General features: G+C 60.6%; 40 protein-coding genes (1 of these 40 cut by a window edge). 15 read left to right on the top strand and 25 right to left on the bottom strand.

Features of this window, described 5'->3' with window-relative positions; genetic code table 11:
- Nucleotides 1-983, top strand: partial view of an AAA family ATPase gene (locus XB14_RS08855; protein ID WP_077961240.1) — the 3' portion only. Its footprint begins 874 nt before the window's first position; 983 of the gene's 1,857 nt are visible here — the last part of the coding sequence; its start codon lies off the left edge, out of view; its stop codon occupies nucleotides 981-983.
- 239 nt (nucleotides 984-1,222) lie between these two features.
- On the opposite strand, the gene XB14_RS08850 is transcribed toward XB14_RS08855, so the two are convergent.
- Both XB14_RS08850 and XB14_RS08845 read right to left on the bottom strand, forming a co-directional pair.
- A complete protein-coding gene (locus tag XB14_RS08850) occupies nucleotides 1,223-2,266 on the bottom strand; it encodes a hypothetical protein (protein ID WP_077961239.1) in 1,044 nt (347 codons plus the stop codon).
- Between the two features lie 308 nt (nucleotides 2,267-2,574).
- The gene (locus tag XB14_RS08845) at nucleotides 2,575-4,074 is read right to left on the bottom strand and encodes a hypothetical protein (protein WP_077961238.1); all 1,500 of its coding nucleotides are present in this window, start codon (nucleotides 4,072-4,074) and stop codon (nucleotides 2,575-2,577) included.
- A 237-nt stretch (nucleotides 4,075-4,311) separates the two neighbouring features.
- Here XB14_RS08845 and XB14_RS08840 point away from each other — a divergent pair, with 237 nt between their 5' ends.
- Both XB14_RS08840 and XB14_RS08835 read left to right on the top strand, forming a co-directional pair.
- Complete coding sequence (locus tag XB14_RS08840) at nucleotides 4,312-5,226, top strand: HNH endonuclease (protein ID WP_077961237.1); 915 nt, start codon at nucleotides 4,312-4,314, stop codon at nucleotides 5,224-5,226.
- 686 nt (nucleotides 5,227-5,912) lie between these two features.
- Nucleotides 5,913-7,730, top strand: a complete 1,818-nt coding sequence (locus XB14_RS08835) for a DNA cytosine methyltransferase (protein WP_234804013.1) — start codon at nucleotides 5,913-5,915, stop codon at nucleotides 7,728-7,730.
- Between the two features lie 33 nt (nucleotides 7,731-7,763).
- On the opposite strand, the gene XB14_RS33530 is transcribed toward XB14_RS08835, so the two are convergent.
- Entirely contained in the window at nucleotides 7,764-8,546 is a 783-nt protein-coding gene (locus XB14_RS33530; protein ID WP_234804012.1) for a hypothetical protein, read from the bottom strand.
- On the opposite strand from XB14_RS33530, the gene XB14_RS08830 reads away from it, so the two are divergent.
- The 3 genes from XB14_RS08830 to XB14_RS08820 all read left to right on the top strand — a co-directional run bounded on the left by XB14_RS08830 (nucleotide 8,520) and on the right by XB14_RS08820 (nucleotide 18,172).
- Nucleotides 8,520-10,253: a hypothetical protein gene (locus XB14_RS08830; protein WP_234804011.1), complete on the top strand. Its 1,734-nt coding sequence runs from the start codon at nucleotides 8,520-8,522 to the stop codon at nucleotides 10,251-10,253. The two genes, XB14_RS33530 and XB14_RS08830, sit on opposite strands and share 27 nt — an antisense overlap.
- 129 nt (nucleotides 10,254-10,382) lie before the next feature.
- The gene (locus XB14_RS08825; protein WP_143348300.1) at nucleotides 10,383-12,296 is read left to right on the top strand and encodes a hypothetical protein; all 1,914 of its coding nucleotides are present in this window, start codon (nucleotides 10,383-10,385) and stop codon (nucleotides 12,294-12,296) included.
- A gap of 2 nt (nucleotides 12,297-12,298) precedes the next feature.
- Nucleotides 12,299-18,172 carry a DEAD/DEAH box helicase gene (locus tag XB14_RS08820; RefSeq protein ID WP_077961234.1) on the top strand — a complete coding sequence of 1,958 codons (5,874 nt, stop codon included), beginning with the start codon at nucleotides 12,299-12,301 and terminating at the stop codon, nucleotides 18,170-18,172.
- On the opposite strand, the gene vsr is transcribed toward XB14_RS08820, so the two are convergent.
- The 3 genes from vsr to XB14_RS08795 all read right to left on the bottom strand — a co-directional run bounded on the left by vsr (nucleotide 18,122) and on the right by XB14_RS08795 (nucleotide 23,445).
- Complete coding sequence (gene vsr / locus XB14_RS08815; protein WP_077961233.1) at nucleotides 18,122-18,592, bottom strand: DNA mismatch endonuclease Vsr; 471 nt, start codon at nucleotides 18,590-18,592, stop codon at nucleotides 18,122-18,124. The genes XB14_RS08820 and vsr overlap by 51 nt on opposite strands.
- A 335-nt stretch (nucleotides 18,593-18,927) precedes the next feature.
- On the bottom strand, nucleotides 18,928-20,637 hold the full coding sequence (locus XB14_RS08810) for a RecQ family ATP-dependent DNA helicase (RefSeq protein ID WP_077961232.1): 1,710 nt from the start codon (nucleotides 20,635-20,637) through the stop codon (nucleotides 18,928-18,930).
- Between the two features lie 1,191 nt (nucleotides 20,638-21,828).
- Nucleotides 21,829-23,445 carry a hypothetical protein gene (locus XB14_RS08795; protein ID WP_077961229.1) on the bottom strand — a complete coding sequence of 539 codons (1,617 nt, stop codon included), beginning with the start codon at nucleotides 23,443-23,445 and terminating at the stop codon, nucleotides 21,829-21,831.
- Between the two features lie 305 nt (nucleotides 23,446-23,750).
- On the opposite strand from XB14_RS08795, the gene XB14_RS08790 reads away from it, so the two are divergent.
- Both XB14_RS08790 and XB14_RS08785 read left to right on the top strand, forming a co-directional pair.
- Nucleotides 23,751-24,557, top strand: a complete 807-nt coding sequence (locus XB14_RS08790; RefSeq protein ID WP_143348299.1) for a hypothetical protein — start codon at nucleotides 23,751-23,753, stop codon at nucleotides 24,555-24,557.
- 12 nt (nucleotides 24,558-24,569) lie between these two features.
- Nucleotides 24,570-25,262, top strand: a complete 693-nt coding sequence (locus tag XB14_RS08785) for a hypothetical protein (protein WP_077961227.1) — start codon at nucleotides 24,570-24,572, stop codon at nucleotides 25,260-25,262.
- 52 nt (nucleotides 25,263-25,314) lie between these two features.
- Here XB14_RS08785 and XB14_RS32605 read toward each other — a convergent pair whose 3' ends face one another.
- The 9 genes from XB14_RS32605 to uvrA all read right to left on the bottom strand — a co-directional run bounded on the left by XB14_RS32605 (nucleotide 25,315) and on the right by uvrA (nucleotide 39,971).
- Complete coding sequence (locus XB14_RS32605; RefSeq protein WP_143348298.1) at nucleotides 25,315-25,707, bottom strand: hypothetical protein; 393 nt, start codon at nucleotides 25,705-25,707, stop codon at nucleotides 25,315-25,317.
- Complete coding sequence (locus XB14_RS08780; protein ID WP_077961226.1) at nucleotides 25,697-26,248, bottom strand: Mov34/MPN/PAD-1 family protein; 552 nt, start codon at nucleotides 26,246-26,248, stop codon at nucleotides 25,697-25,699. The genes XB14_RS32605 and XB14_RS08780 overlap by 11 nt, the downstream gene beginning before the upstream one ends.
- The gene (locus XB14_RS08775; RefSeq protein ID WP_077961225.1) at nucleotides 26,241-28,016 is read right to left on the bottom strand and encodes a ThiF family adenylyltransferase; all 1,776 of its coding nucleotides are present in this window, start codon (nucleotides 28,014-28,016) and stop codon (nucleotides 26,241-26,243) included. The genes XB14_RS08780 and XB14_RS08775 overlap by 8 nt, the downstream gene beginning before the upstream one ends.
- A gap of 11 nt (nucleotides 28,017-28,027) precedes the next feature.
- Nucleotides 28,028-29,167, bottom strand: a complete 1,140-nt coding sequence (locus tag XB14_RS08770; protein ID WP_077961224.1) for an SMODS domain-containing nucleotidyltransferase — start codon at nucleotides 29,165-29,167, stop codon at nucleotides 28,028-28,030.
- Between the two features lie 2 nt (nucleotides 29,168-29,169).
- Nucleotides 29,170-30,672 carry an SAVED domain-containing protein gene (locus tag XB14_RS08765; RefSeq protein WP_077961223.1) on the bottom strand — a complete coding sequence of 501 codons (1,503 nt, stop codon included), beginning with the start codon at nucleotides 30,670-30,672 and terminating at the stop codon, nucleotides 29,170-29,172.
- Between the two features lie 206 nt (nucleotides 30,673-30,878).
- The gene (locus tag XB14_RS08760) at nucleotides 30,879-34,676 is read right to left on the bottom strand and encodes a vitamin B12-dependent ribonucleotide reductase (RefSeq protein WP_077961222.1); all 3,798 of its coding nucleotides are present in this window, start codon (nucleotides 34,674-34,676) and stop codon (nucleotides 30,879-30,881) included.
- Between the two features lie 780 nt (nucleotides 34,677-35,456).
- Nucleotides 35,457-36,260, bottom strand: a complete 804-nt coding sequence (locus tag XB14_RS08755) for a DUF72 domain-containing protein (RefSeq protein WP_077961221.1) — start codon at nucleotides 36,258-36,260, stop codon at nucleotides 35,457-35,459.
- Nucleotides 36,261-36,316: 56 nt separating this feature from the next.
- Entirely contained in the window at nucleotides 36,317-36,886 is a 570-nt protein-coding gene (locus tag XB14_RS08750; RefSeq protein ID WP_077961220.1) for a hypothetical protein, read from the bottom strand.
- 163 nt (nucleotides 36,887-37,049) lie between these two features.
- A complete protein-coding gene (gene uvrA / locus XB14_RS08745) occupies nucleotides 37,050-39,971 on the bottom strand; it encodes an excinuclease ABC subunit UvrA (protein WP_077961219.1) in 2,922 nt (973 codons plus the stop codon).
- A gap of 279 nt (nucleotides 39,972-40,250) precedes the next feature.
- On the opposite strand from uvrA, the gene XB14_RS08740 reads away from it, so the two are divergent.
- Entirely contained in the window at nucleotides 40,251-40,808 is a 558-nt protein-coding gene (locus XB14_RS08740; RefSeq protein WP_077961218.1) for a single-stranded DNA-binding protein, read from the top strand.
- Between the two features lie 106 nt (nucleotides 40,809-40,914).
- Here the strand turns inward: XB14_RS08740 and XB14_RS08735 are convergent, their stop codons facing one another.
- Nucleotides 40,915-41,544: a MarC family protein gene (locus XB14_RS08735; RefSeq protein WP_077961217.1), complete on the bottom strand. Its 630-nt coding sequence runs from the start codon at nucleotides 41,542-41,544 to the stop codon at nucleotides 40,915-40,917.
- A 421-nt stretch (nucleotides 41,545-41,965) separates the two neighbouring features.
- Between XB14_RS08735 and gyrA the strand changes: the two genes are divergently transcribed.
- A complete protein-coding gene (gene gyrA / locus XB14_RS08730) occupies nucleotides 41,966-44,746 on the top strand; it encodes a DNA gyrase subunit A (RefSeq protein ID WP_077961216.1) in 2,781 nt (926 codons plus the stop codon).
- Nucleotides 44,747-44,886: 140 nt separating this feature from the next.
- Here gyrA and XB14_RS08725 read toward each other — a convergent pair whose 3' ends face one another.
- Nucleotides 44,887-45,816, bottom strand: coding sequence for a LysR family transcriptional regulator (locus XB14_RS08725; RefSeq protein ID WP_077961215.1), 930 nt, complete (start codon nucleotides 45,814-45,816; stop codon nucleotides 44,887-44,889).
- Between the two features lie 92 nt (nucleotides 45,817-45,908).
- Between XB14_RS08725 and XB14_RS08720 the strand changes: the two genes are divergently transcribed.
- Complete coding sequence (locus tag XB14_RS08720; RefSeq protein WP_077961214.1) at nucleotides 45,909-46,922, top strand: NAD(P)H-binding protein; 1,014 nt, start codon at nucleotides 45,909-45,911, stop codon at nucleotides 46,920-46,922.
- A gap of 280 nt (nucleotides 46,923-47,202) precedes the next feature.
- Here XB14_RS08720 and XB14_RS08715 read toward each other — a convergent pair whose 3' ends face one another.
- The gene (locus XB14_RS08715) at nucleotides 47,203-48,090 is read right to left on the bottom strand and encodes a lytic transglycosylase domain-containing protein (RefSeq protein ID WP_234804035.1); all 888 of its coding nucleotides are present in this window, start codon (nucleotides 48,088-48,090) and stop codon (nucleotides 47,203-47,205) included.
- Between the two features lie 165 nt (nucleotides 48,091-48,255).
- Complete coding sequence (locus tag XB14_RS08710; RefSeq protein WP_077961212.1) at nucleotides 48,256-48,765, bottom strand: GNAT family N-acetyltransferase; 510 nt, start codon at nucleotides 48,763-48,765, stop codon at nucleotides 48,256-48,258.
- A 37-nt stretch (nucleotides 48,766-48,802) separates the two neighbouring features.
- Between XB14_RS08710 and XB14_RS08705 the strand changes: the two genes are divergently transcribed.
- Nucleotides 48,803-49,372, top strand: a complete 570-nt coding sequence (locus XB14_RS08705; protein WP_077961211.1) for a helix-turn-helix domain-containing protein — start codon at nucleotides 48,803-48,805, stop codon at nucleotides 49,370-49,372.
- Between the two features lie 2 nt (nucleotides 49,373-49,374).
- On the opposite strand, the gene XB14_RS08700 is transcribed toward XB14_RS08705, so the two are convergent.
- The 4 genes from XB14_RS08700 to XB14_RS33145 form a co-directional block, all read right to left on the bottom strand.
- Nucleotides 49,375-50,178 carry an aminoglycoside phosphotransferase family protein gene (locus tag XB14_RS08700; protein ID WP_077961210.1) on the bottom strand — a complete coding sequence of 268 codons (804 nt, stop codon included), beginning with the start codon at nucleotides 50,176-50,178 and terminating at the stop codon, nucleotides 49,375-49,377.
- A 690-nt stretch (nucleotides 50,179-50,868) separates the two neighbouring features.
- Nucleotides 50,869-51,765: a LysR family transcriptional regulator VtlR gene (locus XB14_RS08695; protein WP_043614622.1), complete on the bottom strand. Its 897-nt coding sequence runs from the start codon at nucleotides 51,763-51,765 to the stop codon at nucleotides 50,869-50,871.
- Between the two features lie 116 nt (nucleotides 51,766-51,881).
- A complete protein-coding gene (trxB, locus tag XB14_RS08690) occupies nucleotides 51,882-52,856 on the bottom strand; it encodes a thioredoxin-disulfide reductase (RefSeq protein WP_077961209.1) in 975 nt (324 codons plus the stop codon).
- A gap of 367 nt (nucleotides 52,857-53,223) precedes the next feature.
- Nucleotides 53,224-53,598, bottom strand: a complete 375-nt coding sequence (locus tag XB14_RS33145; RefSeq protein ID WP_179119519.1) for a hypothetical protein — start codon at nucleotides 53,596-53,598, stop codon at nucleotides 53,224-53,226.
- On the opposite strand from XB14_RS33145, the gene XB14_RS08685 reads away from it, so the two are divergent.
- The 3 genes from XB14_RS08685 to XB14_RS08675 are packed head-to-tail and all read left to right on the top strand — an operon-like array spanning nucleotide 53,506 to nucleotide 55,837.
- Nucleotides 53,506-53,976, top strand: a complete 471-nt coding sequence (locus XB14_RS08685) for an Lrp/AsnC family transcriptional regulator (RefSeq protein WP_043614306.1) — start codon at nucleotides 53,506-53,508, stop codon at nucleotides 53,974-53,976. The two genes, XB14_RS33145 and XB14_RS08685, sit on opposite strands and share 93 nt — an antisense overlap.
- Before the next feature lie 9 nt (nucleotides 53,977-53,985).
- Nucleotides 53,986-54,807 carry a glycosyltransferase family 2 protein gene (locus tag XB14_RS08680; RefSeq protein WP_077961208.1) on the top strand — a complete coding sequence of 274 codons (822 nt, stop codon included), beginning with the start codon at nucleotides 53,986-53,988 and terminating at the stop codon, nucleotides 54,805-54,807.
- Between the two features lie 7 nt (nucleotides 54,808-54,814).
- Nucleotides 54,815-55,837, top strand: coding sequence for a glycosyltransferase (locus XB14_RS08675; RefSeq protein WP_077961207.1), 1,023 nt, complete (start codon nucleotides 54,815-54,817; stop codon nucleotides 55,835-55,837).
- A gap of 43 nt (nucleotides 55,838-55,880) precedes the next feature.
- Here XB14_RS08675 and XB14_RS08670 read toward each other — a convergent pair whose 3' ends face one another.
- Both XB14_RS08670 and greA read right to left on the bottom strand, forming a co-directional pair.
- Nucleotides 55,881-56,939, bottom strand: a complete 1,059-nt coding sequence (locus XB14_RS08670; protein WP_077961206.1) for a glycosyltransferase family 4 protein — start codon at nucleotides 56,937-56,939, stop codon at nucleotides 55,881-55,883.
- A gap of 87 nt (nucleotides 56,940-57,026) precedes the next feature.
- On the bottom strand, nucleotides 57,027-57,503 hold the full coding sequence (greA, locus tag XB14_RS08665) for a transcription elongation factor GreA (RefSeq protein ID WP_077961205.1): 477 nt from the start codon (nucleotides 57,501-57,503) through the stop codon (nucleotides 57,027-57,029).
- Between the last annotated feature and the right edge of the window lie 168 nt (nucleotides 57,504-57,671).

The following is a 57,671-nucleotide window of genomic DNA, read 5'->3' as shown; positions in this document are numbered from 1 at the left end:
AGTTCGACGCAGTCGGCGACCGCTCAAAGTTCCGGGGCGACAACGCGGGATACGGCGTCCAGGTGGTGAATGGGATCTTGGAGATGCTCGACGGATCGTCTCGGAGGGAGGGAGTTGTAGTCATCGCCGCAACGAACCACCCAGACAGCATCGACCCGGCATTGAAAAGACCGGGAAGGCTGGACCGGCATGTTGCCATTCAGCTCCCGGAATACGATGACCGCAAGAAGATCCTGTCCCTCCATCTGGGAACGGAACTGCCCGCCGACGCGCTGGCGGCCGCCGCACGAGCCACCGCTGGTTACTCCGGTGCATTGCTCGCCCAGCTTGCGAGGGACGCGCGCAAGATCGCGCGCCGCAATCGTCGGGAGGTCTTGCCGCAGGACATCCTCGAAGTATCGCCACCGTTGGTCAGCATCGATATTGAGACGAGAACTGCGACGGCGATACACGAAGCGGGTCACGCCATTGTCGGCGTCGAACTGGCCTACGCGACGGTGTCGGCGGTCGTGGTGCTCTCCGAAATGCCATCACGTTGCGATAGCCTCGGCCATGTCGAATGGCAGCGCTCGAGACCCATGCATCGATCCGAGCAGTCGTACCGCGACGAGATCGCGATGCTGATGGCAGGGATGGCTGCGGAGAGGGAGGTCATCGGCCAGACTTACAACGGCGTAGGCGGCGGAGTGGGATCCGATCTCCAGCGTGCGACGGACATCGCAACCGTCATGGTCGGATGCCTGGGGATGGGATCACTTCTCTACAACGATGCCTCCACGCCCGAAGAGCTTGCCGAGCTAAGAAAGTCCGACAGCCTGATTAGGCGGCGGGTCGAGCGCGTACTGGCGGCGGAGCTTGAACGGTCGATCGCGATCATCCGACGTCGGCGTTCTGACCTCGAAACCCTGACGGGCGCCGTTCTTGAGAAGCAGGTCGTTTCCGGGGATTTTGTAATGAAGCTGCTGCAGAGGGATGCAGGGTAGGGGCGGCGACACGCGTTTCCATTGAATTCGGTATCCGCGTCCGACATCCTGGATATCAGTTCACCGATTCCGTGCCTGCTCGACAGGAACTCGACGGAGAGGAAGCGCTTGTGCCCTACCTCAATCATTCTGCGCGCCTCGTCCGCGGCTGTATGGGTGCCTGAAGCGTGGGCGGCCTGGTTCCGTGAATCCAGCAACTGCTTGAGATAACGCCTCTGCTCGTTGTCGAATGGATCCCACTAGGTTTGGGGGTGGCCCAAACGGTGGAGTTCATCGAACATCTCCCGCAAACCTTCTTTCCCGTCGCGAACCAACAGAGTTTCGGGAAGAGGGAATGGGCTATAGGGCCTGCATTCCTCCAGTATTTTGAGCAGTGCCTTGTCGCCCGTTACCACGACGTCGGTGTCCAGGAAATAGGTGAACAATTGGGTATCCCCAGGTGAACCCGATGTCACAGTCCGGAAGCGTTGAGCAAACGAGTGGGCCCATCTCATCCATTGGCGGGGGACTTTGCCGACTTCAACGTCGTGCAGCCAGAACTTGGTCCAGCTTGGCGATCTTAAAAGACCTGTGTCGAGCTCGACAAAGGGCGCTATCCAATCACGATACGCATTCCCTGTCTGGGAAAGACCAAAAGTTAAACCGTCAAGGCTATCAAATTTCCATGCGTCTACTGGTTCCCCAGACCAGCCGGGCGTAGGCTCGTGAAACTCGCCAACAGTCTTGTTCATTGGCGGATTTCGCTTCCAGCCTACAGCGATCATTTCCTTGCGGGCTTCCTTTGCCTGCCGCCGCGAACCTTCAACCATTTCGACTTCCATCCGTGAAAGCCGGTGTGCCTCTCGGTCCGGCTCCTCTGCGACTCGCACCCAGAAGCCTCCTGTTCGCTTAGCCCAGTCCTTTCGCAGTCGCTCAAAGAATACGAGGTCGGGCGCACGGCGAACCCATTCTGGACGCTTCTCGCGGATCTCTCCGAGGATCTCCATGCTCTCCGAGTATGCTTCAGGCATGAGGCGAACCATTCGATGATGCGACATCAGCCCGATGATCCGGTTTCGAAGAGGAATGTCCTGCAGACGCAACGCCTCATAGACAACCGCGGGTGCAATCTGGATATGAAGGCCAGGAGACCGTGCCAAATCGAGGAAGGAACCCTGTTCGTTGCCATCAAAAACGTATCGCCAAATATTCGAGTCAATCAGCGCGCGTGTGCCTATGCAGTCCTTCGATATGCGATCTGCCGTTGACATGACCCGAAAAGGCTGCGGCAATGCGTCATTCATGTCTAATCTCCAAATGAAGGGCGAGATGCCGGGAAAGTGGCCTGGCAGATTTCGTTTTTTTCAGAATCCGGTCGCCGGTCATGCTCCGAAGCTGCGTATCCCTGTGGCCATCGCGCGGGTCCAAACTCGCAAGGAGGCTATCGCCGACTTACGACCTTACCTTGGAGCTCCATACCTGCTTTGAGGACGCTACTAACTCATCCTCCTGTTCGCCCACCACGACCATTTCATGCGCGTCCTGTTCGAGGACACCGCAACGAGCGAATTACCTGTTCAGCCAGAACCGCCACAGATTTCGCGAAGATCACCTAGCGATAAAGTCTCGCTTGCAGATGAAATCCCGTCTCAGTGCCGACCTGCACAGGGTGATGTTGCCAAAAGTCTCGGAGGACGTCTGCATGCGGGTGTGGACGCTTGCGTGCCGGATCTGAGCAAAACAGACTGACCGCAGGGGCAAGGGAGGATGCCATTCCGACGTGCCAATTGTCTTTCGCTCCATGATGCATGACCTGGAAGATGCTGCTCCTCGCCAACCTGTCCCCTGGACCGAAAAATCGGTTGAATTCACCCCACTCCCGTTTGGTTTTCAAGCTGCCATCTCCGGTGTACATTTGGGAAAAGCGCTTCGAATTCTTCTGCAAACCAACCAGATGTGATGCGAAGTATGGCCCGAGTTCCAATTCGGGATCAACGGGACCTGAATATAGGAACAGTGATATCCTGTTACGGGCTTTTGACCTGCTTCCGAATGTGGCGTCGTATATCGCTTCAAGCGCCGCGAGTGCCGTTTCTCGATTAGAATCGGTCTTTGCGTCGACGAGTTGCTGCGCGACCGGGGTCACTTTGGCGCTCAATGCCGCCGGCGGACCTGCTAGCCATTTCGAATCGTTGTAAGGCACGAATTCCCAGAACGCGGACCTGATCCGGCCGCCGGGACGAAGGAAACGAGCCCTGATTGCGCTCGAATAAACGATGGGGTCATCGAGGCCATCCGCTTGCGGTTTACCCTCATCGAAGGCGAGATTACCGTCCTCCGAGGAGGGGCCGGACGGAACTGGAGGTACCTCTGGCGGAGGCGGGAGGTCGTCAGGGCCGGTGATGGGGACGTAGATGATTTCACGGATCTCTCCGACAGCCGCCAGGAATGCGCCCGGATCCACGAAAAACCCCACCAAGGGGCTACTCGCAGGAATACCTTCTTCAATTAATGCGAGAAGTCGTTGCCAAAGCGGGACATATGGGAGCAGTAGCTTGTCGACTGGATACAAGGCAAGGAGTTTGACAAACCCGTTTATGTGGTCAGCGTCAAAGTGCGAAATAGATGCGAGACTTATTTCCCTGCTGGAAATGGACTCCTGCCGGTCCGCGAACTGCGCAAGCGCAACGTCCATCTGCGCGCTTCCGGAGTCGGTCCCACAGTCGAAAACCCAAGTGAGCGGCTTGCTGCGACCGCTTGTAATGGCCCCCGTCGAGAAAAGACCTTGACCGGCCGGCCACCAATCTAGGTGCAATAATCCTTTCACTCGACTGGCCAGGCCGGTGGCATGAAAGCCATTGGCTGTGAAATCATGACCCTCCGGATACGGGAGACTGGCCGCCCTCATGTAGGCGCGCGCCTCCTGCTCCGTAGCCGGCGTCAGTCCGGCGCCGCGCCATCCCTCGATTTCGGCAATTATGCGGTGGTTTAGATCGCGTCCCGGCCTTGTGAAGTAGGCCAATATGGACTGATTGGTGGGCCTTGGCCTGAAGAGGAGCATCCGCTTGATGAGGCGGATCTCCGCGAGGGACAGATAGCTGGCTGATACCATCAAAGGGAAACTTCATTGAAATGACCAAATGTTGTGATAACCGAGAGTTGTAAATAGGCGATTACTGGTATTGCGGAAAACTTCCCTAGGCGATCCACTGCCGCCAATGTTCACACCTTCCCCAGCGAGAAATGCGCAACGGTGATCTTGCGGGCGCGGTGTTGCTCGGAAGTCCGACCCTCTCTAGTTTGCCGAACAGGGCGAGGCACATTCGGAAGATTAGGTCAGGGGCTGGATTTGAAGGGCATTTTTGATACCAAACGTGACTCCGGATACGATGACGAGATTGCGTTCCGGTACCATTTCCCAAAGCAATACCGTGCGATCGCCGAATCCCTGGTAGGCGATCGGATCATCTACCGGGAACCTCAGCGGAACGGCGGACGCCGGGCATACGTTGCAACGGCAAAGGTCGTCCGCGTGAACGAGGATGCTTGCCGGCTTGGTTTCGCTTACGCTGTCATGGCGGATTACAGGGAGTTCGATGAGCCTGTGCCCTTCGTCCGAGACCGGCGTTACTGGGAAACCGCACTGCGTTCGATTCCGGACCCCACTCAAGTAGGCGCTTTCCTTCAGGGTAAATCGATCCGGACAATCCCCGATAGCGATTTCGCCGCCATCGCGCGAGCAGGGCTTTCCGAGACGTTGATGCCTGAAAATGCTCTCCGGCTGGAACTCGATCCCAAGCATGTCGATGATCAGACACAGGAGCTGCTCGAGCTGCCGCTTGAGGAGCAGGAACGCCGAATCGAGCAGATCCTGCTCAACCGCAAGATCCGCGAAGCCAGCTTCCGCCGAAAGGTCTGCGACGCCTACGACAACCGTTGTGCGATCACAGGGTTGCGAATCGTCAATGGCGGCGGCAAGTCCGAGGCACAGGCGGCGCATATATGGTCGGTCGCCGAGGGCGGACCGGATGTCGTGCAGAACGGCATCGCGCTTTCGGCAACCGTACACTGGCTCTTCGACAGGCATCTGATCTCGTTGACGGACGATTACCGGATCCTTGTTTCACACAATAAGGTGCCATCGGAGCTGCGGACACTGTTTGCGAAGCAGATGGATCGGATACACCTGCCTGCGGATGAGGGGCTGTGGCCGCACCCGGCGTACGTGGCGCGGCATAGAGAGAAGTTCAGCGGGTTTGTGTAGGGCGCGATTCGACACCCCACTGAAGTCGGTTCTGGAATCGAGCATCCGCATCACAGACCGCCCGAGTGCTTCCACAGCAGATCATCTTCATGGGCGATCGAATTCACCCGGTTGGTGTGTCCCGTCCACGCAGCCTCACGGAGTAGCCGCGTCGCACGGAATCCGCTGCTTTAATTTCCGACCCGACGCAATTGGATTGCTCGCATGCTGTGCTTCGCAGGGGCAGGAGCGGATCCGCGCTGCAAGCTGCTGTCGCCATGACGGCCCTGAACGAAGGCTTCGCCAATTTCCGGATGACTGCATTTGATCAGGTCTCCTTCTTCAGTAGCTTTGCGGTCTGTTGTGAGCACATGTCGGATCCAGACCGAGCACGCTTGGCAACTCGCTTAGCCGAGAAAGCACACAACCCCTGCCTCGGGTCCATGCGCGCGCTCGGTCAATCTCCCACCCGAGGGGGCAGCGCCGACACCCATCATGGGTACGATGCCACGGCAAGATTTCGCTATGTCAGTTTGCAGTGCCATTAAGCGTCCTTAATCGAAGATCTTTGCGGATCTGCGTCCGGACAGTACTCCCGGAGCGAACTCTTTTGTGCAGAAACACGTATAAATTTAATCCGGTCACCTCAAATGCCATCGCAGAATGCAATTGGTCTTGATAGGGTACCGCAAGATTTTGGGGGAATCATGCAGACTGCTATCGATCTTTATTCCGGCTGCGGCGGAATGTCGGCTGGTGCGGCCATTGCAATCCCAGATCTGAAAGTGAAATGGGCGCTCGACATTGACAAGAACGCGACGGCGACCTTCAAGAAGGCCCATCCGGAAGCGCTAGTCGATTGCTGCGATGTCTCGCTGGTATCGGCGACCGACGTGATTGAGCGCGCGGAAATCGAGAAGATCGACTGGTTTTTCGCAGGGCCGACATGCCAGGCCGTCAGCACAATGGGCGTCTTCCACCTCGATGATCCGCGCAACGCGCTCTTCGTACATTTCATCCGCTTGCTGGACGGCTTTACGGCGGCTGGACGGCGTCCGCAGCGCGTTATCATGGAAAACGTTCCGGGCGTCGTTTACGGCAAGAACCTCGTCATTGTGAAGGAGCTGTTCACCCTCTTCGAGGATCGCGGCTACCACGTTTTCGCCGACGTCGTGAATATGGCCGACTACGGCCTTCCACAGCTCCGCAATAGGTTCTTCCTTATAGCATCGGTGGATCCGATTCCGTCCACCTTTCCGAAGCCGACGCATTCTGTCGATGGCAGACACGGCCTATCCGCCTACGTTACGGTTTCCGAAGCTATCTCTGACTTGGTAGCCCCGCCCAGCCGTGACGGGAAAGCTTCAACCAAGCTACCGTCTGCGCCAACTGCGTTTCAACGGTTCGTCGCGAATTCCGATGGTGAGGTTGCGAACCACTGGTGCAACATTCTCACCGACCTCAATCGAAAGCGGATCTCCAAGGTGCCTCAGGGCGGTTCTTGGAAAGACATCCCGCCGGAACTGCTGCCAGATCGTTTTCGCCGCGTCCGCCTGACCGACTACGCGACACTCTACGGTCGCCTGCACAAGGCTTCGCCCGCCTACACCATTTCTGCCGGCTTCGGGAACGTTACTTCTGGCTGCTTCACGCATCCGCTGCATGATAGACCTCTTTCGGTCAGAGAAGGTGCGCGTCTTCAGGGCTTCCAGGACAGCTTCGAATTCAACGGGCCGCGCGGGATGCAATACAAGCAGGTTGGCAACGCTGTCCCGCCCTTCTTCATGACCAAGCTCATTCCGCACCTGCTTCATGGCGCCGAAGGGGTGAAGGCGAGGATTACTAAAGACGCGCTGGCTCACGGCAAGAAGCTACCGAAGATGGTCAAGCGCTTCATGGGCAAGAAGAACGAGTCTGAGCGTGCCCGAGACGGCTACGGCGCCGGAACGTACTGGCCAGTGGGCTGGGGCGAACCGATTGCGGCCGACGCTGTCGCCGCCAATGGATATCGATTGAGCGAGACGCCACTGCGTTTTCGTCGCCGTGATGAATGGCGCGCCTCGCGCGACAAGTTCACCGACCAGGATCTCGTCGCCGTCTACGAGGAGCAGCAGCGCTGCGGGGTCGGTCCCGCGGAATTGGTTGCGCTGCCTTTGACGCGCGAAGGCGACGTGGACGCTATCGACCGGGCCATCGTGCAGCTTCTTGCCATCTTGGGCTCGAAGCCGGGACGGATGGAACTCGACATTCCGGTCCGGTACCTCCGTGCACGCCTAAAGCTTCTGCACGACCAGCTCTCCGAACGTCGTGTCTCCAACCTGCCTCCCCTGGCAATCCCAGAGGACGGAGCTGCCGTCTTGCTGGGAAGCGACAAGGAAACATTCCGCCTCGCGCGGCTGACCTTTGAAGAAACCGACATGTCGGCCGACGCGTCGCTCAAGGCACCGCATCTCGTCCTTCACCCCAAGCCGCCACGTCAGAAGGGCAGGGGCAAGGTTGCGAATGACCACCTGCGCTACCGATAGGAAGGGTGAGGCAGGCTTCGGTTCAAGTATGTCTTAGGGGGAGGGAAAGACAGATTGAGGAACTTCGAGGCGGAATGTATCGAAAGGTATTTTCTGGCTCCGGGCAGCACGGGGCCGATAGCCAGCGTCTATGTCGCCGACGACGATCTTCTCGATATCTTCGGGGTCGATGATCTGGAACAGGCCCGGAAGCGGCTCATCCAAACCCTTCCGCACATCGATATCCTCAAACAGCGCTTTTCCGGAGATGTGGTACCGCGGAAGGGAAATGCGCCGGACTATGTCAGGATCCTCGTGTTCCTCTGCTGGATCCAGACGACCAAGACAAGAAAGCCCGGAGATCGGGATTTCCGCGACGACCTTCTCGCAAAGCAGCTCAACGAGTACTTCACCGGGTTCCCGATGAACGGCCTCGATCTGATGTGGGAGCACCTGAAGGAGTTTCTCTGGCGGGAACACCGGATTGAACTTGTGCTGCCTGAGAACATTCCGAGCCACATTCGCCGGATCGGCCGTACGCTCCAGATGGCCTTTCCAACATGGCGTCACAAAGTGGAACTGCGAAAGGTAAGGGACCTCGTTCCTCCGGAAAGACTTCTCGACGCCCTTACCGTCGCCAACAAGATCCAGACATCGAAGATGCGCGGCGAGACGATGCAGTCGTTCGTGTACAATTTCGGAAAGTTCGATGACGCGCGGAAACGCGGCGTGCGCGAATACATGGAAACACCTTTCTGGCAGGCCTGGTACTCGATCGTGGCGGAACAGGCTGCGCTCGAGGACATCGAGGTGGCAGAGGGCGATTTCGGCGAGCACGAGCTCTTCCGGGTCTCGCCGCTTGGCGACCGGGTGGCGATCTCGAGCCCGGAGGAGGCGCTCAAGTTCATTCCCAAGCCTCTTGGGAAGCTCGTTCGGAACGGGATCGTGTTTCTCGAGAACCTCGGCTTCGGCAGATACCGGGCAGGAACATCGGCATCCAACATCCTCCTGATGAAGAGTTCGAAGCTCGCGGAATGCGACACCGACGCAATCCGCTCCGTTGCCGGACTGAACGCCGGATGGGTCGTGGCCAACTTCAAAAACCAGGTCGGAGGCGGAGTCCAGACGGTGGGCGCCCCGAGGGAATTCGGCTGGCGGGACGGCATAAGGGTTGGCGGTGCCTACCTTGGCCGCGCACCGCTGGCTCCTATGATCATAGGCCCGATACCGGCGGCCATCCGTGTCGAGAAGAACGGCAAGCCGATCAACATGGTTCCGCGCGATGACGGCCTGTCGTTCAAGGACGGGATCCACTCGGGAACGTTCGTCGCCCGCAGCCACCGGGAAAACCGCGAGATACTGCTTGTCCCGCGGGCGAACGAGGTCGGCGATCTCCGCCGCCTTTCCTTCGACTTCTCAAGGGAGATCTCGGAGGACGAGTTCCACCACGGCACGGTGCCATCGCTTGTTTCCACGGTCGAGGAGTGGAGCGGCGAGCGCGCCCCGCCCTGCGATGAACTGGTGACGATCGGCGAAGCCCTCTACGAGCGGACGGCACGGGGACTTTCGTTCTCCGAGGCCGTCGAGATCATTCAGAGAGGCATGCCCGGGGCCGACCGCCCCTCTGAATGGGATCTGCTTCGATCCTTCTCCGACGCTGGCTGGCTGGAGATGACACTGCTGCGCCATTTCCCCGTCCGCCGGATACTTCAGAACCCGCTGATGGCAGAGTGCGTCGGCCCGGATCTCGTCAGGATCAGCGGCCCGACTCCGATCGCGGTGCTCGAACGCCTTCACGCCGCAGCAGGAGCGGCCGGAGCCAAAGTCGAGGCATGGAACGGCCTGTCGACGTGGGCGCTGCCCCGATATGCCGTCAGGTGTCCGGACGAGCGCGTGCGCCGCGACTTCATCGAAAGGATGGCCATCGCTGAAAAGCCCACGCCGAAACTGGCGCTCGGCGATGTAGGCGATCCCGACGGAGTGCACGGCTACCAGGTGATCGGCAGGCTCGACGAGGAGCGCGGCTTCTTCTCAGTCCGTTACGACGACAAAGTTGCCGACGGTCTCTACAGGCTCGAAAGGAAGGAATCACGCAATCCCTTCCTCTACCGCTCGGTCGTCGATGGAAAGCCTGTGCAGACCTATGTCTCGCCGTCTGTGGCAATCCTCTCTCACCATCTGCGCAGTGGCGGCCCGATGTTCTTCCAGTCGGGCGGCATCCTGCGGGCACGGCGCTCACGCGTCCTCCTGCCGTCGAGCTGGGCGAGATGGGCATCCGACAGGGTGCTCTGCAATGCCGCTCCGGGTTTGTCCAAAGACGGGTGGCGGTACCAGTATGCCGTCGGAGCTTCCTCACTCTGGGCCATCTGTCGCCTCGTGCCTGTCACGGACAAAGAGGAAGACGAGGGGGAAGCGGAAGCGGAAGCGAAAGGGACGGAGTGGATCGACAGGTTTCTCGCATCGGCCTCCAACCGGGGCCGGGCGATCCATGACAGCAGATCACGGACAACGCGGATCGCACGCGTGATGGCCGAAAAGAGATAGAACATGTCAGTATCAGGCAAGACGGTTTATAGAGTGAAGCAGGTGCTCGCGCACGATGTCGCGATCATCGTTGAAGTCAGGAATGGAGAGACCCAAAGCGGCAAGCAAAAGGAAACCCGCGACAGCAAGATGGCGCTGGGCGGCACGGGCTCCTTCTGGCTGGTCGGCGGCGAGAAAGAGCAGAAGCTGGTCGTGCAGAAGGACGACGTCTCCGTTCCCGCATTCGCGGGCGGAATATCGACCATGGCATCCAGAATCCGGGGTTCCGTTTTCGAGCTTCCGAAGATCGTCAACGACAACGCAGGCCCGGGGAAGGTCGATGCCGTGTCCTTCACGACCGCCGCAAGGCTCAATGTCGGCTACAGCCCGCAGGACGGCGACTTTGGGGAACTGCTTTCGGCCCTTTCGGAAGGCTCTCTGCACGTTCCGCTCGACGCATCTGTCTCGGCGATCGAGGTCCGGTCCGGCCACTGGCTGACATCGGGTTTCGAAGCTCTGCCAGCGGGACGCTACGGACTGCGCCAGCCGTCCCTGAGGTCGGTCGACACGGCTGCGCTCGAAAACCGTCCCGAAACCATCAAGCTCGGGAATGGTCTCGTCGTGTTCCTCTCCCCACCCAAATGGTCGGAGCCGAAGGGCACCGATCTACGGTCGGAGGAGGAGATCCGCCAGTCGGTAGAGCGGTGGCTTTCCAGATCGAAGGAGGTGCTGAGCCTTCCCGGCGGCGCTGGCTCTATGGAGCCTGCAGAACTCCTTCGCCTGCTGGCAGACAGGGCCATCAGCGACGAGGAAAAGGCTGATCTGGCATCCATAGCGGGACATCTGTCGAAGCGCAGCGAGCTCGCCGACATCCTGCCCGTGATACTGGGACGCGATCCCGCGTTCAGGGGGAGGCTCGCAGCCTTTGAGGAATCGGAAAGGACGCGCCTGCGAACCGAGCTGGAAGAGCGGCTCCTCAGGGAGACCGAGGTGGAGCGCGCCCGTCTTGCTGCCCTTCGGACCGAAGTCGCCGACGCTGAAGCGAAGCTCGCCACGTTCTCCCACCGGGAGGCGCTCCTCAGGAGCGAGACCGAGAAGCACGAGGAGACGCTGCGGAGCCTGCTCGTAAGTGCGGCGGAAGGAATAAGGAGCGAATCTTCCCGCGAAGCCGCCGCCATCCGCGACGAGGTAGCCCGCCTGCGCGATGACATGGCCCAGATCGCGACTGCCGTGCCCGCAGCCGCAGAGCCGGTCGCCCCGGTGCCAGTCGCGGCCGAACAGTCCGAGGGGCCGATCCCGGCTGCTCCGCCGCTTGCTTCGGACGAGCAGAGGCAGAAAACCCTCGATGCTCTGGCTGTCGCAACCGGCCTGACACTTTCTGAAATGGCCGCCGTCGTCGCAACGGCAACAGACGTCGTTCCGGTCGTGCTCGGGCCTGACTCCGCTGCGGCCGCCGTCGACATTGCCACGGCATTCGCCGGAAACGATGCCGCTGTAGTCTTCTGCGACCCCACCAAGATCTCCCTGACGGATCTTCTGAACGACGAGCATTCCGGCCTCAGGGAGGCCATCGACAAGGCGAAGGAGCGGCCCGAGGCGCTGTTCGCCGCGGCCCTATGCAGCATCACGAGCGGTCCGTGCGAATACTGGCTTCCCCAGATCATCGCGATGAGGAGGGTCGGTCGTCTTCCGCGCAACCTCGCGCTTGTCGCAAGCGCGGGCGTGGACGGGCTACGCGTCCCGATCCCGGATTCCACATTGCGACACCTGTTCCCGCTGAAGCCCTCGAAGGCGCCACGTCCTGGATCCGCGAAATTCGAAGGCCTCTGGCCGATGACAAATCTGGATCAAGAGAGGGTCCGCGAGGCGGTGGATGTCCTTGCAGGACGTGAGCTGGAGGGGGCCGCCATGCAAGCTGTGGCAAGAGCGCTCGCTCGCACCCCGTCGTGGATGCAGCTTTCCGATGCGGTCATGGTCTTCCTGAGGCAGGCGAAGTGGCTCGCAGCGACGGTCGCGGGAGACGAGCACGAATATGACGAATATTTCATAAACATAGAGGGCTGACCATGTTTGATCCGATTGGTGGCTTCAACCGGATGATCGACCAATTCCTCGCGTATCTGGACACGGCGTTCCGGATCGATGATCCGCGCGTGTCGGCGCTGAGGAGGGAGCTTCTGACCACGCCTGGGCAGCTTGCGCTCGACCCGATCTTCGAGGCCGTTCCACGCTACGAGCCTATCGGATACGGCCTTGAGGGGTTGATCGGCGATCCCGAAGGACGGCTCCGCAATTTCTCGCAGGCGGAACGACAGGCCTTCGTGGAACTCGCACTTTCCGGCCTCTTCGACCGGGACAGATCCAGCAAAGAGCTCAGGGGTGCCTACGCGCCCTATCTCCATCAGGTCGAGATGCTTGAGAAGGGTGCGCGCGACGGAACCCCCGGCATCGTCACCTCGGGCACGGGTTCCGGCAAGACGGAAGCTTTCATGCTGCCGATCCTCGCTCAGCTCGCGCGGGAAGCGGCATCGTGGCCCGCGCCCCTGCAGCCTCTGGATGACCTGTGGCTCGAGAAGGGACACGAGTTCCAGCACCACCGCAGGAACGAGCACCCCGACAGGCCACAGGCGGTACGCGCTCTCATCCTCTATCCGCTCAACGCGCTCGTCGAAGACCAGATGGTTCGCCTGCGCAAGGCGCTCGATTCCGACGAAGCTCAGGATGTCATGGCGCGCCACTTCAATGGCAACCGCATCTTCTTCGGCCGATACACGGGCAAGTCCCCCGTCACCGGGTTCCTTCGACATCCCCGCAAGGGCAAGGACGAGGCATGGAAGAAGCGAAATGCGCGCGCACGCAAGGAGCTGAAGACCGAACTGCAGCGATACCAGTCCATCCAGCAGCGTCTGGCGGGCGAGGGCGATCCCGACCTGCGCTACATCTTCCCCACGACGGACGGCGCCGAACTGATCTCGCGCTGGGACATGCAGGCGACGCCACCCGACATCCTCGTCACCAACCAGTCGATCCTCAACGCGATGCTCGTCCGCGAAGTCGATGATCCGATCCTGACCCAGACACGCGCATGGCTGACCGAGAACGACGACGCGCGCTTCTACCTCGTGCTCGATGAGCTGCACCTGATTCGCGGTTCGGCCGGTGCCGAAATGGCTGGCCTTCTCAAGGTGCTTCTCGAGCGGCTCGGGCTGGCCGATCCCGCGCATGCCCACAAGCTCCGCATCCTGTCGTCGTCCGCCTCGCTGCCGATGGACGAGGAAAACGCTCCTGCCAGCATCGACTACCTGAAGAACATGTTCGGCGACGCTGGAACTGCAGGAGCAAAGGACATCGATCAAGCCTGGAGACAGAGCGTCGTCACAGGCCGTCCGATTAAAGTCCAGCGCCCGGAGGCCATGCCGTCGCGCGAAAGCCTCGCCAATCTCGCACGCGCGCTAGAGGAACTGGATCATCGACGAAACCCCCGCGAACTCTTTGACCGCTTCCTCGCGGCGGCCGCCAGTATCCCCGGCTCCTCCGGAAAGAACCCGGCCACCATGCTGGAGGAGGCCACGGCGACTGCGGCCGCGATGCTCGACTTCGCGCTTCAGAACCCCGAAAAACCGGGATCCAAGCTCCCGCGCACGGTCGGAGACATCGGCAATGCCTTGTTCGACACCGAAGACAGGCTAGCCGTCCGCGGCCTGCTTGCACTGCGCGCGATCCCAGACCTTCCGGCCACCGTACTGCCAGCGGAACTGGCTCCCAAGCGTGCGGACGTCGCAGCGCTGCCCGGCTTCAGAATGCACTGCTTCGTCCGCAACATCGAAGGTCTGTTCGCCTCCATTCACAGAGAGGATGACGGCACCGTGGTCTGGGGACCCCCCAGCATCGAGCGTGGCCAGAACTACGACGGGGAAGCCGATCAGGAAGGCCGCAAGCGGCTCTTCGAGATGCTCTACTGCGAGGCGTGCGGCGATCTCTATCTGGGCGGCAAGCGCGGGGAGACGGATCCCGGCTCGTCGCGCAGGGTCTCGCTGCTTCCGGCTCCGCAGGAACTGGAGAAGCTTCCCGAAAGCGCCTCCTCCATAAGGTTCGAGGATGCCAGCTACCGCGAATTCGCCCTCTTCTGGCCGAGCCAGGGGCAAGCCGAAGTCGAGATCCGCACTGGCAGGACACCGTATCGCTGGACACCGGGGTACCTCAATCCGCGAACGGGGGTCGTGAGCGACAGGGAAGAGAAGGGCGACGTGCCGGGCCACCTGCTTCGCTGGTCAGGCACCGACGGGTTCCAAAGCCGCACGATGGAAGACGACGGCACTGCCGTTCCATTCTGCTGCGCCAAGTGCGGAACCGACTATTCCGGACGATATCGGCAGGCAAACTCCAAGAGGCGCGAAGGCCGTCTATCGCCCATCCGAAGCTTCAGGACTGGTTTCGGCAAGACCTCCCAGCTCCTCGCCACCGAACTGGTCGCCTCGCTGAAGGCGCAGGACGGGGACGGAAAGCTCGTCGCCTTCTCCGACAGCCGCGAGGATGCGGCAAACCTGGCTCTGGAGGTCGAAGTCCAGCACCAGCGCGACCTGCGTCGCGAGATCCTCATCTCGGCGGCGACCCGCATTGCGCTCGATCATGCCTACGTCGCCGAAGATGAGGCCGAGTACCAGCGCCTCAAGAAGGAAATCACTGCGCTGATGATGGAGGACAAGGATGCCGACCATCTCCAGCCGCGTCTCAAGGCACTCAAGAAGAGAAAGGACGCAGCCGGCCACCCTCCGAGCATCCCGCTGAAGGATCTCTTCGAGTTCGAGCGCGACAAGGTGGGCAACCTCACGCGTCCGATCCTGACGGAACTCATGAAGCTTGGCTCCACCCCGGTCGAGGGCGCCGACACGAAGCTCAACCGGATCAACAAGCGCCACGCCTGGTACGAGTTCTTCGAGAGGGATGGAAGCGATCAGATATCGTGGAAGCACGACGTTCCCGAGGAGCAGCTCAAGCTGATCCGAAAGGCGCGCGAGAGGATCCAGGACGATCAGCCGCTGGACGCGACCGACCTCCTGTTCAGCAAGACATACTTCGCACTCGAGGAGACCGGGCTCGGATGGCCGAGCTTCTATGGATCCGAGGAATACTCGCCTGAGAAGTCGTGCGACGACGCGATGCTGCGCATCTTCGCAGACGCCTACCGGATCACGCCCAACCAGTTCCAGGACGTGACCCGCAATGCCTGGAGCAACGCGTTCGACATGCTCGGCAGGGGCGATAACAAGTTCCGCCGTCTGATGGAGAGGATCCTCCAGCATCCGGAGCAGGAGTGCAACGACTTCCTCGACAAGCTCCGCACCACACTCAAGCAGACCCGGGGCGATGGATCGATCGACATCAGCATGCTCTACTTCCGCGCCGCCGATCCGGCCGGAGCCGCCTGGCGGTGCAAACGCTGCGGCCGGGTTCATCTCCACTCCGGGTTTGGACGCTGCACGCGATGCGGGGAGACGCTCACCCGTCCGGAGGATCTGACGGCTTCGAAGATATCCGGAGAAAACTTCCTCGGACGCAGGGTGATGCGCGCGATCTCGAGCGACGAGCCGCACTTCAGGCTCAAATGCGAGGAGCTTACGGGCCAGACGAGCGACCCGGCCGAGCGGCTGCAGCAGTTCAAGGGCGTGTTCGTCAAGGACGACAACGAGAGCGACGAGGACTTCCGCTGGCGGAGGCTGTTCGACACGGCCGATCTGCTTTCCGTCACGACGACCATGGAAGTGGGCGTCGACATCGGCTCCCTGCAGGCCGTCTACCAGGGCAACATGCCCCCGCAGCGGTTCAACTACCAGCAGCGTGTGGGTCGCGCCGGCCGCCGAGGACAGGCGTTCTCCACGGTTCTGACGGTCTGCCGCAGCAAGAGCCACGACATCCACTACTTCCACAACCCGGTCGAGATCACAGGCTCGGCTCCGCCGCCGCCTTTCATCACGACGGGACTGACGGACATTCCGTCTCGACTGCTCCGCAAGTTCTGGCTCGTCGAAGCCTTCCGCATCCTGCGTGAAGAGTGCGGTGGGACATGGGCTGGCGACGATGTCGTTCCCGGCGACATCCACGGCGAGTTCCTCTACTGCAGGGAATACTTCCGGCAGGACATGAACTGGCGGGATCGGCTGGCCGATGCGCTGGAGCGGACGGATCACAGGCGCGTCCGGCTGGCGACGATCCTCGCCGCGGTGTCCGGCTGCGATCTGCAGAAGATCATGGAGAAGGTCTCGGCTGACACCGTCCTTGCCCATGTCGACGGTCTCGAGGAGGAGTTCGGGCTGCAGGCGGTGGGCATCGCCGCGGCGCTCGCCGAACGCGGACTGCTGCCGCTATACGGCATGCCGACGCGGTCGCGGAACCTCTACGTTGAGCTGAAGAAGGCGAACGCGAAGGGGAACTTCGAGGCCGAGTGGGACACCATCGACCGCGACCAGGACATGGCGATCTTCGACTTCGCTCCAGGAAGCGTGCGCACGCGGGAGAAGCTGCGCCACCGCTGCATCGGGTTCACAGGCGTGCTGCTCGACCCCGACCAGCATGCAACGAACTTCGACGGCCCGGTGGATCCCATCTCGGACTGGAGAAAGGACGACTTCCACCTCCGCTTCTGCGGCCAGTGCGGCGCATGGAGCAGGGGCACCGAACACACCCCCGCCTGCCAGTCCTGCGATGCGCCTCTGGCCGACACAGGCATCCGGTGCATCACGCCCGCGGCCTACCGCACGGAGCTCATCCCCACGGACGAGAACCTTGCCTCCAAGGTCGGCCAGCGCATGACGCTCGCCAGCCTCGGCAAGCCTGACGAGAAGAAGACCGACGCAAATCTCAGCGTCAACTTCGCCGAGCAGTCCGAGATCTTCCTCGTCAATCCCGGCTTCAGGGACGACACGGACTTCACAGGCTTCGAGGTGCAGGAAACGGTCGACACCAACGCCCAGCGCATCTGGTGGTGGGCGGACAAGCCGCTTCTGAAGCTCTCGGGGCAGGCAATCTCCACAGACGTCCTCGCCGATGACCAGAACGGCCGATACAGGGCTGTCGAGGAACCGCCGATCAGCGCCTGGCTCGCCTCCACCAAGGTCACGAACTCGCTGCAGATCGGACCGGTCAAGCTCAACCCCAACCTGCGCCTGCTCGACATGGACATCGGCCTCTCCATGGGCCGACGCGAGCCGTCCCGCACAAGCGTCCGCGCTGCGGCGATCTCGGCGACTGAGATCATCGTCCAGCGCGCTGCCCTCGATCTCGACATCGCGCCGGAGGAGTTCGACGCACTGGCGCCGAACATCATGCACTCGCCGAGCGGGGAGCGTCTGCCCTATCTGCAGATATCGGACGCGCTGCCGAACGGCTCGGGCTTCTGCCGCCATCTGCTGGGCGACAGCACCATCCCGGTCTCCGCCTTGATAGGCAGCATCCTCGACGAGGAAGGCGCATGGCCGAGAACCGACATCGCCGACCCCGAGCACATGAAGCGGTGCGGAGCGTCCTGCTACAGGTGCCTGCAGAGGTACAACAACAGGAACTTCCACGGTCTTCTCGACTGGCGGCTGGGCCTTTCCTACCTGAGGGCCATGGTCGATCCATGCTACGAGTGCGGCATCGACGGAAACTACGGCCACTTCGAACTGCAAGACTGGTCAAAAACCGCCAGCGATCTCGCACTCCAGACCAAGACGTTCATCCCCGGCAACACGGTCTCCAGCGTCAAGGGTAGGCCGGACATTCCGGTCTTCTCTCTCGATGAGCGCAACAGCCGCTGGGGCGTTGTCGTCCATCCTCTGTGGAACAGGGAACGGCTCTTCGATATGCTGGGCCTCGACAGGAGCTATGTCGCTGTTGACAGCTTCGAACTGTCAAGGCGGCCGCTTCACGTCCTGCAACGAGCGCGCGCTGCTGCAGGGTAAGGGGTTCGCTGCTCTATTTTCTTCGACGGTCGAAACGATCATCCTCACGATCGTTTCGACCGCCTCATGCTCCCAGAATCGAAGAGTTGTCCAGCCGATCTCGGCGAGGTGCTCACGGACCCTTCTGTCACGCGCGCGGTTGCGTTCAATCTTCTCCAGCCAGAAGGCGGTGTTCTTCTTCACAGATGGCGGATGGATGTCGCACCCATGCCAAAAGCAGCCGTCGAGAAAAACGGCGATTCTTAGTTTAGGCACGGCGACATCGCATGTGATGCGCTTCATTCCGGGAACCGGATAATGAGCCCGATAGCGAATTCCTCTCGCGTAGAGCTGCGATCTTATCAAAACCTCGAACGGATTGTCGCGCCCGCGTGTGCGCTGCATGCGTCGACGGACCGTTGGCGTTGCTTCGAGATCCATGAGTTGCCCATATGCAATCTCGGTGGCGGGATGATGGCGAGGCCGCGTGAGATCCAAATGGGGGTATGAGTTGGCACGGGTTGTCAAACAGCGGTTTTCGCGGCGTTGAAGCTCGTGATTGCCGCCTTTTTACTGATGCTGATCGGGGTCATTGCGTGGATGCTTGATCGCCGATCCCCAAACAGGCGGATCAACGATCATTACTGCGAACGCTACCGTCTCTTCTGGTTAGGACATAACCAGCTTGCCCTGCCGCAAAGGCGTACGATGCAGAAGGTCCGCTCGCGTAGTGCTGATGATCAGTGAGCAAGGATAGCGGAGTGTTTCCGGTGATTTCAGCGGCTGGCTCGCACGAATACCGATGTCACGTAATCCGGGAGCGCTTCATAGCGTCGATCCAGGCCAGCGCAGGAGTCACAGCAATACTTGAACGGCCGCGGCGCCGTCTCCTTGCTGAAAGCCCAGTTCAGGATTCTCACGCCAAGACTTGGTCGCAGATGAACTTTCGGCCCTTCGAAATACTCGACCAGCGCCGCCCGGAAGCACTTCTTGGAGTCGAGTAGGCTGCTCAAGTCCTCGATCTGCGAGAAGCGCTGCCGAAGCATCGATCGAGCTGCCTGCTCGTCCAGTCCTGACCCATTAGCTGTCTTCTCCGCCATGAAACGCAGCAACCCGACATCTCGTCCGGCACCACGGGCGCCTTCTGTGAACGTCACTGCTACGGCTTGCCTGCCGTCACGGCCCGCCCGGCCGAACTCCTGCAGGTAATCCTCGACCGATGCAGGCTGCTGCCAATGGATGACCAAGCGTACATCTGGTACGTCCAGTCCCATTCCGAAGGCGTTCGTGCAAATGATGTGGTTCACGACCGGCCGGCTTTCGCCCTGGAAGCGCTTGAGCAGTTCCTGACGATCCCAATCCGTGCCCAACTTCGAGTGATAGAACGGGACCTGGAGTCCATTGTTCTCGAGATCGGTCTGCAGCTCCAGACCGATGCGGGCCGTGGGCACGAAAATCATAACCTTGCGTCCAGCGAACACGGGCAGTCGCAGGAGCGATGCGATTTCGTGGTGACGTGCCGGGCGAGTGGCTGCCCAGCGGATCATTGCGATGTTGGGCCGGTCCACGCCTCTGACGAAGACCTGTGCGTCCTCGATTCCCAGTGATGAAAGAATCCGCTTCTGCATCTCCCGACCCGCGGTGGCGGTGAAGGCCAAAACCGGAGGAGAGCCGAGCGTGGAACGCACCTCCGCGAGGCGGCCGTACTCCGGACGGAAATCACGGCCCCACTGGTCGACGCAATGCGCCTCGTCAATAACAAGGAAGTCAGGTCGACTTTCCGCCAAGGTCTCACGCTCGTTCCTCCGACGAACGAAAAACCGTTCAGGGGCCACATACAGGAATTTCAGGGCATTCGCCTCGACAAGCGAATAGCGGATTGTCTTCTCCTCCATGCTGAGGGCGCTGTTGATGAAGGTCGCGGGAATCTTCCTGCGAAGGAGGCCTGACACCTGATCACTCATGAGCGTCTTGAGGGGGCTGACGACGATGGTAACGCCTCGACGAACAAGAGCCGGGATCTGAAAGCAGAGCGACTTTCCGGATCCTGTAGGACTGACGACCAGGACCGACTTTCCTGCGAGCGCTGCCAAGACTATCGGGAGTTGACCTCCGCGGAAGTGGGAGATGCCGAATAGGCGAAGGACGGGCCCAAGACTCATTTCTGCATCAAGCGACCGCGCGTCACGGTCGAGCCAGCGTGCCAGTCGCATCGCCCAGCGCTCGATCGCTCTCCGTGCGAGTCCTCCCGCCAGATTGGGATGGTGAGCAGCATGGCAGCCGTCGCACAACGTCACCAGGTTCGAGAGCTCGTCCGAGCCGCCCATGGACCTGGGCAGGAGATGATGCACGTCGGCATCCCGCGACTTTACCGTCACAGAGCACGAGACGCACTTGTATCCATCCCTTGCAAGAACAAGTTGACGGGTATCTTCCCAATTTCCCACGTGACATTGCTCGTCATTGGTTGCCTTCGGCCACGACATTGACCGAAAGTCGCTGAGAAAGGGTAACCGAACCCGCTGTAATGGAAGGCGGGTCGCTGAAGGACTGGAAGGAGAGGTTGGTGAGGGTTGTACTAGGCCTCGACGCAGCCTGGACTGAGGGCGAGCCGAGCGGCGTTGCCGTGATCGCCGATGACGGTTCAGGGTGGAGATTGCTCGAAGTCGCCGCTTCCTACGCGGAATTCCTGCGCGACCGCCCAGTGCTACCTCAGATCCTCCGTCATCGAGGATCCGCCAACACCCAGCTCTTGTCCTCCACGAGATTGGGTCAATCTCCTTGAAGCGGTGCGCCAGCACTGTTGCCATGCACGCCGGCAGAAAATCATCTTCGGAACATGGAGGTGGTCGGAATGTCCAATGTCATAACGGTGAATGGCGAAGACGTATATATCAATAGGTGGAGGTACTGGACGGACAAGGAATTCGCGTTCGTGGGGGACATTGTCGGATGGCTGGGAGAAGATGGATCGATCGTGTCCTCGGTAAGGGATCGTCTGCAAGCTCCGTACCTGCTTCGTGACGTCAACGGCAACTTGATTGAATGCAAGCCTTTTGCCTACTCGGGATTCCAAGAGTTGAAACTTGAGGACGCGCTAACGCTCGGATTCAACACTTCCGAATACCAGGCAGGACTTCGCCGTCAGATGCTTGCCGAGCACTATCTTCAATCGGAGAGGGAGCTGGGCATCGAGCAACTTCCTCCCCGTAACGCGTACGACGCCTGGGAAAGGCAAGGATGCGAAGACTGGGCTTCAGAGTGGGATCCGCTGCGGCGAGTTCCGTATCCCAAGGAGAGTCAATTCGAGCGTTATGAGGTCATTGGCTGGGTCGAGAGCGAGCTTGCCGAAGGCTCATCGATGCCTGACGACCGTTTTCAGGCGGAATTCCGCCTCCGCGACAACAACGCGGGAAAGGTCTTTACCAGCGGCCATAACCTTGCAGAGATCGGGCTGGAGTCGATGTCCATAAAAGATGCGCTGACGTTGGGATTTTCGACCTTGGAGTACAATGAGGCACTGAGGACGCGACTTCTTGAGCGTCGCCATCTTGTCGATGAGGCCGATCTTGCCGAAGGCAGGAATCCGCCCCATCAGGTTCGGTCAATCCTGGACGAAAAGGGCCGCGAGTGCACCAGCGAATTGGATCCAGTCTATCGGCACTACAAGCGCAGCGCTAGCGCACCAGCTTCTCGGCAGCCGACTGCGAAGGAGCAACTTTGGCTGTGGCTGACCCGGAGGGATCGACCGCATCCAAAGAAGGTTTCTCAGCAGGATCCGTTTGAATATGGCGTGACTCTTTCGGCTCGGAAGCGCTGACTGTTTTCTTCCTGAAGCCGAACGGTCGATTTGGACGGCCGTCATCGTCGTGGATCTGGTCCACTTCCTGACCCCAGTCGCGCGCCTGATCTTGCGGTGACAGCTTAAGAAACTGCTCGAAGAAATCGTTGTGGGAGTACCCATACCACTCGTAGTCTTCCAGCATCATGTCAGCCCTGTCCGGATCCGAACCGAGGAAATCGATTGCCTTCTTCCGGATTCCGGGCAACGGGCCGAAACCGGTCGCCGACAGTCCTGAACAACGCGGTTTACCTTCGAGTCCGGCTCTGGAAAGATTCATCACGAGACTGAATGCAACATCACCGTCGAGCATTCGACTGAAGAAGGTTTCATGACCTTCTTCCCAACGCTCGTACATTGCGGCAACGAGTTCTTCGGCCGTATCGTGGTCAAATGTACTGCTGATCAGGACACGCTGCGCGAGCGCGCGGTGCTTATGCTTCGTGCTGAGGCCGGCATGAAAAGAGGGGCCCACCAGCAGCTTTTTCAATGCTGCCTCCATCGTCAGCCGCAATCTCGGTGCCTCGCCATCTGCCGCCGTCAACAGCCACTGGAAGACGGTCTCAAGTGCCAGAATCCTGTCTTCTTCTTCCGAAGGAAGTTGATGAATGATCGCGGCGATCGAAGCATCCACGGCGCCTTCTGACTTCTTCGAGTGCTGGTTGAGTATGGCGGGATCCGCGCCGAGCACATCGATCAGCCACGCGCTGTCAGACGGAAGCGACCGGTTCTCGAGGAGCGCAAGTGAAAGATATTTTTGGAACTGGCACTCCTGGAACGAGGCAGTCCAATATAGGAAGATCGCCGCATTCCGATGAAAACGCGGACTCGCGGTGCCCAGTTGTTCGCCGATCTTATTAAACATCTTCCAGTGAATTCTGGGATCGCGAAGTTCAATTTCATGACGTGTCGTGTGTTCGTGATCATAGGGAAGTGCAGCCGGATACATATCGACGTCCGACATCCGTGCGATCAATTCTTCAATGCCGTGATTGCCCCATGGGAATTTGATGGACAGGAATAGATCGAATCCCGTCTGGATCATTCTCCGCGCTTCGCCCTCATCTATGTGGGCTCCAGATCCATGAGCGGCCTGGTTGCGAGATTCCAGCAACTGCTTCAGGTAACGCTTGTGATCGCTATCCAGCGGATCATATTTGTCCGTGAGTTTCAGCACGTCTTGCTCGTACGAGCGCTGCTCCTTGCGCTTACCTTCAAGCTCTTCGCTGAGATATTCAGCCGTTTTGTCAAAATGAGCCTGATTTGCCGCCTTCAACCTGAGGTCCTCGAAGACTGCGCATGACATCATCACAACGGACGCACGATGCGCGCCGGCATTGAAGCTGTCGAGCGCCTCCCTGAACAGGACTCGAGACCGCTCGTTGTGCACCTGAAGGAGCATTTCGTCCCTATTGAAGAGACTCTTCTCGCGATCTGCAGTTGTTGAAGTCATGGTCACCCTTCCTTTTCTTACAGGCGTCGTAGACGAAGGGCGTCAACGTCACCTTAGCGAGTAGGGTTAAGGGGCAGTTGTTCGGATTGTGTACCTTGGGGACTTCTGACCCCAAGAGCCCCGTCTGCTTGAAGGTGGCATCGTCGAGCGGCCAAATCTTTTCGCACTTCGCTCGGGTTAACCTAGTATTGCAACTATAGCGGTATGCATTGCCGATACGGGTGGCGGGATCATTGATACGAATGTTGGCTATAGCCTTTTGGAATATCCATAAATCGCGAGGCGCAAATGTTATGGATGGCGTCGTGGCACTCGCAGTCGCGCTCGCAACGGATCAAGACTTATCGGGTCCTGACGGCGACGTCCTTCTTTGTCTGGGAGAGCCGGGTACCCTGGATGTAAGCCAGTTGCAACAGCAACTGAACCTCCAGGCGACCGGGCACCAATGGTGGTGTCAACGATCCCTGTCCCAACGGTTTGTAACCGTCGGTACCATTAATCAGGGAACGCTCTCATACTCAGGCGAGACCTGCGGGTGTCTCCCAACCACGGTCAGCAGGGTAAATGGTCAAAATGAGATCTCGCCCTACGAGCTGTGGTTCGTCCACTTGATGTCACCAATGAACTCGGATGACGCATCCGTCTTGCACACAGGGGTGGCGCGTGAACTTCGCGAGGCCGTAGATGAGCGGGAGCGTGTGCGTTCCAACTCGGCCACGATCGCTATCGGAGACTTCAATATGCCTCCCTACAGCCCGGGCATGACCGCTCCTACGACGCTCAACGCCGCTGCCTGCAAAACTGCGGCGCGAGGGACGCGCACCGTTCGTGCCCAAAAGCACAACTACTTCTTCAACCCGATGTGGGAGATTTTGGGAAGCCGACGCTCAGATCAGCAGCCTGGCTCGTTCTACAAACGCTACGACAACAGCGCGATCTTCTGGCATCTATACGATCAGGTGTTGGTCCGACCAGAACTTGTGGATAGTGTCGTTACGGGGTCGGCACGGGTAATGACGACTGCGGGTGCCTTCAACCTGCTCACATCTCAGGGAGGAATTGACACTCGTTTCTCTGATCACCTGCCCATAACTATTTCACTCGCAATCTAAGAGGCGGGAAACATGGAAAATCTCTGGCCCAACGATCTCCTGGAGGAGATGTCCGGCGCAACTCCAAACGCGATCGAAACGATTCTCGAAATTCAAGCGATAGGGCTTTCCACGATCACGGGCGGGTTGGTTGTCGGACGAGTACGCGATCGATCATTCAGACCCGCGCGCGCCTGGTCGCTTTACATCGAACCTGTGGATCAGCCGAGCAAGGCCTACGAGTTCCTTATCATCCGCTCGGCTGACGGAGGTTATCCGGTAGTCGTGGAGACGTATCACCTCGCGGACATGCGGCTGAAAAGATGCGAATCCAAAGCCACTCTGACGAAAGCGTTGCAGAAGATTTTTGCCGAACCTTCGTCGAAGTCATTGATTAGGACACTCGCCGAAGAGGCCATAGCTGCAGGCGCCGTTGCTCGTCCAGAAGGCGATACGAAGGTGCAGTCCGCTCGACCAATTGAAATTGGCCCCCTTTTCAATACCACTGACGGACAGGTTTCGAGCGTCTCCATGTTTGGGATAAGCGGTCACATAAGCGATACGACGCTCGAGAATCTGCGTGATCGGAACAAACGTGTGGTCGAGCCACTGAATGAAAGCTTTGTCGTGACAATACCATTTGTTGGAACCGTGAAGGCCACTGTTTCGAAGGAAGAGCTCGACGTCCTAGTGGCCCAGGCAACTCGAAGCTTGAAAGGGTACTAGCGAGCGACCTCTCTAGTCCCGTCGAGCCGCCCCCTTGAAAAGCGAACTGCTACTATAATGTGTGTCTCGTTTCGTGCTCGGGGGAGAATGGAATGCCATACATCGATGATGATATTGTCAATCTTCCGAGGCAGGATGCTCCGAAGCCCAGTATTACTGGGGCGACGAGTGCGAGATCATTTCTGAAAGCAATGGCAGGATTGAGGTTCGGATTGTCGGCAGGCAACTCCTGACGCGCATCCCCTTCGTCGACGGCCAGCAATACATTCGTACGCTGAACGTGGAACGTATCGAGCGCTATGCAGAGGAGGCTTGGTACGCAGAACTCATCCAAAATGTCGTCGCAACGTTCACCAAGAGCTATCGCTTCTTGAAGACCAAGTACCAAGAAATCGGCGCATGAAAGACTTCCCGGCCTTTGGCGCGCGGCGAAATCAGAGATCACCCTTGATCTTGCTGCCGGGAATGATCGAGCGATCGGTCCCGCTGCCAGTGGGCGGCACTCTTGGTCGAAGTCTGAGAAGTCGACCGTTCTCCAGAACACTCACCGATATGCGAATGGACGTGCCTGACGTGCCAGCAATGATCATAATCGGTTTCGGACACTTATAGCTGATGTCGATTGAAATCGAGCGCATTCCCCGGATGTCGTCGCTGCTTGGATCAGGAGCGCCGCCGGGATGAGAGTGCCACTCGCCGAGATAGTATTCACCGTGGGGCCATCGGGCGCGAAGTTTCGCCGTCAAACCTTTCATGCCCCGCTGAAACCACGCCCGTCCAGAACTGGAGTCCCCGGGGCTTTCAGTCGCTGCGGTAACGACTGCCAGGTTGCCATCGCTCTCGTACCGTCCAATAAGAATCCCTCCGGTCTCCTTGTCGATCGATGCGAGGGCCTCCTTACGGATCAATCTCAAAGCATCTTCCGTCAGGCGAACTTCCACGGCGGCACCATTCGCTTCAAATGCCACCACAATTTTCTCAGCCATTGAGCTTCTCCACCGTGCCGTCGAAGCCTTGTCGATAATATAGGCAGCGGCGCTCCGGACGTCTCATGGCCTCCAGAATGGCCCTGGCTCCAACCGCGCTCCACATGCGGACATCTGCGGCGGTTGCCGGAAACACAGGATGCCAGCATCCGATCCCTTCCATGCGCGCGTCGCCAAAATCCGTCGATGGCACCTCCATCTCGTAGAAACTCTCCTTTGCATCGATTGCCGGAAAGGAGGCCTCGGACGCAATGAACACGAGGAGCCCTTCGGCCCGCCAGGTCATCGCCAGGCTGACGAAGGTCTTCTCACCACCCCAGTCGAACTCAGCCATGGCATCAAGGACGGTGTCGGATCCAGTGCAATCGATGATGATATCAAACGACCGCAGCTCGTCCGCGAGTTCGTTGTTACCCGGAGGAAAACTGGCGACGATACCTCTGACATCGGCGTCCGGCATGATCAGCGACAAAGCGTTCGCAAGCACGACCGCCTTGTCGTGGCCGACTGCGTCCATGCCAAGCACATGTCGAGTAAGGTTGCCGACATCCAAGATATCAGGATCCAGTATTCCCATACTTGTCACGCCCATGCGTACAAGGTTCTCGGACACGGCGCCACCGAGTGACCCCGCGCCGATGATCAATACCCGCTGTGAAACTATCCCAGTGCCGAAGCCAGAGCGCGTCCGGATCTGGTCGGGTTCCCAATTAACCGTCCTCAGCCACGTCAATGAAGAATTTGCCGTCGGTCGGGTGCGATCGAGGAAGCGCCGGGTCTGCTCGTTCGCGCGAAAGCCATTCTTCTTCGCCTTGCGATCCGACAGTTCGACCGACCCGACAGCGATCCAGTGGTATTTTGAGGGAGCCTCACCGATCCGTTCCGATAGCGGGAATCCAAGGAACAGCGTGACTGTTCCACGATCATCTTTCCGACGCCGGCGATCAGCCCCAGCGAGCTCGAACACATCAGCGAGCTGAATGCCCTGACTGTCGAGGTGAGCGGAGAGATCCGCCCACGTCCGCGGCAATTCCCAAGGTGCCAGCACTGGTAGGTTATCGAGAGCAATCCAGAGGCCCGTTTTTGCGGGAGCTACTTCAGTTACTGCCCGCCCCCATACCGACTTTCTTATAGGCGCCAATTGACGGTCACGGAAAGTCGTCATGGCGTAGCTAATCTTCGCCCCCGGCAGCTTGGCGAGGTCGACCCATCCCCATTCATTGGTCCGACCATGCCAGAATGCCAGATCGTCGTCTGCGCCAACAAAGCCGACAACTGGGAAGCTTGTCTGCCCAGGGCCGGACGGGAGCTCCAGCGGTTCACCTTCGATCGCAAGCTCGCCCGTGGCCGCCGCGTCGATCCAGATCAGAAGGCGTTCCAGATGCCAGACTATCTTCTCATCGATCGAATCAGGTTGGCCATTCCAGCAGGCGCGCCCGAATGCAGCGGCAGGACGATCAAGGCAGGGATTTCCCAGCCTCCACGGCAGTAATCCACTTCCTTCGCGGTTGAAGGATTGGTGCTGGAAGGTCGCCGAAATCCCCCCGATCATCGCTGGATAAACGGTGACGGATTTCGTTCGCGGAACGAACACGACATACCAGGCCGTCTCCGCCGAGATGAAGTCGGTCGAGGCACCGCTTAGGAGGGCAACGAAGGGCAGGGACCAGCGGCCTTCCGAACCCGATGACCAAGTATCGGTGCATCGGATCCGAGGATGATCCGCAATTCGGTCGGAAACGCTCTGAAGGACTTCAGGTATGAACAACTAGAAGCACCTCACGCGAACCGATCGGTCCTCGGTGGCTCGGCGGGCTCTGAGGGAGGAATGAAGAACCCAGGCTTGCGGTCGCCGCCATTCGGTCCGGGTAGCGGAAACTTACTCCCGAACAGCTTTTGCCACAGTTCGCCGCTCTTCTGCGCATCATGCGAATTCAGCGCCTCGCGTGCCTGTCCGGCAGCAGTCGAAATTGCAGCGTGGAATGACTTGAAATCCTCTGCGGAGAGCCGCTTCAACACGTTGTGCTCCGGTACGCCATGATCAGGGAGTTCTGGAACTTGCCCGAACACTGCCGGGATTTGCCAGGTGTCCCGCATCGATTCCAGAACCTGGACGAAGCCGGTAGCAATCGAGGTGGTGCCATCTTTGAGGACGTGGCCAATCATGTGTTCGAGCGGATAGCCCTTCGGGTACTTGGGAAGGATGAGGGCATTCTGCTGGCGCCACCATTTGGTCGCGCGCACCAAATTCACGTAGTGACCGTTGCAGGCGCGGTTCTTGGCCGCCGTCCATTGGATCTGGGCAAGTGGATGGGTGCGGCCCCAGTCGCCGACATCACGGTCTGGCAGAAACAGAGGATTGGGACGCCAGTTGCCTGTCGGCTCGTCATCAAGCGTCAGTGGCTGTGTACCGAAGGGCGTGGGCCGCCAGCGCTCGTTGAGGCGCCAGGTCGCGTCTTCTTCCAGCGTGTTGTCCGTCAGGACCGACTTCGAACGGTACAACCGCTCCATCGCCTGTCTGGATGCAGGATCGGTCGGCAGCGCGGTGATGACCAGATCGATATCGACATAGGTAAGTTCGATGCCAAACGACCGTCCTTGCGGACGCCATTTCCCTGGATAGTAGCGCTCCAGAAACGGAACGAATTTATCCATCGCCTGCTGCGGCGTCGTCTTGTGATAATCGATATCGGTCACCACTACGATATCTACGTCGGGCCGCTTGTCTCCGGTCGGGCGAATGGCGGTCGAACGTCGAATGCTTCCCTGCAGGAACGTAGCGACCACGATGGCGCTCAAGTCTTTGTCTGCCGAAAGTCGCGACCGGAGCGTGTTCGCTCCCGTTTTCCAACCTTCCTTCTGCCGGTCCGTAGGCCGGATCTCGCGGAGAAATTCAGTGAATTGCGCTTTAAGTTCCATACTCAACCAATCCTGAAAGAGGGGTGGTAGCTACCGTCTACGGCCCCCATGAAGTCGAACTCATACAATGTGACTGGCCCCATCGCGTCGCGATGCTGGCCCATGAAGAAGGCGAAGGCGTTCGGCCCGGACATGAAGAAATGCCGCCGCGCGCCGAAGGCTGGGCGCAGGGCCTTGATGGCATCGGCGATCTGGTCGGCGAGGTCTGCAGCGTGCTCGCCGCCAGCCAGGGATTTCTGACCCGTACCGCTTTCCGGGGTGACATGAAGGATGCGCCCGGCGCTGGGAACATTCGACTTCACGTATTCTTGGACATCGGCCAAGGCATTGCGGGAGAAGCTCACAACAACTGCGACGTCCTGCCCGTCGCCGATATCGATCACCGACGTCGACGCGGGCGCACCTTTCTTCCCGTCATCAGAACGCCAGACCGTCGTCGGGCCCCGTCCTTTCTGATTGAGTTCCACATGCGTGTTTGTCTTGAAGCCGAGCATCGCTCCGGCGAGGAAAGCGACCGAAGAGTGGCTGTCGAGGAACAACCGGAACTTCTTGTCGGTCTCGCGAACTCGGGTGAGGAAACTTTCGACGGCGGGCCGGACATCGGTGTTCCAATCGGCCCCCGCCTGGAGATGCCGGACTTCGAACATATGAAGGAGCGACAAGGTGTTCTCGGGCGTGGCATCGAGATAGTCCGTCGGGCCATCGCTGAACGACCGGATTGAGATGTTCTTCCGATCCTCCGGCTGCGTGGACTTGATCCAACCCTGCTCGATGCAAAGCCCCTCGAAGGCTTCCCTGGTCAGCTTGTTGCGTTGGGTGACTTTCAGGGCACGGGCGGCACCGTCGAACTTGAACTCGAGACTGTTTCCGCCGCTGGACAGGCCGACGACCTGGAACCGAAGATCCACGTTCTCCCTCATGTCCTGCAGGGAATGGTAGCCCTCCATGATGTGGAAGGTGTCGAGGATGGCGAAAAGTTCCTCGTCGGTATTGAGCTTGAGATGATTGCGCCAGAGCGCGCGGACTTCGCCCATCTCGCTTCGCTCGGTTTTGCCGACGGCCAGCTTGTCCATGTCCAAGGACTTGTCGGCTGTCTTGAGGAGCTTGGACAATGGATCGTCGTCGCGTACACGGTCGGTCGTGACGAGCGTGAACGTCGAGTTGGGAGGCGCCTTCTCCACAGCCTCCTTCAGACGTTCCAAGATCGAAACCGCCGTCGCACCAATGAATTCGGGCTCGATCAGATCTTTGAACCCGAAACGGCCAGCCTGGTTGACGTGGAACTTCACCTGGTGGTGAGCAGTCTCGACTTTGAACGAGCGACGCCCAGTTTGGCCTGGGCTATAGCGCACAACGACATCATCGAAACCCTTGGGACCGTCCGTTTCGTACGAGACCTCAACGACGTGAGGCGTTTCCGGGTTGCGGAGACCCGAAGCGTGTACCCAAAAGAACCGGGCCTGGTAGTCGTGCCCGTCCCAGTTTGCAATTACTGCGTCTGCCATGCCTTTTCACCTGCCGAAGTTGATTCCTGTTTTGTTCCTGGAGGCTTTTTCCGGGCACCGAAGTGCCCGGAAAGCTGTCCATCTGATGGCGCAATGACAAACCTAGTGGCGGGTAACATTCCCAACCGCTGAACCCGCTGTTCTGACAAACTTTAAGTCAAAATCGCAAAGTTCATGTCATCCCACACTAACTCTGCGCGGCTTGCTTAGCTGCAGCCGCTCGTCGCGCCGCAGGTGTCGCACTTCTCGCAGGTGCCGTTGCGCACCATGGTGAAGTTCTGGCACTCGGTGCACATGTTGCCGGTGTAGCCCTGCATGATCGAGCGGGCGCGGCGCTCGGCTTCCACCTTCTTGGCGTCCGACTTGGCCGATGCCGCTTCGGCGGCTGCCTTGTCGGAGAAGAGGGCGGTCACCTCCTGCTCGACTTCGGTGGCGACCTCTTCGGCCAGTTCCGCAGCGCGCTCTTCATAGTCGCGCTTGAAGGCGACGATTTCGGAGGTTGCAATCGCCGTCGTCGTCTCGATCTTGCGCACCGTGTTTCCGGCGATCGCCGTCACGGTTGCGCCGGAGGAGGCGCGGGCAGGGGCTGCCGTCGACGAGCCCTTCGGCTCGCTGCCGGTGCGGTCGCCGGTGCCGCCGACGATGGTTGGCTTGTAGCCGCGGGTCCAGCCGGTGGAGATCAGGTTGGTCTTGCCTTCCTGGATGCCCTTGCCGAGTGCCGTGTTGCCGAAGTCGGAGGTGTCGACATGGGCGAGGTCGTGGCGGCCGAGATAGGAGACCGCCAGTTCGCGGAAGACGTAGTCGAGGATCGACGTCGCGTTCTTGATCGCGTCGTTGCCCTGGACCATGCCGGCCGGCTCGAACTTGGTGAAGGTGAAGGCCTCCACATATTCTTCCAGCGGCACGCCGTATTGCAGGCCGAGCGAGATGGCGATGGCGAAGTTGTTCATCATCGCACGGAAGGCAGCCCCTTCCTTGTGCATGTCGATGAAGATCTCGCCGAGGCGGCCATCACCGAATTCGCCGGTGCGCAGATACACCTTGTGACCACCGACGACGGCCTTCTGGGTGTAGCCCTGGCGGCGGTTCGGCAGCTTTTCGCGGGCGCGGATCACCTTCTCGATGACGCGCTCGACGATCTTCTCGGTGATGGTGACGGCCTGGGCGGCGGCGGGCGCCTGGATCAGATCCTCCAGGGCATCTTCGTCCTTGTCGTCCTCGATCAGCGACGCGTTCAGCGGCTGCGACAGCTTGGAACCGTCGCGGTAGAGCGCGTTTGCCTTCAGCGCCAGCTTCCACGAAAGCATGTAGGCGTTCTTGCAATCCTCGACGGTCGCCTCGTTCGGCATGTTGATCGTCTTGGAGATGGCGCCCGAGATGAACGGCTGGGCGGCGGCCATCATGCGGATGTGGCTTTCGACCGAGAGATAACGCTTGCCGATCTTGCCGCAGGGGTTGGCGCAATCGAAGACGGGCAGGTGCTCGTTCTTCAGGAACGGCGCGCCTTCAAGCGTCATCGCACCGCAGACGTGGATGTTCGCCGCTTCGATGTCCTTCTTGGTGAAGCCCATGTGGTCGAGCAGGTTGAAGTCCATCGCGCCAAGCTGTTCGTCGGTGACCTTCAGCGTGCCCTTCAGGAAGTCGGCGCCGAGCGTCCACTGGTTGAAGACGAACTTGATGTCGAAGGCGCTCTTCAGCGCGGCGTTGACCGCTTCCACCTTCTCGTCGGTGAAGCCCTTGGCCTTCAGCGTCGACGGGTTGATGGCCGGCGCCTGGTTCAGGTTGCCGTGACCGACGGCGTAAGCCTCGATCTCGGCGATCTGGCTTTCGCTATAGCCGAGCGAACGCAGCGCTTCCGGAACGGCGCGGTTGATGATCTTGAAGTAGCCGCCGCCGGCAAGCTTCTTGAACTTCACCAGCGCGAAGTCGGGCTCGATGCCGGTCGTGTCGCAGTCCATGACGAGGCCGATCGTGCCGGTCGGCGCGATAACGGTTGCCTGGGCGTTGCGGTAGCCGTGCTTCTCGCCGAGTTCCAGTGCCTTGTCCCAGGCGCTCATGGCGTGGATGACGAGGTCCTGATCCGGGTTGTCGCCATGGATGAGCGCGACCGGGTTGACAGAGAGCGCTTCGTAACCGGTCGTCTCGCCATAGGCGGCGCGGCGGTGGTTGCGGATGACGCGCAGCATGTTGTCGCGGTTCGGCGCAAAGCCCGGGAACGGACCGAGCTTCTCGGCCATCTCGGCCGAGGTGGCGTAGGAGACACCGGTCATGATCGCTGTCAGCGCACCGGCAATGGCGCGGCCTTCGGCGCTGTCATAGGGGATGCCCGACGACATCAGCAGGCCGCCGATATTGGCATAGCCGAGGCCGAGGGTGCGGTATTCGTAGGAAAGCTCGGCAATCTCGCGGGACGGGAACTGCGCCATCATGACCGAGACTTCGAGGACGATGGTCCACAGACGGACGGCGTGCTCGTAGTCGGCGATGTTGATGCGCTTGGTCGCTGCGTCCTTGAACATCATCAGGTTCAGCGAGGCGAGGTTGCAGGCGGTGTCGTCGAGGAACATGTATTCCGAGCACGGATTCGACGCGCGGATCGGGCCGGCGGCGGGGCTCGTGTGCCAGTCGTTCATCGTGGTGTTGAAGTGCAGCCCCGGATCGGCCGATGCCCAGGCGGCATAGGAGATCGACTCCCAGAGGTCACGGGCCTTCAGCGTCTTCATCACGCGGCCGTCCTTGCGGGCGGTCAGGTGCCAGTCGCCATCGGCTTCGACGGCGCGCAGGAAGTCGTCCTTGATCGAGACCGAGTTGTTGGAGTTCTGGCCCGATACCGTGAGGTAGGCTTCCGAATCCCAGTCGGTGTCGTAGGTCTTGAACTCGAGGTCCTTGTAGCCTTGCTTGGCGAACTGGATGACGCGCTGGACGTAGTTTTCCGGAACCAGCGCCTGCTTGGCGGCGCGGATTTCGCGCTTCAGCGCCGGGTTCTGCTTCGGGTCATAGCAGGCGTCGTCGGTGCCTTCGCAGTTGACGCAGGCCTTCATGATCGCCTTCAGATGCTTGGCGACGACCTTGGAGCCGGTGACAAGCGCTGCAACCTTCTGCTCTTCCTTGACCTTCCAGTTGATGTATTCCTCGATATCCGGATGGTCGATGTCGACGACGACCATCTTGGCAGCGCGGCGGGTAGTGCCGCCCGACTTGATGGCACCGGCAGCACGGTCGCCGATCTTCAGGAACGACATCAGGCCGGAGGACTTACCGCCGCCCGAGAGCTTTTCGCCTTCGCTGCGCAGATAAGAGAAGTTGGAGCCGGTACCAGAACCGTACTTGAACAGGCGCGCTTCACGCACCCAGAGGTCCATGATCCCGCCTTCGTTGACGAGATCGTCACCGACCGACTGGATGAAGCAGGCATGCGGCTGCGGATGCTCATAGGCCGACTTGGACTTGGTCAGCTTGCCGGTAAAGGGGTCGACGTAGAAATGGCCCTGGCCGGGGCCGTCGATGCCGTAGGCCCAGTGCAGGCCGGTGTTGAACCATTGCGGCGAGTTCGGCGCGACGCGCTGGGTGGCAAGCATGTAGGCAAGTTCGTCCTGGAAGGCGGAAGCGTCTTCCTCGGTGTCGAAATAGCCGCCCTTCCAGCCCCAATAGGCCCAGGTGCCGGCCAGGCGATCGAAAACCTGGCGGGCATCGGTTTCGGAACCGTACTGCTCGTCCTTCGGCAACGCCTTCAGCGCATCCGTGTCGGGAACCTGGCGCCAGAGGAAGGAGGGGACGTCATTCTCCTCGACGCGCTTCATCTTGGCGGGAACGCCCGCCTTGCGGAAATACTTCTGGGCGAGAATGTCGGCGGCAACCTGGCTGAACTGCGCCGGTACGTCGATATCGGCAAGGCGGAAGACGATCGAGCCATCAGGGTTCTTGATTTCACTCGTAGCCTTGCGGAATTCGATCTCCGCATAGGCGGATTGCCCGGCCTTGGTGAAACGACGTTCGATCTTCATTGTCCCTGGTCCTTCGTGTTGCCTAGCGCCCGCCACAGGCGCAATTGTCCCCGCCCGGTCGCGAGGGCATCCCGCAACCAGTCTCAGCTTCCGTCCTTGGAGGGAAACCCATTCCTGGGTGACCCTGTATCTTGTGAGATAGGCTGGCTGCAAATACTAAATATAGTATCAACAGCTTCTTCATGCCAGCCAAATGTTGCCCCGGTGGACCCAAAAAAGCGCACAGAAATCCTCAGGGCGACCCCATGGTGAAATCCATGACTGCCGCCTGTCAGAACCGCCGATTTGGGGAGAGGAACCGGGACTTGAACAATCCGGTCCGCCGCCGTTGCAACGTTAGATCCATTAACCGTGAATCGTCCGGGGGCGTCAAGGGGTGGTTTGTGACGGAAGTTTGAGCCCTAGATGTTGTGTGGACCGGCTGTGGAAAACGGGGACATCGGCCAATGCCATGAAAATCAGGCACTTCCGGAGGTTGCCTGTGAGACTGACGCAACGGTCGGCACGCAAACGAAATTTTGACGGGTAAAAACCCGCATAAAAACTGTCCCTTACGGTAGGCTCGGTTGCATCAGAGAAAGCGATATGGGGTGGCACGGTGATTCGTTTTTTAGCGGTCCCGTAGCACCGGTGCTTGGTTCGCAACCGACGCCAACACCGCCCGGCATGGCTGAAGTCAAAGGCCCCGCGACAGACCTGACCCGAGGCGCGATGGGATCCAGGGGCGTGGATGCGCCTTAAGGGGCCAGACGCGTCCGCGCGCACCTGGCCCATTGGGTGTCAATCGACGCGCTTCTGCAATTCGCGCGCGCCGTTCGGCGCATTCACCTTGCCTTCGGTGATGAAGAAGGCGAACACGTCGCGTGGCTCCTTGTCGGCCTTGCGGTCAGGCGCGCTCTTCTCCAGTCCACTCGGCTCGTCGCCCGCGGCAAAGGTCTTGGCGCGCTCGGCCCAAAGGTCGAGCTTGTCGGCGGCATAGCAGGTCTTGATATCGTCGCTGCCCTTCTGCAGGCGAAGATAGACGAAATCGGCAGTGACATCGGCGATCATCGGATAGTCCGCATGCTCGGCGAGCACGACGCCCACCTTATATTTCTCCAGAAGCGAGACAAAATCCGGAGACTGGAAGGTCGGGTTGCGGACCTCGACCACATGGCGGAGCGGCAAGCCGTCCTGTTTCTCCGGCAGAAGCTTCAGGAAACCCTCGAAATCCTCAGGGTCGAACTTCTTCGTCGGTGCGAACTGCCAGAGGATGGGGCCGAGATGCGGCCCGAGCTCGGTGAGCCCCTGCGTCAGGAATCGCTCCATGGATTCACCGGCTTCCGAGAGAACCTTGCGGTTGGTGACGAACCGGCTCGCCTTCAGCGAAAAGATGAAATCGTCAGGCACTTCCGACGCCCATTTGGCGAAGGTCTCTGGTTTCTGTGACGAGTAATAGGTGCCGTTCACCTCGATCGCCCGCAGCTCCTTGCCCGCATGTTCGAGCTGCCGCTTCTTCGCCAGCGTCTCGGGATAGAAGGTGCCTTCCCAGGGCTCGAAGGTCCAGCCGCCGATACCAACACGGATCTTTCCGGATTTTGCCATGCCATCCTCCTACTTTGTTTTGAACATCGTCGATTGTCGCGTTAGAACGGAACGGATCATTTACCCTGAGCTACTGGATTAATGCTGTGCTGTAAGTCCGCCGTTCGCGCGATCAAGCCGTCAAGTTTATCCATTAACTGTTCCGCGAAAATCGCGAGCATGACGCCGGCCATCGCGCTGGCGCGTTCAGGTCGAATGCGTTTTTTCTCTGAGAACGTTACCGTTCGAGTAATCCGATCTGTAGTCGCAAAGAACTGATGGTGTCCCATAGTGTTTGGATGGCACCGCTCAGAAAGTAGATTGTAGTGTCGAAGTACCCCAGGAAAAATGCGATCCAAAGCCTCAATAGAGGTTAGAACGTTCGTTGATCTAAATCTCGGATTTTCTCTAACGGCTTCCGCATCACGCGTCGAAAAGGTCTTCCCCATTACGAGGCCGTCTATTTCCTCCAGGTCTTCGCGGTCGAGGTGGCGCTCTATCCTTGAAATAAAGTCTTGAAATACCGAAACCGTCTCTATGAACGCACGTGCTGCGAGTATTCCCATGAGTACTTCATCAGAGTCGCATGCACGGATTGCACCAGTTCCCAATGAAACAAGCCGATACAGCATCGCTTGCTGGTACACAGCAATCTTCCACGCCAGCTTCGAACGGAGGAAGGGGCCCTCAACTTCAATACTTGGAAGTCTCCGATCGGAAAGACGCGAAAGAGCTGAGCTCACCTCACGGAGGACCTGACCATCACAACTCTCTGACGCATCAGAACCACCGGAACTACTCATAAACGTTTCACTCTGCCGCCTCGACCTTCTTCATCGGCCGCCGCTCCAGAAGCTCCTTGAGGAACTGACCGGTGTAGGAGCGCTTCTCCTTGACGACCTCTTCCGGCGTGCCCTTGGCGATGACTTCGCCGCCGCCGTCGCCGCCTTCCGGACCAAAGTCGATGACCCAGTCCGCCGTCTTGATGACTTCGAGATTGTGCTCGATGACGACGACCGAATTGCCCTGGTTGACCAGCTCATGCAGAACTTCAAGAAGCTTGGCTACGTCATGGAAATGCAAGCCGGTGGTCGGCTCGTCCAGAATATAAAGCGTGCGGCCGGTCGAGCGCTTCGACAGTTCCTTGGCGAGCTTGACGCGCTGCGCCTCGCCGCCCGAGAGCGTATTGGCCTGCTGGCCGACCTTGATATAGCCGAGGCCGACCTGGTTCAGCGTCACCAGCTTGTCGCGCACCGAGGGGACGGCGGCGAAGAAGTCGACACCTTCCTCGACGGTCATGTCGAGCACGTCGGCGATCGACTTGCCCTTGAAATGCACGTCGAGCGTTTCGCGGTTGTAGCGCTTGCCGTGGCAGACGTCGCAGGTGACGTAGACATCCGGCAGGAAGTGCATCTCGATCTTGATGACGCCGTCGCCCTGGCAGGCCTCGCAGCGGCCGCCCTTGACGTTGAAGGAGAAGCGGCCCGGCTGATAACCGCGCGCCTTTGCCTCCGGTAGGCCGGCGAACCAGTCGCGGATCGGCGTGAAGGCGCCGGTATAGGTCGCCGGGTTCGAGCGCGGCGTGCGGCCGATCGGCGACTGGTCGATGTCGATCACCTTGTCGATATGCTCGAAGCCGTCGATGCGGTCGTGCTCGGCCGGGTTTTCGCGCGCACCCATGATGCGGCGAGCGGCGGCCTTGTAGAGGGTCTCGATCAGGAACGTCGACTTGCCGCCGCCGGAAACCCCGGTGACGGCGGTGAAGACGCCGAGCGGGATCGAAGCAGTGACGTTCTTCAGGTTGTTGGCGCGCGCGCCGACAACGGTGATTTCCTTTTTCTTCTTCGGCTTGCGGCGCTCCGAGGGCACGGTCACCGAAAGCTCGCCGGAGAGATATTTGCCGGTCAGCGATTTCGGGTTGGCCATGATGTCGGAGGGCGAGCCTTGGGCGATGACTTCACCGCCGTGGATACCGGCGGCCGGACCGATATCGACGACATAGTCGGCCGTCAGGATCGCGTCCTCGTCGTGTTCGACGACGATCACCGTGTTGCCGATGTCGCGCAGATGACGGAGCGTTTCGAGCAGGCGGGCATTGTCGCGCTGGTGCAGGCCGATCGACGGTTCGTCGAGCACGTAGAGAACGCCGGTCAGGCCCGAGCCGATCTGCGAGGCCAGGCGAATGCGCTGGCTTTCGCCGCCCGACAAGGTGCCGGAGTTGCGTGAGAGGCTCAGATATTCGAGACCGACGTCGTTGAGAAAGCGCAGGCGGTCGCGGATTTCTTTCAGGATACGGACGGCGATTTCGTTCTGCTTGGCATTGAGATGCGCCGGCAGCGCCTCGAACCAGTCGCGTGCGACGCGGATCGACATCTCGGTGACCTGGCCGATGTGCAGCGCATGGATCTTGACCGCGAGCGCCTCCGGCTTCAGGCGGAAGCCGGCGCAGGCCGGGCAGGGGGCGGCCGACATGTAGCGCTCGATCTCCTCACGCGCCCAGGCGCTGTCGGTTTCCTTCCAGCGGCGCTCGAGATTGGGCACGATGCCCTCGAAGTTCTTGGTGGTGTTGTAGGAGCGGGCGCCGTCTTCGTAATGGAAGACGATCTTTTCTTCCGTTCCGTGCAGGATCGCATCCTGCGCTGCAGACGACAGTTCATCCCAGCGGTTTCCGAGCTTGAAGCCGAACACCTTGCCGAGCGCTTCAAGTGTCTGGTTGTAATAAGGCGAGGAAGACTTGGCCCAGGGCGCAATCGCGCCATCGCGCAGCGTCCGGTGTTCTTCCGGAACGATCAGCGCCGTGTCGATCTTCTGCTGGCTGCCGAGACCGTCGCAGGTCGGGCAGGCGCCGAAGGGGTTATTGAAGGAGAACAGCCGCGGCTCGATCTCGGAGATCGTAAAGCCGGAAACCGGGCAGGCGAACTTTTCCGAAAACAGCACGCGCTCATGGGTTTCGTTGAGCGACTTGTTGGCCGAGCCGCCGGCGGCGGTTTCTTCGGGCGGCAAAGGCTTGTCGGCGAATTCGGCAACGGCGAGCCCATCGGCGAGCGTCAGGCAAGTCTCCAGGCTGTCGGCCAGGCGCGAGGCCAAATCCGGCCTGACGACGACGCGGTCGACCACCACGTCGATATCGTGCTTGTATTTCTTGTCGAGCGCCGGAACCTCGGCGATCTCGTAGAAGGTGCCGTCGACCTTGACGCGTTGAAAGCCCTTCTTCATCAGTTCGGCGAGTTCCTTCTTGTACTCGCCCTTGCGGCCGCGCACGAGCGGCGCAAGGATGTAGAGGCGCGTGCCTTCGCCGAATTCAAGCACCCGGTCGACCATCTGGCTGACCGTCTGGCTCTCGATCGGAAGGCCCGTCGCCGGCGAATAGGGAACGCCGACGCGCGCAAAGAGCAGGCGCATGTAGTCGTAGATTTCGGTGACGGTACCGACCGTCGAGCGCGGGTTGCGCGAGGTCGTCTTCTGCTCGATCGAGATTGCCGGCGACAGGCCGTCGATCTGGTCGACATCCGGCTTCTGCATCATTTCGAGGAACTGGCGCGCATAGGCCGACAGGCTCTCGACATAACGGCGCTGGCCCTCGGCATAGATCGTATCGAAGGCGAGCGACGATTTGCCCGAGCCGGAAAGGCCGGTCATCACGATTAGCTTGTTGCGCGGCAGATCGAGGTCGATGCCTTTCAGATTGTGCTCGCGCGCACCACGAATGGAGAGGGTCTTGAGTTCACTCATCGGAAGCCAGCTTTTGCATGTCGGTTGAAAGCCCCCTATGTAATGACGCTAGCGCCCATGTCGAGGCGCAATCGGCAAATGAGGCGGCCAATTCGAGTCGGTTGACAGGATCATAGCCAAATACTAGAACAAATAAAGAACAAATCGCCCATAAAACGACCAAAACTTTTGTGGATTATGTGCGAGGCGGGGCGTATCAGCAGCAACAGGCCGCTAAGATACGCGCTCTTGAAATTCCAAGCCGGGTCCATGGCCCGGTGAAACCACGGGAAAAGCAACATGGCTGGAAGCGTCAACAAGGTGATCTTGATCGGAAATGTCGGGGCAGACCCGGAAATCCGGCGCACGCAGGACGGCCGGCCGATCGCCAACCTGCGCATCGCAACCTCCGAGACCTGGCGCGACCGCAACAGCGGCGAGCGCAAGGAAAAGACCGAATGGCACACGGTCGTGGTCTTCAACGAGGGCCTTTGCAAGGTTGTCGAGCAATATGTGAAGAAGGGCGCCAAGCTCTATATCGAAGGCGCACTGCAGACCCGCAAGTGGCAGGACCAGAACGGCAACGACCGCTACTCGACGGAAGTCGTGCTGCAGGGCTTCGGCTCGACGCTGACGATGCTTGACGGTCGCGGCGAAGGCGGTGGTTCCGGCGTCAGCCGTGGCGGTGGCAGTGGTGCGGGCGACTTCGGCGGCGGCAACTTCGGTGGCGGCGGCTACGACGATTACGACCAGCCGCGCCAGTCTTCGGGCGGCGGCCGTTCGGGCGGCAGCCAGGGTGGACAGGGCGGCCAGGGCGGCGGCTTCTCGCGCGATATGGACGACGACATTCCGTTCTGATCGCAAGCCGATTTGCATTGACGAAAAACGCCACGCCCTGCGGACGTGGCGTTTTTTTTGGTTTCTTCGTTGGTCCTCGGCGAAGACGGCGCGTGGCTGCGCGATCTTAAAGTGCCATTGCCGATTTGACCCCGTCGACGACGAACTGCACTGCAAGGGCTGCCAGGATGACGCCGAGCAGGCGGGTGAGAATGGCGCGGCCGGTAACGCCAAGGAAGCGATCGACGCGTTCGGCAATGACCAGTGCCAGAAACACGCTGAACATCGACAGCGCGATGACGATCAAGAGCTGCGTGCGCTCCACAGCGGTCGGAAACGAGCCGGCGAGCAGGATCGTTGCAGATATCGCGCCTGGGCCGGCAATCAGCGGCAGGGCCAGCGGAAAGACCGCGATATTGTGGATGTGATCCTTGACCGTCGCATTCTCGCCGGTCTTCTCCTTGCGCTCCTGCCGCTTCTCGAAAATCATCTCGAACGCGATCCAGAAGAGCAGCAGACCGCCGGCGATGCGGAAGGCGCCGATCGAGATGCCGAGCAGGCCAAGAATGCTGTTGCCGAAGAGCGCGAAGGCCGCGAGAATGAAGAAGGCGATCAGCGAGCCGCGGGTGGCTACCTGAAAGCGCTCCTGCCGGCTGAGGCCGACTGTCAGGCTCAGGAAAATCGGCGCAAGGCCGGGTGGATCGAGCGTGACGAGAAGCGTGGTGAGCGCATTGACCAGGAGGTCGACATTGAACATCCGTTTCCCCTTCCGGATTTCGCCCCGGGTTTTCCCGGTGGCATGACGGCATTGTTAGGCAAGCGGCACGGGCTTGGGAAGAGGGCGGCAATCAAAGTCTCAGCAATGACTTAATGAGCATTCGCTTGCCGTAAGCGGGGCGCAATCCGGCGCCGTCGCGGTGATTGTCGGCCGGGGTCTTCCGATTTCGCGCGCGATGCCCTAGAAAAGCCTGCTCCGGCGGCAAAAGACTGTTCACAACTGCTGTGCGGCTCATCGGGCCCGGGGCGGCCTATCGAGCGAATCGTGCAGCGAATCAAAGCGTTACAGGGACATCTTCACAGTCTGGCGGGCAAGAGGCGCCAAGGGCCGCAAATTGGCGCTTCCGGTGGCAATCCGCTATAAATATCCGACTGATTCTGAACAAAGATCGTGATCACCATTGACTGAGCAAAGCACTCCCGGCGGCGGAAAAACTCCGCCAGGCATCGAGCCGATTTCCATCATCGAGGAAATGCAGCGGTCCTATCTCGATTACGCGATGAGCGTTATCGTCAGCCGCGCGCTTCCCGACGTGCGTGACGGTCTGAAACCCGTGCATCGCCGTATCCTCTACGGGATGAGCGAGCTCGGCATCGACTGGAACAAGAAATACGTCAAGTGCGCCCGCGTCACCGGGGACGTGATGGGTAAGTACCACCCGCACGGCAACGCCGCGATCTACGACGCGCTGGCACGCATGGCGCAGGACTGGTCGCTCCGCCTGCCGTTGATCGACGGCCAGGGCAACTTCGGCTCCGTCGACGGTGACCCGCCGGCGGCCGAGCGCTACACCGAATGCCGCCTGCAGAAGGCCGCGCATTCGCTGCTCGACGATCTCGACAAGGAAACGGTCGACTTCCGCGACAACTACGACGGCACCCTGAGCGAGCCGTCAGTCGTTCCGGCGAAGTTCCCGAACCTGCTCGTCAACGGCGCCGGCGGTATCGCCGTCGGCATGGCGACGAACATCCCGCCGCACAATCTCGTCGAAGTCATCAACGGCTGCATGGCGCTGATCGACAATCCGGCGATCGAACTGCCGGAGCTGATGGAAATCATTCCGGGTCCGGACTTCCCGACCGGCGCGCTGATCCTCGGCCGCTCCGGCATCCGCTCGGCCTACGAGACCGGCCGCGGCTCCGTCATCATGCGCGGACGCGCCCATGTCGAGCCGATGCGCGGCGACCGCGAGCAGATCATCATCACCGAGATCCCCTTCCAGGTGAACAAGGCGACGATGATCGAGAAGATGGCCGAACTGGTGCGCGAGAAGCGCATCGAGGGCATCTCGGATCTGCGCGATGAATCCGACCGTCAGGGCTACCGCGTCGTCATCGAACTGAAGCGCGACGCCAACGCCGACGTCATCCTGAACCAGCTTTATCGCTACACGCCGCTGCAGACCTCCTTTGGCTGCAACATCGTTGCGCTGAACGGCGGCAAGCCGGAACAGATGACGCTGCTCGACATGCTGCGCGCTTTCGTCTCCTTCCGTGAGGAAGTCGTTAGCCGGCGCACGAAGTACCTGCTGCGCAAGGCGCGCGACCGCGCCCACGTGCTCGTCGGTCTTGCCATTGCGGTTGCCAATATCGACGAAATCATCAAGCTCATCCGCCATGCGCCCGATCCGCAGACAGCGCGCGAGCAGCTGATGGAGCGCCGTTGGCCAGCGCATGACGTCGAGAGCCTCGTCCGTCTGATCGACGATCCGCGCCACCGGATCAACGACGACAACACTTACAACCTCTCGGAAGAGCAGGCCCGCGCCATCCTCGATCTGCGTCTGCAGCGCCTGACAGCACTCGGCCGCGACGAAATCGGCGACGAACTCAACAAGATCGGCGAGGAAATCAAGGATTACCTCGACATCCTGTCGTCGCGCCTGCGCATCATGACGATTGTCAAGGACGAGCTCATCGCCATCCGTGACGAGTTCGGCACCCCGCGCCGTTCCGAGATCATGGAAGGCGGTCCGGACATGGACGATGAGGACCTCATCGCCCGTGAAGACATGGTCGTGACGGTTTCGCACCTCGGCTACATCAAGCGCGTACCGCTGACGACCTACCGGGCGCAGCGCCGCGGCGGCAAGGGGCGCTCGGGCATGGCGACCAGGGACGAGGATTTCGTTACCCGGCTATTCGTCGCCAATACCCATACGCCGGTTCTGTTCTTCTCCTCCCGTGGCATTGTCTACAAGGAGAAGGTCTGGCGCCTGCCGATCGGCACGCCGCAATCGCGCGGAAAGGCCCTGATCAACATGCTGCCGCTGGAACCCGGCGAACGCATCACCACGATCATGCCGCTTCCCGAGGACGAGACGACCTGGGAAAACCTCGACGTCATGTTCTCGACGACCCGCGGCACGGTTCGCCGCAACAAGCTGTCGGACTTCGTCCAGGTCAACCGCAACGGCAAGATCGCGATGAAGCTCGAGGAAGAGGGCGACGAGATCCTGTCCGTCGACACCTGCACGGAGCATGACGACGTCATGCTGACGACGGCGCTCGGCCAGTGCATCCGCTTCCCGGTCGACGACGTGCGCGTCTTTGCCGGCCGCAACTCGATCGGCGTTCGTGGCATCAACCTCGGCGATGGCGACCGCATCATCTCGATGGCGATCCTGGGCCATGTCGACGCCGAACCATGGGAGCGTGCAGCCTATCTCAAGCGCGCAGCCGCCGAGCGGCGCGCGACCAACGGCGACGAGGAAGAAATCGCGCTGGTGGGCGAGGAAGTCACCGATGGTGGCGAACTGTCGAACGAGCGCTTCGACGAGCTGAAAGCGCGCGAACAGTTCGTGCTGACGGTCTCGGAGAAAGGCTTCGGCAAGCGCTCGTCGTCCTACGATTTCCGCACCTCGGGCCGCGGTGGCAAGGGCATCCGCGCCACCGATACCTCGAAGACGACGGAAATCGGTGTACTCGTCGCGGCCTTCCCGATCGAAGACAACGATCAGATCATGCTCGTCTCCGATGGTGGCCAGTTGATCCGCGTGCCGATCAATGGCGTCCGGCTTGCGAGCCGCGCCACCAAGGGTGTCACCATCTTCTCGACCGCCAAGGACGAGAAGGTCGTTTCGGTCGAACGTATCAGCGAGCCGGAGAGCGACGAGGAGGAAGGCGAAGAGGCAGCCGTCGAGAACGGCGCGCCGGAAACGCCAGCCGAATCCGAGGGTTAATCGCCACGCGATAGAAACGCCTTGAAGTTGAAAGCCCGCCATTTTGGCGGGCTTTTTTTATTGGGGTGGGCTGGGCGTGTTACGCGCGCTCCAAGGAAAGAGCCCGCAGCGGCGACGCTGCTTGATGCATAGTCGCCGGGCTAGGCGGAGGGGGCGCCGCCTTTGGCCGCGGACGGGGCGCTGCGAATGTAGTCGCGCAGTCCCTTGGCAAGCGCATCGAAGGTGACGCGGCAGCGCGGCGCCGTCTTCAGGTTCTCGTGCATGACAAGCCAGGTATCGAGCTTCATTTCGAACAGGCCCGGCAGCACCGGGAGAAGAGCAGGGTCGCGCGCCGCCAGCCCGTTCTGGCAAATGCCGATGCCGAAGCCGGCGCGGATTGCGGCCAATTGGGCAAGGTTGCTGTCCGCCTTCAGCGCAAAGCGTGCGGCCGGCAGTTCCGGGGAGCGGGCGATGATCGCCCGGATCGCAGCGGTCTCGCGGTCGTAACCGATCAGACTGTGACCGGCGAGATCGGTCAGTGCCTGCGGCATGCCGCGCCGCTCGATGTAGCGGCGATGCGCATGAAAGCCCAAGGGAACCGCGCCGATATGTCGGGCGATCAGCGCATCCTGTGCGGGCGCGACCATGCGCACCGCGATATCGGCCTCCTGTCGCAACAGATCCTCGACCGCATCCGAGGCGGAGAGTTCGATCGTCAGTTCCGGATAGGCGGCGTGCAGGTCCGCCAGGATCGGCGGCAGGACCTCGATGCCGATGACCTCGCTGGCGCTGATGCGCACGGTACCACTGACCGTCTCGCGTTGGCTGGAGGCTTCCCGCAGCAGGGCGGCCGAGGTCGCGGCCAGCGTTTCGGCATAGGGCTTGAGCGCCAATGCGGCATCGGTCGGCATCAGACCGTGCGGCGAGCGTACGAAGAGCGGATAGCCAAGTGCACCTTCCATGGCGTCCACGTGTCGACCGACGGACGGCTGCGTCAGGCCGAGTTCGCGGGCGGCTGCCGACAACGATCCCTGCTGCAGCACCGAAAGGAACGTTCTGTAGAAATCCCAGTTCAAATCCGACTTGCTCATATATTTCAGTATAGCTGGCAAAGATATTTCGGCAATTCCGTTTAGCTCGTTCATACGTGATGCTGTCTTCATCGAAACGGATGGAGCGTGACATGACCGAGAGTGAGAAAAGAACAAAGAGCGTGCTGGTGCTTGGGGCAACGGGTGGCATCGGCAGTGCCGTCGCGCGCGGGCTCAACAAGCGCGGCTGGCAGGTGCGCGCCCTGAACCGAAACGCCGGGAAGGCAGCGCAAACCGAGCCGGCTTTCGACTGGCGGCAAGGCGATGCCATGAACGCGCGTGAGGTTCGCGCCGCGGCCGAAGGGGTCGATCTGATCGTGCATGCCGTCAATCCGCCCGGTTACCGCAATTGGGGCACCCTGGTGCTTCCGATGCTCGACAGCACGATCGCCGCGGCCAAAGCCACGGGCGCATCCATTCTCTTGCCGGGAACGATCTATAATTTCGGCCGGGACGCCTTTCCCGTGCTGACGGAGGACGCGCCGCAAAACCCCGATACCGACAAGGGGAGAATTCGCAAGGAAATGGAACTGCGCCTGAAGCAGGCATCCGAAGCTGGCGTCAGGGTGATCATCGTACGGGCAGGGGATTTCTTCGGTCCCGGCGCTGCCAACAACTGGTTCTCGCAAGGGCTGGTGAAGCCGGGCAAACCGCTGACGGCGATCTCGTATCCGGGGCGCGAAGGCATCGCGCATCAATGGGCCTATCTGCCCGATGTCGCCGAAACGATGATCCGGCTGGTGGAGAGCAAGGACCAGTTGCCGCGCTTTGCCGTCTACCACATGCGCGGCTTCCTCGACCGCAATGGGACGGGGATGATCGAAGCCATACGGCGCGCGGTCGGCAAGCCGGCCCTCCCGGTTCGAGCATTTCCCTGGTGGTTGATTACCTTGGCCTCGCCTTTCATGCCGCTCTTTCGGGAACTGCGCGAGATGCGTCATCTTTGGCGCGAGCCCCTGCGCATGCCGAACGAACGACTTCTGGCTGTTCTCGGAGAAGAGCCGCATACGCCGATCGACGAGGCGGTCGCAACAACATTGCGCGGCCTTGGCTGCTGGGACAACCGGCAGGCGATCACTCGTCCGCAGGCGATCGCAATGCGCTAATGATGTCCTGGATCGATTTCGAACAGGCGGTCGGTGAGGCGTTCTGCAGTAGCCTCTGCCCACCGCTTCCCTTTGAAGATGCTTCGCCGCAGGAGTGAGGTGCTCGCGGATGGGATCATGCCCGAACAGCTATCGGCGCTGACCGATCGCGAAATTGTGCTGGCCGCGCGGTTCGGCGAGTATTCGAGGCCCATGCACGATCGCAGGAGCAGACAAGAACGGCGATCGGCCAGACCCCGCTGCGCTGGCCGTCGGGCTCGCTCGAGGTTTAGCGCGAAACTCAGTTCCGGAAGACCAGGCAAGCGCCGCCGCTCTTGCGGATGGAGGCGCAAAGCTTGTTTGCGTCCGCCTGGGTCTCGCGGCCGATGCGGGCGGCGTAGCGGATCCTGAGGCCGAAGCTGGCATTGCGCTCCCTGAGCAGCAGCGGCTTCTCGCTGCGGATCGTTTCCGGCAAGCGCTTGACCGCACGCACGAACAGCCGTTGTGCCACGGACTTCTGAAAGTGTGCCGCAAGCTGCACGCCCCAGGGCGCCCATTCCGCTTCGTCTATCACCTCGATGTCGCGAAGCCGCCGCGTGCTGGCGAGCGCCACGCAGCCGTCGATAAAGTCCTTGTTCTTGTCGAGCGTCAGATCGAGAATTTTCGGTGGATTGTCGCGCCAGTCCTCGACGCTATAGGCGGTGATCGCCAGCACGTAGTTGCGCGTTTCGGCCGGCAGCCAATCGACCTCGAGAAACCGCTCCAGCCCGTTTTCGCCGGCATTGTAGGCGGCAGCGGCAAAGCCGAGATTGCCGTAGCGCGACTTGAGCTCGTTCAGATATTCGGCCGACTTGCCGAGCGCCTCGACGACATCGAAACTGTTGTTGAGGCCGCGCATCTTCGCCGTCCCCGGCATGAACTGCGCGATGCCCTCGGCGCCCTTGGGGCTGACGGCATTCGGCCGGAACAGGCTTTCGCGCCAGATCAGGCGGGCGAAGAAGGCCGCCGGCAGGTCGTTCACCGTTGCATAGTGATCAATGACGCCGCAGATGTCCCGGGCGAAATTTTCCTTGCTGATGCAGAGAGCTTTCGCTGGGTCGGCGGCCGACCGCCCGGAATAGACGCATTTCGGTGGAGAGACGAGGTCATCGATACGAGCGGCCGCGGGAACTGCTGCGTAAGCGGGAATGCTGACGGCCAGCGCCAGCGCCGCTCTCGCGACACGTGCCCAAGCGCCCGATCGTACCTTGCGTCGAAGACCCACGTTGCGGTGTTTCCAGAAAACAATCCTTGCGCGTTCATAGCATCTCCGGTCGCCTCGACAAACGGCCATTGTCGCGGCGGATATCGCGGCCTAGCGCGGCGAGCCTGTCGGAAGCACCAGTTGCATGAAGGTCAGGTCGAGCCAGCGCCCGAACTTCGTGCCGACTTCGCGCAGACGGCCGGTGTCGACAAAACCCAGTTGGGCATGAAGGCGGATCGATGCCGTGTTCTCGGACTCGATTCCGGCGATCATCACATGCTTGCCCAGCCGTTCGGCCTCGGCGATCAGCGCGACCATGAGTTTCCGGCCGATGCCGCCGCCGCGCCGATCCTTGTGCACATAGACGGAGTGCTCGACCGTGTGGCGATAGCCGTCGAAGGCGCGCCAATCGCCGAAGGAGGCATAGCCGACGACGTCGCCATTGTCGGAAACCGCCACCAGCACTGGGTAGCCCGCGTCTTGCCGCGCCTTCAGCCAGGCAGCTCGATTGGCAACATCGACCACGGTTTCGTTCCAGATGGCCGTCGTGTTCGCCACCGCGTCGTTGTAGATCTCGCAGATGATTGGCAGATCGTCTGGGATGGCCGCCCGGATCAGCATGCTTGCTCCTCGCATTCGTTCACTATATGACTACGCTATGAATACTAAAGTAGATAGCCTGGATCAACGGCTCAGTGAACGAATTCGTCTCGAAAGGGAAGCGCGCGGCTGGTCGCTGAGCGAGCTCTCAGAGCGCTCGGGCGTCTCGCGCGCGATGGTCCACAAGGTCGAGCGCGGGGACAGCAGCCCGACGGCGACCCTGCTTGCAAAGCTTGCGGGCGCCTTCGGGCTCACCATGTCCAGCCTGATCGCACGCGCGGAAATGAGCCAGGGCAGGCTGTCGCGGCGCGAGGATCAGGCGGTGTGGCGCGATCCGCAAACCGGTTATCTCCGACGCCACGTCTCGCCGATGTCGGACCTGCCGCTCGAGCTCGTGGAGGTCGAACTTCCTGCAGGCGCTGAGGTGCCGATTCCGGCATCGGCCTACGCGCTCCATCGTCGATGGATATGGGTGAGCGCCGGCAGCCTGACCTTCGTCGAAGGACCGGAGACCCATGCGCTCGACGCGGGGGATTGCCTGGAACTCGGCCCGCCGCAGGATTGCGTCTTCCGCAATACCGGCAGCGAGACCTGTATCTACGCCGTCGTCCTCCTGAGGACCGGCTGAGCTTAGCGGTCGAGTTCGGCGATGGCGATCCGAGCCATGGTGAGGTCGCTTTCGACGCCGAAATCGTCATCGTCTTCCAGGAACCAGGCCGCGGAAAGCCCGGCATAGGCCAGCACCCAGTTGAGGATGCGGCGCGGGTGAAGGCCCGTCTCCTCGGCGACAACAGGCAGATGCCGTTGCAGCCGGCCCGGAGCCGTGACCAGGGGCAGTTCCGGATTGCAGAAGAGGTTGGCATAGTCGTATCCGCGATCGCCGAGAACCCGTTTCGGGTCGATCGCCAACCAGCCACGCTCGCCGAAATCGAGAATATTGGCGTGATGGACGTCTCCGTGCAGCACGACAGGTGGTTCGGGATCGGCAAAGAGGATATTTGCCGCATCGAGTGCGCGTGCAAACAGTCCGCCTTGAGCGGGAGCAGCCGTTTCCAGGGAGGCGAACCACTGGTCGAGCGGGACGAGGTCCGCAGGAACGGGGGTCGAACGTGGCGCGTGGAGCTCTGCGACCGCGCGGCAGATGATGCGCGTGACCTCCTCATCGCTCCCCGTCATAGCCATGTGGAACAGGTTGCGCTGGCTGTCGGTACGCTCCATCAGGACGGCGTCCGCGTCCCATTCATAGACTTTCGCCGCGCCTTGGCCGTTCCAATAGACCATCGGCAGGCGACCGAACTTCTCTTCGGGATCCTGCGCGACTTTCAGCATCGCCAATTGGTTACGATAGCGGACGGGATAGAGATGGCTGGAGGGTGTAACGATAGCCTCGCCATCGGCGTGCAATGACCATTTTTCGAAATAGGGCTGAAACATTGAGAGAAATTTTCCGAGGAGGGATTCCGTCGGAGGACGGGACCTTTGGCCATGTGGGTTTTACGATGTTCCCGTTCAAGGGGTGGGAAAACAGGGGGCGTGTTCACGGCACGGTTGCGCGGCGATTGAGGTGGAAAGAACCGGGATCGCCGCCGTGCAGGCAAAAAAAGAGGGCCTCAAGAAAACTTGGGCCCTTGTAGTTGTGAAGGTAATGAGAACCTCCAGAGGGGAACAGCTAATGCGGTGGCGGGGAGGAGAAGCCACCAAGAATGCATCAGCTGCATTTTAATATGGGAAGCGAAGTATCGGCTTTCAATAGCCGGCTGTGATTTTCGTCACCACTCGCTGTGTCTGATAGTAGACAAAAAAAGAGGGCCACAAGATGACTTGGGCCCTTATAAGTTGTGAAGGTAATTAAACCTCCAGAGGGGAACAGCTGCTGCGGTGGCACTGGGAGGAGAAGCCACCAAAGATGCATCAGCTGAGTTTGGTATGCTGCTTTTTTGGGCGCGCAACAATCATTTTATATGCATGACAGCCATGTCATGTGCGCATCCCTGCCTATTTCTGCATCGCACAATGAAAACGCGCCGCACAATAAGGGCGACGCATTCGTGATATCATAGTAAAAACAGATGCTTGGCGATCCGTTGAGGAAATGCTCGAAAAATGAGCATTCGCCAGTGCGGCCTAGAAGTTCCAGTTTCGGGCCTTGGCGACGATGTAGTCGCGGAAGACCTTGAGCTTGGCGGCGTTCTTCATCTCGTCCGGATAGCAGAAATAGGTATCGAAGGACGGGATGTCGGCGCTGATCGGCAGCTGGATGAGTCCGGGGTCGCGGCCGACGATATAGTCGGGCAGCATGGCGACGCCGATGCCGAGCAGGCAGGCGCGCTTGATCGAGGTCTGACTGTTGATCTGCAGGTGCGACACGCGCGGATTGTCGGAATCGCGGCCGGCGATTTCGAGCCAGTTCACGTCAAGCAGATAGTTCGGCGCTGGCTCGCCGAAGGTGATGATGCGGTGGTTGTCGAGGTCTTCGACCGATTGCGGCTCGCCGTATTTGTTGATGTAGGACGGCGCGGCGTAGACGTGCATGTGCACGGTGAAAAGCTTGCGCTGGATGAGATCCGACTGCTGCGGCTGGCGCAGCCGGATCGCGCAGTCGGCGTGGCGCATGTTCACGTCCAGTTCCTCGTTGTCGAGGATGAGCTGGACCTGCACCTCCGGATGCAGCGACATGAATTCCTGGATCTTGTCGGTGAGCCAACCCTGGCCGAGACCGACCGTCGTGGTGATGCGCAGCTTGCCGCTCGGCTTGTCGGTGGTCTCGCTGAGCTGGACCTTGACGCTTTCGAGCTTCATCAGCACTTCATGCGCCGTACGGTAGAGGATCTCGCCCTGTTCGGTGAGGATCAGGCCGCGCGCATGGCGGTGGAACAACTTGATGCCAACGTCCTGCTCCAACGAGCTCACCTGCCGGCTGATCGCGGACTGCGAAAGATGAAGCTTGTCTGCCGCATGGGTGAACGACCCAGCCTCGGCCGCCGCGTGAAAAATGCGCAGTTTGTCCCAGTCCAGCGACATGAAGTCCCCCATAACAAACCACTCCGGAAGACGGGATCCTGTCCTCCGGGCGTGGCTGATGCATCTGTTCCCACACGGGCGAGGTGCCTCAGCGGCACCACCCCGATTCGCAGCTTCTATTCGGCTGCAATTGCGACGGGCATATGACCCGCCAGGTATTTCTCGGCCTCAAGCGCTGCCATGCAGCCCATGCCCGCCGCCGTAACCGCTTGACGGTATATGTCGTCCGTCACGTCGCCTGCGGCAAAAACGCCGGGCACGTCGGTCGCCGTCGAATCGGCCGCGGTCCACAGATAGCCGTTGGACTTCTGCCGAAGCTTGCCTTTGAAAAGTTCAACCGCCGGCGCATGGCCGATCGCGACGAACACGCCGTCGGTGACCATGTCGGAGGTTTCGCCCGTCTTGGTGTTGCGCAGCTTCACGCCGTTGACCGAAGCGGGCATCGGCGGCTTGGCCGGGGTACCCAGATATTCGATGACTTCGTGATCCCAGATCACCTTGACGTTCGACTTCGAGAACAGGCGCTCCTGCAGGATCTTCTCGGCGCGGAAGGAATCGCGGCGATGAACGACGGTGACCGTCTTGGCGAGGTTCGAGAGATACAACGCTTCCTCGACGGCCGAGTTGCCGCCGCCGACGACGATCACGTCCTTGTTGCGATAGAAGAAGCCGTCGCAGGTGGCGCAGGCCGAGACGCCGAAGCCCATGAAGGTCGGCTCGGTCTCGATGCCGAGCCACTTGGCCTTTGCGCCGGTGGAGATGATCAGAGCGTCCGCCGTCCAGTCCGTGCCGCTGTCGGTCTTGATGCGGAACGGACGAACCGACAGATCGACATCGGTCACGAGATCGTTGACGATCTCGGCGCCGACATGGGTCGCCTGCTTCAGCATCTGCTCCATCATCCACGGGCCCTGAACCGGATCGGCATAGCCCGGGTAGTTTTCCACGTCCGTGGTGATCATCAACTGGCCGCCCTGTTCCAGGCCGGCAATCAGCACCGGCTCGAGCAGGGCGCGCGCCGTATAGATGGCAGCCGTGTAGCCAGCCGGGCCGGAGCCGATGATCAGCACTTTCACGTGACGGGCAGTCATAGTCTTGTCCTTCGCTCACGGGGAGAGGAAACGCTCTCGTCCGATTCCATTGCGTCAATGGGAAATAGTTCCATAGTTTAGGTATTCCCTACCACGACTTTCAAGGGCGTCCGCCTTGATACACACAAGTGCTTGAGCGCCGAGCCCAGTTTTGCCACCAGATGACGCGTTTGTGCACCAGGTATGGCGACGGGATCCGATTTGCCGAGCCACGCGCCGCGAGCGCTGAGGCCGCGCCGCAAAGGGCCAAGCTTGCGCCGCTTTCGGCCGTGGCTGGCGATTTTTGCGGCTCCTCGGGCGCGGGTCACGCCATTTTCCCGCGAATAGTCGGCGGGGCTGCTTGTTGTCCAGCGGGTTTGACGATATTTCACGCGGATTCACTTTGCTGGAGAAGCATATGGGGTTGAATGCCGGCCGTGCTTGGTTCCACCGCGAACGCGCTGCGCTCGGCCACGCACCGACTCGAGACGACCTTGCCCTTGACGAGCGCGCCCTGCCGAAAATCTCGACCGAGATGATCGCGGCTGCGCCGGGATAGGGACACATCAGTCGACGCGTCCGCCATTGGGGGCGACCTCACCATCAGCAGACACAGGTTTTCGACTTTGCCCTCGCGCACAAAGTCACCACGCAAAAAGGACGAACGTTCATGACGAAACAAGTCGAGCTCGACGCTATCGATCTCAAGATCCTTCGCGAGCTCCAGCGTGATGGCCGGATGACCAATGTCGATCTCGCCCAAAGGGTCGGTATCTCCGCGCCGCCGTGCCTGCGCCGTGTACGCAAGCTCGAAGAGACCGGCGTCATCAAGGGCTATCACGCGCTCCTGAACGCACCGGCGCTCGGCTTCGATCTGGTCGCCTTCTGCATGGTCGGCCTGAAGCGCCAGTCGGAGGCCGACCTCAAGGCTTTCGCGGCAGCGACCGCCGAATGGCAGATCGTCCGGCAGGCCTGGACGGTTTCCGGCGAAAGCGACTTCCTGCTGCATTGTGTCGCCGAGAACCTGACGACTTTCCAGGATTTCGTCATCGAAGTGCTGACGGCCAACGAACGGGTCGACACGGTGCGCACGATGCTGACCATTCGCCAGGTCAAGGACATCGGCCTCGTTCAGATCTAAGGCCCGCCCATGAGCAAGCTTCCGCTTTCCGCCTTCATCATCTGCCAGAACGAAGAAGCCTATCTCGGCAATTGCATCGAGAGCCTCGAGCAATGCGCGGAAATCGTGATCGTCGATTCCGGCTCGACCGACGGGACGCCGGCGCTGGTGCAGTCCTACATCGACAAGGGCTGGCCGATCCGTTTCCTGCATGAACCCTGGCGCGGTTATGCCGGTCAGAAGCAATTCGCTCTCGATCAGTGCACGCAGCCCTGGTGCTTCAACATCGATTCCGACGAGCGTCTCGACGAGCCGCTGAAGGCATTGCTGCCGTCGCTGCTCGATGCGCCGGCGGAGACGGTCGGCTGGCGCGTCGCGCGCCGGCCCTACCTCATCGGCTACGGCTACACACCGGAGCGGGCTCACGAGCGGCGGAACCTGCGGCTGATCCGCCAGGGCAGGGGAGGATACGATCTCAATCAGAAAGTCCATGAGGGGATCGTGCCGGATGGCGCCGTCGGGGCAGCGGCCAAGGGGAGCCTGCTGCACTATCGGCCGCTGATCATCGACGAGCAGATCCTCAAGGAAAACAAGTATTCGACGCTCAAGGCCGACCAGCAGTTCGCCGCCGGCAAGTCCGCGCGCCCTTACAAAATGCTGTTCAGCCCGCCGCTCTATTTCCTTAGGCTCTATTTCCGCAACGGCCTGTGGCGCTGCGGTTTTCCAGGCTTCATTGAGGCGATGACGGGAGCGGTGTACGCTTTCCTGACCGCCGCCAAGATCTATCAGAGGCACGCGCTCAAGCGGCACCCGAACCATGACGACATGGATCGGCGCGCCAGCAAGCCGTGAGGTTTTCATGAAAGTCATGCATTTTCATTTCGGCAAGGACGGCGGCGCTGAGCGTTTCTTCGTCCACCTGGTCAACGCGCTCGCCGAGCGTGGCGTCGAGCAGACCTCGGTCATCCGCCATGGTCGTATCTGGAAGAAGGACATCGAGGGTGCGACACGCATCATCGAAAGCAATTTCCGCAACCTGTCGCTCGACCGGATCCTCCTGCCGATGAAGGTCAGCAGCATGGCGCGCCGCGAAAAGCCGGATGCGCTTTTTGCCTGGATGCCGCGCGCCAGCCGCCTGATGCCCAACTACAAGGGCTGCATCAAGATCTCGCGTCTCGGCGATTATCCGCTGCGTCTCGACTACTTCCGCAACACCGATTGCCTCGTCTGCAACACCCCGGGCATTGCCGAGCATGTGCGCAAGATCGGCTGGAAGCGCGATGTCGAAGTCATCTCGAATTTCACCGGTACCGAACGGGTGGCGCCGATCAGCCGCGCCACGCTCGACACGCCGGAGAACGTGCCGGTTGTCATGTCGATGGGGCGCTTCGTCCCGCGCAAGGGCTTCCACACGCTGATCCAGGCGATCGCCAAGGTGCCGGACGCCTATCTCTGGCTGGTTGGCGACGGCGAGGAGCGGGCAAACCTGGAGAAGCTCGCCGCCGATCTCGGCGTGGCGAAGCGCGTGCGTTTTGCCGGCTGGCAGAAGGATACGCGGCCATTCCTTTCCGCTTCGGACATCTTCGTCATGGCATCGAGCCATGAGCCGCTTGGCAATGTGGTCCTCGAATCCTGGGCGCAAGGGACGCCAGTGGTTTCCAGTCGCTCGGAAGGGCCGCAATGGTTCATGCGCGACGGCGAGAACGGTTTGCTGGTCGATATCGGTGACGCCGACGGCTTTGCCCATGCCATCGACCGCATCGCAAGCGATACGTCCCTGGGTGAACGTCTTGCCGAACGCGGCCACGAGACGCTGATGAACCAGTTCTCGAAGCAGGCGATTACCGACGCCTACCTGAAGCTCTTCGCTTCGAAGCGCTAAGGGGAGCTCGAGCCCGCGGCTGCCGTGGCGTGGGGGCGGCCGGTCAGGAACGCATCAGCCGTTCATAGACGGCGTTGATGGCGCGGGCCTCGCCCTCGATCGCAAAGGAGGCACGGGTCAGCCCCAGGCCGTTGGCGCCAGCCAAAGTCCGGCGACGATCGTCGTCCATGAAACCGGCTGTCGCCTCGACCATGGCCTGCAGGTCGTTGGCGGCGATCACTGTCCCGGTTTCCTGCTCCCCAACCACGACCAGCTCGGAAAACGCGCCGACATCGGTAGCGACGACAGGCACGCCCGTCGCCATCGCTTCGAGCGGCGTCAGGCCAAAACCTTCCCAGCGCTGCGGCGCGATGAAAAGATCAAGACCACGATACCAGTCCGGAATGTTGGTGTGCTCGCCAACGAAACGGATGCGGTCGGTAAGGCCAGCCTTTGCGACCCGTTCCTTCAGTTCGTTCTCGAAGGCGACATGGGGGCCGGTCGCGCGCCCGGCGACGATGGCGCTCCAGCCGGGCCGGCAGGGCAATAGCGCGATCATGCTGTCGACGAAGAGGTCGGTACCCTTCTGCTTACGGACCCGCCCGAAGCAACCGACATGTTTTTGCGCCGGATCGAGCCCGAGCGCGGCCTTGGCCGCGACGCCATCCGCCGGTGGCTGGAAACGTTTCGTGTCGATACCATGCAGGATGACGGTGTTCGGCACCTGGAGATAGGCGGCGGTCTTGCCGCTGGTCGCGATCACCGCATCCATCCTGGAAATCAGGAACTTGCTCCAGCCGGTGTGGCGGCGCTGCGATGCGGAGGTGAAGACGATCTTCAGCTTCATGCCGAGGAGATCGCGCAGCACGATCGCCGGCAGCATCTCGACGTTGCGGCGCGCATGCCAGACCCGGCAGGGCCGTCCGTCCGGTGCGCTCCACAGGCGAAAAAGGTCGCGGAAGCGGATCGAGGGCAGGGTGTCAGGCAAACCCGGGCCAAGCACGGCAATCTTTTCGCCGAGCGCACGCTGGATCGGAATCAACTGGATGATGGTGGACGTCACGCCTGAGAGGCGGCGCTTGAAATTGGGAGCGATGACCTCGACGTTCCGGATATCGGCCACGACAGCGCACTCCTTGCGCGAGCAACGATCGTCTTTATGAAAGGAGAAACGGGGCGAAGGCAGGCTTCGCCCCTTGGCTGGGGCTGATCAGCCCCAGTTGACGGCGAGAATTTCGTAGGCCTTGGAACCGCCAGGGGCGTTCACTTCGATGGAATCACCGACTTCCTTGCCGATGAGCGCGCGCGCGATCGGCGAGGAGATCGAGATACGGCCGGCCTTCACGTCGGCTTCCTGGTCGCCGACGATCTGGTAGGTCTTTTCCTCGTCGGTGTCTTCGTCCACGAGCTTGACCTTGGCGCCGAACTTGATCTTGGAGCCGGACATCTTCGAGAGATCAATGACTTCCGCGCGGGCGATCAAGTCTTCGAGCTCGGTGATCCGGCCCTCGTTGTGGCTCTGCGCTTCCTTGGCAGCGTGGTACTCGGCATTTTCCGACAGGTCGCCATGTGCACGGGCTTCGGCAATCGCCTCGATGATTCGCGGTCGTTCTTCCTGCTGGCGCCAGCGCAGCTCCTCCTGCAGGTTGACGAATCCGCCCTGTGTCATCGGCACTTTTTCGACCATTTCAATGTCCTTCATCAAGCACGAGGCGCCGCCCTTTGGGCGGCGCCAACGCAAAAGAAAACGGTCTCCGGCGCGCAAACGCCGGAACCGTCCGAAACTTCGAACCTTCGTTATAGCAGAAACGGAAGCGCGAAAGCCAGATATTTCGCCATCGTCCACCGAACCCTA

This window comes from Ensifer adhaerens (assembly GCF_002007205.1).
Classification (GTDB): domain Bacteria; phylum Pseudomonadota; class Alphaproteobacteria; order Rhizobiales; family Rhizobiaceae; genus Ensifer; species Ensifer adhaerens_D.
This window is presented reverse-complemented; position numbering and strand designations above follow the sequence as displayed.

What these genes read in the sequence shown, in the direction of transcription:
- greA (WP_077961205.1), bottom strand. Translation starts at nt 57,503, where the DNA reads ATGGTCGAAAAAGTGCCGATGACACAGGGCGGATTCGTCAACCTGCAG.
- XB14_RS08785 (WP_077961227.1), top strand. Translation starts at nt 24,570, where the DNA reads ATGGAAAATCTCTGGCCCAACGATCTCCTGGAGGAGATGTCCGGCGCA.
- XB14_RS08820 (WP_077961234.1), top strand. Translation starts at nt 12,299, where the DNA reads ATGTTTGATCCGATTGGTGGCTTCAACCGGATGATCGACCAATTCCTC.
- XB14_RS08740 (WP_077961218.1), top strand. Translation starts at nt 40,251, where the DNA reads ATGGCTGGAAGCGTCAACAAGGTGATCTTGATCGGAAATGTCGGGGCA.
- XB14_RS08685 (WP_043614306.1), top strand. Translation starts at nt 53,506, where the DNA reads ATGACGAAACAAGTCGAGCTCGACGCTATCGATCTCAAGATCCTTCGC.
- XB14_RS08760 (WP_077961222.1), bottom strand. Translation starts at nt 34,676, where the DNA reads ATGAAGATCGAACGTCGTTTCACCAAGGCCGGGCAATCCGCCTATGCG.
- XB14_RS08680 (WP_077961208.1), top strand. Translation starts at nt 53,986, where the DNA reads ATGAGCAAGCTTCCGCTTTCCGCCTTCATCATCTGCCAGAACGAAGAA.
- XB14_RS08845 (WP_077961238.1), bottom strand. Translation starts at nt 4,074, where the DNA reads ATGGTATCAGCCAGCTATCTGTCCCTCGCGGAGATCCGCCTCATCAAG.
- XB14_RS08725 (WP_077961215.1), bottom strand. Translation starts at nt 45,816, where the DNA reads ATGAGCAAGTCGGATTTGAACTGGGATTTCTACAGAACGTTCCTTTCG.
- uvrA (WP_077961219.1), bottom strand. Translation starts at nt 39,971, where the DNA reads ATGAGTGAACTCAAGACCCTCTCCATTCGTGGTGCGCGCGAGCACAAT.
- XB14_RS08795 (WP_077961229.1), bottom strand. Translation starts at nt 23,445, where the DNA reads ATGACTTCAACAACTGCAGATCGCGAGAAGAGTCTCTTCAATAGGGAC.
- XB14_RS08700 (WP_077961210.1), bottom strand. Translation starts at nt 50,178, where the DNA reads ATGTTTCAGCCCTATTTCGAAAAATGGTCATTGCACGCCGATGGCGAG.
- XB14_RS08675 (WP_077961207.1), top strand. Translation starts at nt 54,815, where the DNA reads ATGAAAGTCATGCATTTTCATTTCGGCAAGGACGGCGGCGCTGAGCGT.
- XB14_RS08810 (WP_077961232.1), bottom strand. Translation starts at nt 20,637, where the DNA reads ATGTCGTGGCCGAAGGCAACCAATGACGAGCAATGTCACGTGGGAAAT.
- XB14_RS08770 (WP_077961224.1), bottom strand. Translation starts at nt 29,167, where the DNA reads ATGGAACTTAAAGCGCAATTCACTGAATTTCTCCGCGAGATCCGGCCT.
- XB14_RS08755 (WP_077961221.1), bottom strand. Translation starts at nt 36,260, where the DNA reads ATGGCAAAATCCGGAAAGATCCGTGTTGGTATCGGCGGCTGGACCTTC.
- trxB (WP_077961209.1), bottom strand. Translation starts at nt 52,856, where the DNA reads ATGACTGCCCGTCACGTGAAAGTGCTGATCATCGGCTCCGGCCCGGCT.
- XB14_RS08695 (WP_043614622.1), bottom strand. Translation starts at nt 51,765, where the DNA reads ATGTCGCTGGACTGGGACAAACTGCGCATTTTTCACGCGGCGGCCGAG.
- XB14_RS08735 (WP_077961217.1), bottom strand. Translation starts at nt 41,544, where the DNA reads ATGTTCAATGTCGACCTCCTGGTCAATGCGCTCACCACGCTTCTCGTC.
- XB14_RS08780 (WP_077961226.1), bottom strand. Translation starts at nt 26,248, where the DNA reads ATGGCTGAGAAAATTGTGGTGGCATTTGAAGCGAATGGTGCCGCCGTG.
- XB14_RS08825 (WP_143348300.1), top strand. Translation starts at nt 10,383, where the DNA reads ATGGCGCTGGGCGGCACGGGCTCCTTCTGGCTGGTCGGCGGCGAGAAA.
- XB14_RS08710 (WP_077961212.1), bottom strand. Translation starts at nt 48,765, where the DNA reads ATGCTGATCCGGGCGGCCATCCCAGACGATCTGCCAATCATCTGCGAG.
- XB14_RS08850 (WP_077961239.1), bottom strand. Translation starts at nt 2,266, where the DNA reads ATGAATGACGCATTGCCGCAGCCTTTTCGGGTCATGTCAACGGCAGAT.
- XB14_RS08765 (WP_077961223.1), bottom strand. Translation starts at nt 30,672, where the DNA reads ATGGCAGACGCAGTAATTGCAAACTGGGACGGGCACGACTACCAGGCC.
- XB14_RS08835 (WP_234804013.1), top strand. Translation starts at nt 5,913, where the DNA reads ATGCAGACTGCTATCGATCTTTATTCCGGCTGCGGCGGAATGTCGGCT.
- XB14_RS08720 (WP_077961214.1), top strand. Translation starts at nt 45,909, where the DNA reads ATGACCGAGAGTGAGAAAAGAACAAAGAGCGTGCTGGTGCTTGGGGCA.
- XB14_RS08705 (WP_077961211.1), top strand. Translation starts at nt 48,803, where the DNA reads ATGAATACTAAAGTAGATAGCCTGGATCAACGGCTCAGTGAACGAATT.
- vsr (WP_077961233.1), bottom strand. Translation starts at nt 18,592, where the DNA reads ATGGATCTCGAAGCAACGCCAACGGTCCGTCGACGCATGCAGCGCACA.